At 59.9% G+C, this 57,306-nt stretch carries 54 protein-coding genes, 1 tRNA gene and 1 pseudogene (2 of these 56 running past the window's edge); 25 read left to right on the forward strand and 31 right to left on the reverse strand.

What is annotated here, in order from left to right:
* The 3 genes in view from J5J09_RS16265 to J5J09_RS16275 are tightly spaced (at most 12 nt apart) and all read left to right on the forward strand, a layout consistent with a single transcriptional unit that may run on beyond the window.
* Positions 1-711 carry the 3' portion of a Gfo/Idh/MocA family oxidoreductase gene (locus tag J5J09_RS16265; protein WP_208552276.1) on the forward strand. It extends 216 nt beyond the left edge of the window, so 711 of the gene's 927 nt are visible here — the last part of the coding sequence; its start codon lies off the left edge, out of view; its stop codon occupies positions 709-711.
* A gap of 12 nt (positions 712-723) precedes the next feature.
* Positions 724-1,638: a 2-dehydro-3-deoxygalactonokinase gene (locus J5J09_RS16270; protein WP_208552277.1), complete on the forward strand. Its 915-nt coding sequence runs from the start codon at positions 724-726 to the stop codon at positions 1,636-1,638.
* A gap of 12 nt (positions 1,639-1,650) precedes the next feature.
* Positions 1,651-2,283: a 2-dehydro-3-deoxy-6-phosphogalactonate aldolase gene (locus J5J09_RS16275; protein WP_208552278.1), complete on the forward strand. Its 633-nt coding sequence runs from the start codon at positions 1,651-1,653 to the stop codon at positions 2,281-2,283.
* Positions 2,284-2,340: 57 nt separating this feature from the next.
* Here the strand turns inward: J5J09_RS16275 and J5J09_RS16280 are convergent, their stop codons facing one another.
* From J5J09_RS16280 to speB, 5 genes are all read right to left on the reverse strand, one after another.
* Complete coding sequence (locus tag J5J09_RS16280) at positions 2,341-3,141, reverse strand: ABC transporter permease (protein WP_208552280.1); 801 nt, start codon at positions 3,139-3,141, stop codon at positions 2,341-2,343.
* Positions 3,138-3,992 (reverse strand): ABC transporter permease, encoded by an 855-nt coding sequence (locus tag J5J09_RS16285; RefSeq protein ID WP_208552282.1) that lies wholly within the window; start codon positions 3,990-3,992, stop codon positions 3,138-3,140. Before J5J09_RS16285 ends, J5J09_RS16280 begins: the two co-directional genes overlap by 4 nt.
* Positions 3,989-5,023: an ABC transporter ATP-binding protein gene (locus J5J09_RS16290; RefSeq protein ID WP_208552284.1), complete on the reverse strand. Its 1,035-nt coding sequence runs from the start codon at positions 5,021-5,023 to the stop codon at positions 3,989-3,991. Before J5J09_RS16290 ends, J5J09_RS16285 begins: the two co-directional genes overlap by 4 nt.
* Positions 5,024-5,209: 186 nt before the next feature.
* Entirely contained in the window at positions 5,210-6,220 is a 1,011-nt protein-coding gene (locus J5J09_RS16295; RefSeq protein WP_246745987.1) for an ABC transporter substrate-binding protein, read from the reverse strand.
* A gap of 159 nt (positions 6,221-6,379) precedes the next feature.
* The gene (speB, locus tag J5J09_RS16300; protein ID WP_208552290.1) at positions 6,380-7,432 is read right to left on the reverse strand and encodes an agmatinase; all 1,053 of its coding nucleotides are present in this window, start codon (positions 7,430-7,432) and stop codon (positions 6,380-6,382) included.
* 161 nt (positions 7,433-7,593) lie between these two features.
* Here speB and J5J09_RS16305 point away from each other — a divergent pair, with 161 nt between their 5' ends.
* The 3 genes from J5J09_RS16305 (at position 7,594) to fhuF (ending at position 10,667) form a co-directional block, all read left to right on the forward strand.
* Positions 7,594-8,571, forward strand: coding sequence for a LysR substrate-binding domain-containing protein (locus tag J5J09_RS16305; RefSeq protein WP_208552293.1), 978 nt, complete (start codon positions 7,594-7,596; stop codon positions 8,569-8,571).
* A 26-nt stretch (positions 8,572-8,597) separates the two neighbouring features.
* Complete coding sequence (locus tag J5J09_RS16310) at positions 8,598-9,773, forward strand: aminotransferase (RefSeq protein ID WP_208552296.1); 1,176 nt, start codon at positions 8,598-8,600, stop codon at positions 9,771-9,773.
* Between the two features lie 102 nt (positions 9,774-9,875).
* Positions 9,876-10,667, forward strand: a complete 792-nt coding sequence (fhuF, locus tag J5J09_RS22985; protein WP_208552299.1) for a siderophore-iron reductase FhuF — start codon at positions 9,876-9,878, stop codon at positions 10,665-10,667.
* A 12-nt stretch (positions 10,668-10,679) separates the two neighbouring features.
* Here fhuF and fhuB read toward each other — a convergent pair whose 3' ends face one another.
* The 6 genes from fhuB to J5J09_RS16345 all read right to left on the reverse strand — a co-directional run bounded on the left by fhuB (position 10,680) and on the right by J5J09_RS16345 (position 17,428).
* Positions 10,680-12,674, reverse strand: a complete 1,995-nt coding sequence (gene fhuB / locus J5J09_RS16320; protein WP_208552301.1) for a Fe(3+)-hydroxamate ABC transporter permease FhuB — start codon at positions 12,672-12,674, stop codon at positions 10,680-10,682.
* Complete coding sequence (locus J5J09_RS16325) at positions 12,671-13,564, reverse strand: ABC transporter substrate-binding protein (protein ID WP_246745862.1); 894 nt, start codon at positions 13,562-13,564, stop codon at positions 12,671-12,673. The genes fhuB and J5J09_RS16325 overlap by 4 nt, the downstream gene beginning before the upstream one ends.
* Positions 13,565-13,571: 7 nt before the next feature.
* Entirely contained in the window at positions 13,572-14,387 is an 816-nt protein-coding gene (locus J5J09_RS16330; protein WP_208553615.1) for an ATP-binding cassette domain-containing protein, read from the reverse strand.
* Between the two features lie 318 nt (positions 14,388-14,705).
* Positions 14,706-14,849 (reverse strand): hypothetical protein, encoded by a 144-nt coding sequence (locus tag J5J09_RS16335; RefSeq protein ID WP_208552305.1) that lies wholly within the window; start codon positions 14,847-14,849, stop codon positions 14,706-14,708.
* A 76-nt stretch (positions 14,850-14,925) separates the two neighbouring features.
* Complete coding sequence (locus J5J09_RS16340; protein WP_208552307.1) at positions 14,926-15,537, reverse strand: response regulator; 612 nt, start codon at positions 15,535-15,537, stop codon at positions 14,926-14,928.
* A gap of 1 nt (position 15,538) precedes the next feature.
* Entirely contained in the window at positions 15,539-17,428 is a 1,890-nt protein-coding gene (locus tag J5J09_RS16345; protein WP_208552309.1) for an ATP-binding protein, read from the reverse strand.
* 254 nt (positions 17,429-17,682) lie between these two features.
* Here J5J09_RS16345 and J5J09_RS16350 point away from each other — a divergent pair, with 254 nt between their 5' ends.
* The 4 genes and pseudogenes from J5J09_RS16350 to J5J09_RS22890 form a co-directional block, all read left to right on the forward strand.
* A complete protein-coding gene (locus tag J5J09_RS16350; protein ID WP_208552311.1) occupies positions 17,683-18,687 on the forward strand; it encodes a TRAP transporter substrate-binding protein in 1,005 nt (334 codons plus the stop codon).
* 50 nt (positions 18,688-18,737) lie between these two features.
* Positions 18,738-19,370: a TRAP transporter small permease subunit gene (locus J5J09_RS16355; RefSeq protein ID WP_208552313.1), complete on the forward strand. Its 633-nt coding sequence runs from the start codon at positions 18,738-18,740 to the stop codon at positions 19,368-19,370.
* Positions 19,367-20,692: a TRAP transporter large permease subunit gene (locus J5J09_RS16360; protein ID WP_208552314.1), complete on the forward strand. Its 1,326-nt coding sequence runs from the start codon at positions 19,367-19,369 to the stop codon at positions 20,690-20,692. The genes J5J09_RS16355 and J5J09_RS16360 overlap by 4 nt, the downstream gene beginning before the upstream one ends.
* A 174-nt stretch (positions 20,693-20,866) precedes the next feature.
* A pseudogene (locus J5J09_RS22890) lies at positions 20,867-21,333 on the forward strand (integrase core domain-containing protein); the annotation flags it as partial.
* 103 nt (positions 21,334-21,436) lie between these two features.
* On the opposite strand, the gene J5J09_RS16370 reads toward J5J09_RS22890, so the two are convergent.
* Positions 21,437-21,513: transfer RNA gene (locus tag J5J09_RS16370), tRNA-Met, on the reverse strand.
* A gap of 16 nt (positions 21,514-21,529) precedes the next feature.
* Here J5J09_RS16370 and J5J09_RS16375 point away from each other — a divergent pair.
* The 6 genes from J5J09_RS16375 (at position 21,530) to J5J09_RS16400 (ending at position 29,707) form a co-directional block, all read left to right on the forward strand.
* The gene (locus J5J09_RS16375; protein ID WP_208552318.1) at positions 21,530-22,075 is read left to right on the forward strand and encodes a calcium-binding protein; all 546 of its coding nucleotides are present in this window, start codon (positions 21,530-21,532) and stop codon (positions 22,073-22,075) included.
* A gap of 212 nt (positions 22,076-22,287) precedes the next feature.
* Positions 22,288-24,435, forward strand: coding sequence for a calcium-binding protein (locus J5J09_RS16380; RefSeq protein ID WP_208552321.1), 2,148 nt, complete (start codon positions 22,288-22,290; stop codon positions 24,433-24,435).
* A gap of 267 nt (positions 24,436-24,702) precedes the next feature.
* On the forward strand, positions 24,703-26,931 hold the full coding sequence (locus tag J5J09_RS16385) for a calcium-binding protein (RefSeq protein ID WP_208552323.1): 2,229 nt from the start codon (positions 24,703-24,705) through the stop codon (positions 26,929-26,931).
* Between the two features lie 230 nt (positions 26,932-27,161).
* Positions 27,162-28,073 carry an HNH endonuclease gene (locus tag J5J09_RS16390; RefSeq protein ID WP_208552325.1) on the forward strand — a complete coding sequence of 304 codons (912 nt, stop codon included), beginning with the start codon at positions 27,162-27,164 and terminating at the stop codon, positions 28,071-28,073.
* Between the two features lie 147 nt (positions 28,074-28,220).
* The gene (locus J5J09_RS16395) at positions 28,221-28,448 is read left to right on the forward strand and encodes a helix-turn-helix domain-containing protein (protein ID WP_142523806.1); all 228 of its coding nucleotides are present in this window, start codon (positions 28,221-28,223) and stop codon (positions 28,446-28,448) included.
* Entirely contained in the window at positions 28,445-29,707 is a 1,263-nt protein-coding gene (locus J5J09_RS16400; protein WP_208552327.1) for a type II toxin-antitoxin system HipA family toxin, read from the forward strand. Before J5J09_RS16395 ends, J5J09_RS16400 begins: the two co-directional genes overlap by 4 nt.
* Positions 29,708-30,269: 562 nt before the next feature.
* Here J5J09_RS16400 and J5J09_RS16410 read toward each other — a convergent pair.
* The 9 genes from J5J09_RS16410 to J5J09_RS16450 form a co-directional block, all read right to left on the reverse strand.
* Positions 30,270-30,998, reverse strand: a complete 729-nt coding sequence (locus tag J5J09_RS16410; protein WP_208552331.1) for an SDR family oxidoreductase — start codon at positions 30,996-30,998, stop codon at positions 30,270-30,272.
* A 23-nt stretch (positions 30,999-31,021) separates the two neighbouring features.
* Positions 31,022-31,750, reverse strand: coding sequence for an SDR family oxidoreductase (locus tag J5J09_RS16415; RefSeq protein WP_208552334.1), 729 nt, complete (start codon positions 31,748-31,750; stop codon positions 31,022-31,024).
* Between the two features lie 25 nt (positions 31,751-31,775).
* Positions 31,776-32,846 (reverse strand): sn-glycerol-3-phosphate ABC transporter ATP-binding protein UgpC, encoded by a 1,071-nt coding sequence (ugpC, locus tag J5J09_RS16420; RefSeq protein WP_208552336.1) that lies wholly within the window; start codon positions 32,844-32,846, stop codon positions 31,776-31,778.
* Positions 32,847-32,913: 67 nt separating this feature from the next.
* On the reverse strand, positions 32,914-33,684 hold the full coding sequence (locus J5J09_RS16425) for an SDR family oxidoreductase (protein WP_208552338.1): 771 nt from the start codon (positions 33,682-33,684) through the stop codon (positions 32,914-32,916).
* Between the two features lies 1 nt (position 33,685).
* Positions 33,686-34,726: an NAD(P)-dependent alcohol dehydrogenase gene (locus J5J09_RS16430; protein ID WP_208552339.1), complete on the reverse strand. Its 1,041-nt coding sequence runs from the start codon at positions 34,724-34,726 to the stop codon at positions 33,686-33,688.
* A 4-nt stretch (positions 34,727-34,730) separates the two neighbouring features.
* On the reverse strand, positions 34,731-34,937 hold the full coding sequence (locus tag J5J09_RS16435; protein ID WP_208552340.1) for a DUF2160 family membrane protein: 207 nt from the start codon (positions 34,935-34,937) through the stop codon (positions 34,731-34,733).
* A gap of 1 nt (position 34,938) precedes the next feature.
* The gene (locus J5J09_RS16440) at positions 34,939-35,772 is read right to left on the reverse strand and encodes a carbohydrate ABC transporter permease (RefSeq protein ID WP_208552341.1); all 834 of its coding nucleotides are present in this window, start codon (positions 35,770-35,772) and stop codon (positions 34,939-34,941) included.
* Positions 35,769-36,647, reverse strand: coding sequence for a sugar ABC transporter permease (locus J5J09_RS16445; protein ID WP_208552342.1), 879 nt, complete (start codon positions 36,645-36,647; stop codon positions 35,769-35,771). Before J5J09_RS16445 ends, J5J09_RS16440 begins: the two co-directional genes overlap by 4 nt.
* A 134-nt stretch (positions 36,648-36,781) precedes the next feature.
* The gene (locus tag J5J09_RS16450) at positions 36,782-38,212 is read right to left on the reverse strand and encodes an extracellular solute-binding protein (protein WP_208552348.1); all 1,431 of its coding nucleotides are present in this window, start codon (positions 38,210-38,212) and stop codon (positions 36,782-36,784) included.
* A gap of 243 nt (positions 38,213-38,455) precedes the next feature.
* On the opposite strand from J5J09_RS16450, the gene J5J09_RS16455 reads away from it, so the two are divergent.
* Positions 38,456-39,379, forward strand: coding sequence for an AraC family transcriptional regulator (locus J5J09_RS16455; protein ID WP_208552350.1), 924 nt, complete (start codon positions 38,456-38,458; stop codon positions 39,377-39,379).
* Between the two features lie 599 nt (positions 39,380-39,978).
* Here the strand turns inward: J5J09_RS16455 and J5J09_RS16460 are convergent.
* Both J5J09_RS16460 and J5J09_RS16465 read right to left on the reverse strand, forming a co-directional pair.
* Positions 39,979-40,623, reverse strand: coding sequence for a hypothetical protein (locus J5J09_RS16460; RefSeq protein ID WP_208552351.1), 645 nt, complete (start codon positions 40,621-40,623; stop codon positions 39,979-39,981).
* Positions 40,624-40,793: 170 nt separating this feature from the next.
* A complete protein-coding gene (locus J5J09_RS16465; RefSeq protein WP_208552352.1) occupies positions 40,794-41,414 on the reverse strand; it encodes a hypothetical protein in 621 nt (206 codons plus the stop codon).
* Between the two features lie 248 nt (positions 41,415-41,662).
* On the opposite strand from J5J09_RS16465, the gene J5J09_RS16470 reads away from it, so the two are divergent.
* Positions 41,663-42,325, forward strand: a complete 663-nt coding sequence (locus J5J09_RS16470; RefSeq protein WP_208552353.1) for a hypothetical protein — start codon at positions 41,663-41,665, stop codon at positions 42,323-42,325.
* Between the two features lie 272 nt (positions 42,326-42,597).
* On the opposite strand, the gene J5J09_RS16475 is transcribed toward J5J09_RS16470, so the two are convergent.
* Positions 42,598-42,903 (reverse strand): sugar ABC transporter substrate-binding protein, encoded by a 306-nt coding sequence (locus tag J5J09_RS16475; protein WP_208552357.1) that lies wholly within the window; start codon positions 42,901-42,903, stop codon positions 42,598-42,600.
* Positions 42,904-43,463: 560 nt separating this feature from the next.
* On the opposite strand from J5J09_RS16475, the gene J5J09_RS16480 reads away from it, so the two are divergent.
* From J5J09_RS16480 to J5J09_RS16505, 6 genes are all read left to right on the forward strand, one after another.
* A complete protein-coding gene (locus tag J5J09_RS16480) occupies positions 43,464-44,069 on the forward strand; it encodes a hypothetical protein (protein ID WP_208552361.1) in 606 nt (201 codons plus the stop codon).
* A gap of 467 nt (positions 44,070-44,536) precedes the next feature.
* Entirely contained in the window at positions 44,537-45,433 is an 897-nt protein-coding gene (locus J5J09_RS16485; protein WP_208552365.1) for a hypothetical protein, read from the forward strand.
* A gap of 77 nt (positions 45,434-45,510) precedes the next feature.
* Positions 45,511-45,867 carry a hypothetical protein gene (locus tag J5J09_RS16490; protein ID WP_208552368.1) on the forward strand — a complete coding sequence of 119 codons (357 nt, stop codon included), beginning with the start codon at positions 45,511-45,513 and terminating at the stop codon, positions 45,865-45,867.
* Positions 45,867-47,888 (forward strand): ATP-binding protein, encoded by a 2,022-nt coding sequence (locus J5J09_RS16495; protein WP_208552371.1) that lies wholly within the window; start codon positions 45,867-45,869, stop codon positions 47,886-47,888. The genes J5J09_RS16490 and J5J09_RS16495 overlap by 1 nt, the downstream gene beginning before the upstream one ends.
* The gene (locus J5J09_RS16500) at positions 47,881-48,615 is read left to right on the forward strand and encodes an ATP-dependent Zn protease (RefSeq protein WP_208552374.1); all 735 of its coding nucleotides are present in this window, start codon (positions 47,881-47,883) and stop codon (positions 48,613-48,615) included. The genes J5J09_RS16495 and J5J09_RS16500 overlap by 8 nt, the downstream gene beginning before the upstream one ends.
* Before the next feature lie 315 nt (positions 48,616-48,930).
* Positions 48,931-49,272, forward strand: a complete 342-nt coding sequence (locus tag J5J09_RS16505; protein ID WP_208552375.1) for a hypothetical protein — start codon at positions 48,931-48,933, stop codon at positions 49,270-49,272.
* A gap of 422 nt (positions 49,273-49,694) precedes the next feature.
* Here J5J09_RS16505 and J5J09_RS16510 read toward each other — a convergent pair whose 3' ends face one another.
* From J5J09_RS16510 to J5J09_RS16540, 7 genes are all read right to left on the reverse strand, one after another.
* Positions 49,695-51,065: an FGGY-family carbohydrate kinase gene (locus J5J09_RS16510; protein WP_208552377.1), complete on the reverse strand. Its 1,371-nt coding sequence runs from the start codon at positions 51,063-51,065 to the stop codon at positions 49,695-49,697.
* Positions 51,062-51,385 carry an L-rhamnose mutarotase gene (gene rhaM, locus J5J09_RS16515; RefSeq protein WP_208552383.1) on the reverse strand — a complete coding sequence of 108 codons (324 nt, stop codon included), beginning with the start codon at positions 51,383-51,385 and terminating at the stop codon, positions 51,062-51,064. Before rhaM ends, J5J09_RS16510 begins: the two co-directional genes overlap by 4 nt.
* Entirely contained in the window at positions 51,382-52,392 is a 1,011-nt protein-coding gene (locus tag J5J09_RS16520; RefSeq protein WP_208552384.1) for an ABC transporter permease, read from the reverse strand. Before J5J09_RS16520 ends, rhaM begins: the two co-directional genes overlap by 4 nt.
* Positions 52,389-53,381 carry an ABC transporter permease gene (locus J5J09_RS16525; RefSeq protein WP_208552385.1) on the reverse strand — a complete coding sequence of 331 codons (993 nt, stop codon included), beginning with the start codon at positions 53,379-53,381 and terminating at the stop codon, positions 52,389-52,391. The genes J5J09_RS16520 and J5J09_RS16525 overlap by 4 nt, the downstream gene beginning before the upstream one ends.
* A gap of 9 nt (positions 53,382-53,390) precedes the next feature.
* Complete coding sequence (locus J5J09_RS16530; RefSeq protein WP_208552386.1) at positions 53,391-54,926, reverse strand: sugar ABC transporter ATP-binding protein; 1,536 nt, start codon at positions 54,924-54,926, stop codon at positions 53,391-53,393.
* A 61-nt stretch (positions 54,927-54,987) separates the two neighbouring features.
* Positions 54,988-55,983 carry a rhamnose ABC transporter substrate-binding protein gene (gene rhaS / locus J5J09_RS16535; protein WP_208552392.1) on the reverse strand — a complete coding sequence of 332 codons (996 nt, stop codon included), beginning with the start codon at positions 55,981-55,983 and terminating at the stop codon, positions 54,988-54,990.
* Between the two features lie 51 nt (positions 55,984-56,034).
* On the reverse strand, positions 56,035-56,847 hold the full coding sequence (locus J5J09_RS16540; protein WP_208552395.1) for a DeoR/GlpR family DNA-binding transcription regulator: 813 nt from the start codon (positions 56,845-56,847) through the stop codon (positions 56,035-56,037).
* Positions 56,848-57,047: 200 nt separating this feature from the next.
* Here J5J09_RS16540 and J5J09_RS16545 point away from each other — a divergent pair, with 200 nt between their 5' ends.
* On the forward strand, positions 57,048-57,306 hold the 5' portion of the coding sequence (locus tag J5J09_RS16545; protein ID WP_208552397.1) for a bifunctional rhamnulose-1-phosphate aldolase/short-chain dehydrogenase. 1,838 nt of this gene lie beyond the right edge of the window; the window shows 259 of its 2,097 coding nt (coding positions 1-259); it begins with the start codon at positions 57,048-57,050; its stop codon lies beyond the right edge, outside the window.

Consider the following 57,306-nt stretch of genomic DNA (forward strand, 5'->3'; position numbering starts at 1 on the left):
TTCGACATGGCCGCCAAGGCTATTTCCGCGGGTCGCCATGTCATGCTCGAAAAGCCTCCCGCTGCCACCATCGGCGAGGCCGAGGCGTTGTCGGAAATGGCAAGGAAGGCGGGCGTCACCCTGTTCGCAACGTGGCACTCCCGCTTCGCCACGGCGGTCGCACCCGCCAAGGCCTGGCTATCCGGAAAGGACATCACGGGGGCCGAGATAGTCTGGAAAGAAGATGTCCGCCGCTGGCATCCGGGTCAGGCGTGGATCTGGGAACCCGCCGGCTTCGGCGTCTTTGACCCCGGCATCAATGCTCTCTCCATCTTGACCGCCCTTCTTTCCGATCCGGTAATTGTGGAAAAAGCCAGGCTCGAAGTTCCGTCCAACAAGCGGCAACCCATAGGCGCAACACTGCGGATGCGCAGCGCCGCCGGAGTTCCAATCTCCGCCGATTTCGATTGGCGTCAGGAGGGCCCGCAAACCTGGGACATCGAGGTCACCACCCGCGAAGGCGTGCTCCGGCTCTCCAAGGGCGGCAGCGAAATGTATGTCGATGACAAACTGACGGGAACCGGGCCGGATCGGGAATATGCTGGAATCTACGCGCGTTTCGCCGAGCTTCTGCAAAACGGAGAGTCCGACGTTGACTTCCAGCCTCTTCGTATTGTCGCTGACGCCTTCCTTTGCGGGGAAAGCGTGCTGACCGATGAGTTCTTCGATTAAGGCGCAGCTAAAATGAGTGAGCCATTCGTAGCGGCCGTCGATTGGGGAACCAGCAACTTTCGTGTCTGGCTCCTCGACAGCGATGGCATTGTGCTCGCGGAACGGCAGTCGGCCGAAGGCATGCAAGGGCTGGCGAAAGACGAGTTCGCTGGAGTCCTTGATCAACATCTCGCGGAACTCAAAGCTGGCGCCGATCTCCCCGTCGTTATCGCGGGCATGGCCGGTGCGCGCACAGGATGGATCGAGACAGCCTATCTCGCCGTCCCTGCAAATCTCGATGCGCTCGCGCATGGGGCGGTGAAGGCGCCACACCCCGCACGGCAGGTCTACATCCTTCCCGGAGTGTGCCAAAGAGCCCCCCTTGCATACGATGTAATGCGCGGCGAGGAAACGCAATTGGCGGGCGCTTTGGCAGAGGGCCACCAGAACGGCATTTTTTGTCTGCCGGGGACACACAGTAAATGGGCGTGCCTTGAGGACGGAGTGCTCACTGGTTTCACCACTATGATGACGGGAGAACTGTTCGATCTGATCAGCCGACAGTCGATCTTGCGGCTCTCCGTCGACACCTCGTCAAACACTGGGCTCGACATGTCGGCCTTTTCCGACGCGGTAGAAGAAACGTTTGCGCAGGGATTTTCGCTGATGTCTGCGCTTTTCTCGATCCGCGCGGGTGGTCTTTTAGCTAACGTGCCACCTCCTGCAGCGACCGCGCGTTTGTCTGGTCTTCTGATCGGCAGTGAGATATCTGCAGCGCTTAAGATGTTTCCCGACAAGAACACTGTTTATCTCGTAGGCTCGGAACGCTTGAACGGGCTTTATGGTGAAGCGTTGCGGATCGCAACGCGGCCCTCAGTGGTGTTGGATGGTGCAAAGCTGGTTCGCAGAGGACTGTTTGCGGCCGCCGAAACCCTTTTCTCCAGGTAATGAAGGTCCTCCATGTCTCAGGTAAAATGGCCAAATCTCAAGCGAAATCTTGTCGCGATCCTTCGAGGAATAAAGCCTGAAGAGACGGAAGCTGTTGTCGGCACGCTGCTGGAAGCAGGCTTTGAGGCCATAGAGATACCGCTCAATTCACCGACACCTTTCGTTTCGATCGAGAAGGCGAGGAAAATGGCGCCAGCCGAAAGATTGATTGGCGCAGGTACAGTCCTGAAGGTCGAGCAGGTACAGCAGTTGCGGGATTGCGGCGGCGACCTTGTTGTCACTCCGAACACAAATCCGGAAGTTATCCGTGCGGCATCGGCCTTCGGTATGGTCACGATGCCCGGGGCCTTCACCGCGACTGAAGCCCTTCAAGCCGCGGAGGCCGGAGCCTCGGCACTGAAGTTCTTCCCCGCGAGCGTGCTTGGTCCGGAAGGTATAAACGCGATCAAGGCAATTCTTCCGCCGGATGTTGCGCTGGGTGCGGTAGGCGGCGTGTCGGAAGTTGATTTCACCCGGTACCGGAAAGTCGGCGTGACGTGTTTCGGACTCGGATCAAGCCTCTACAGACCGGGAGACGATGCCACAATCGTCGGTCAGCGCGCTCGCAACGTGATCGCTGCCTACGATGAGGCTCTATCAGCCTAAGCATACCAGTTCTGGCTTACCGCCCGCAGAAGCCGCTGGCGACGGCGGGTGCGTTCCTCAGCGGTCCCCGTTGCTCATTGCGCCAAGCAGTTTGGGCAAGTCGCCAAATCTCGCCACTAGGCCAAAGATGACAGCGGCGACCACGACGAAGAAAATCGACACCGAAGCCATGACCGGCGTGTAGCCATAGCGCAGCGCGTTGAAGATCTTGATCGGCAAAGTCTCCATCGTGAAGCCGACTGTCATGTAGGCGACGATGTATTCATTGAGCGACAATACGAAAGCAAAGGCATAGCCGGAAACAAGGTAGGGCGTGATTAAGGGCAGTATCACCGTCCGAAAGATCGTTCGATCGTCAGCACCCATGACGGATGCCGCTTCCACCAGTGAGCGATCAATCGCCGAAAAACCCAATGACAGCGTCACCAGCGGCAGCGTCACGAAGAAGATTGCGTGACTGATGACCGCCGTCCAGGGCTGACCGTAAGCTCCGGTCGCAGCCCAGAAAGTGAGCAAGCCAAGCGCAGTTATCACCGGCGGCAGCGTGAAAGGAGCGATGCCGAGCAGCTGGAATATCTGTGCCCAGGGAGCAATTCGACGCCAAAGGAACCAGGAAAGCGGCAACGCGATCGCGACCGCAAGCGCGGCCGACAGCAACGCCAGTGTCAAAGATGAAAACAACGCAGATCGCCAACCAGCATCGGTGAAGATCGCGCCGTACCAAGATAGCGAAAAGCCCTGCGGCGGAAAGTTCAGGCTTTGCTTGGCATTTACCGACACCCCAGCGACGACAACGATGGGCGCTGCGAGGAAGAAGCCGATCAGAGTGAAATAGAGGCGTGTCAGGACCGTATTCATGCTGCCTCTCCCTTGCGACCGATGAGCAACGTCAGTGCGACCATGCCAAGCGTGACCAGCACGAGGAATACGGCCATGGCGGCGGCGAACGGCATGTTGGACTGGTAGATCGCCTGATCGGTGATGAGCACCGACAGCGTCCAGTGCGAGGGGCGACCGAGGATCTGCGGCAGCAGATAAGAGCCGAGCGCGAAGATGAAGACCATGATCAGCGTCGCGATCAGCGTATCGCGCAGCGCCGGCACGACCACAGTAAAGAAGGCGCGGAGCGGCGAGGCTCCGAGCGTTCGCGCGGCTTCAGTGAGCGTCGGGTCGAGCCGGACGATGGCGGGATAGAGCACCAGCACCGTATAGGGCAGCGCCTGATAGGTCATGCCCGTCAGCACCGCGCCGAAATTCGGCATCAGCGCCACCGGGCTCCCCATCAAGCCGACCATGACCAGGAGATTGGTGATACCGGCCGTGCGCGAAAACAGCGTCGACCAGGCAAAGCCGATAATGACTTCCGACAGAGACAGGACAGAGAGCAAGGCCACCAGCCAGATAACCTGCGCCTTGCGGGACATGCGCGCGAGCAGATAGGTGAAAGGCAGCGCCAAAGCCACACAGACCACGGCAACAGCGATCGCCAGCGCCAGCGAAAAGCCGAGCACGCCGCCGAAGAAGAAGGACAGGAAGCGGGCGTAATTGTCGAAGACGAAATCCGGCGAATAGAAACCGGTCGGGTCTCGCTTGAAGAAGGAGACGGCGATCATCGTCGCGAAGGGCACGACGAAGAACAGGATCAGCATGCCCGCGGGAAAGGCGAGCGGCGCATAGTCGAGCGTGGCCTTGGGCGGTTCGCGTCTCATGCCGACAGCACCACGGCGGTTTCAGGGTCGATGACGATGCCGACATCCTGACCGACAGTGACGACCGGCCGTTCGCGCGGAGTCGAGACCGCGACGACTTCGGTGCCAGACACATCAAGGAAAGTTTCAATGGTGCCGCCGAGGTCGCGGATGAAGGTGACCTTGCCGGTAATGCGGCCTTCGCCTGGGGCTGCTAGCTTCACGTCTTCTGGCCGAACAGAGAGGCTCGTCTGCCCCGAACTTGATGGAGCTGAAATGCCCGCGACGCTATGGCCGAGGACAAGCGCCGTTCCGCCCTGTGCGGTCAGCGGTAGGAGATTGGTCGAGCCGATGAAGTCGGCAACGAAGCGATCGGCCGGCTTGCGATAGATCTCGATCGGGCTCGCCGCCTGGCGGATTTTGCCGCCGCTCATGACGACAACCGTATCGGCCATGGTCATCGCCTCGCGCTGGTCATGGGTGACGACGATCGTGGTGATGCCGAGCTGCTGCTGCAGCTTGCGAAGTTCCACCTGCATCGCCTCGCGCAGCTTGGCGTCGAGCGCCGACAGCGGCTCGTCGAGCAGGAAGAGTTTCGGCGAAATCGCAAGAGCCCGGGCAATCGCAACGCGCTGCCGCTGGCCGCCGGAGAGCTTGTGCACCGGTCGGTCTGCATAGCCGGTGAGGTGGATCATCGCCAGCAGCTCGTCGACCCGCTTCACCTGCTCCTCGCGGCCGATGCCACGGATGCGCAGGGGATAGGCGATGTTTTCGCCGACAGTCAGATGCGGGAAGAGTGCCAGCGACTGGAAGACCATGCCAAGATCCCGCTTGTGCGTCGGAACCTGCGTGATGTCACGGTCGTCGAGCACCACCGCACCCTCAGTCGGACTTTCGAGACCGGCAATCATCCGGAGCAGCGTGGTCTTCCCGCAGCCGGAGGGGCCGAGCAAACAAACGAAAGTCCCGTGCGGCACGGAGAGCTGCACATGGTCAACCGCCGTGAAAGGACCGAACTGTTTGGTTACGGAATTGAGGACGAGGCCAGACATCATGTCTCCGAAGTCAAGTGGTCAGGGCCCGATGCCCTTTTGGCGCGGCGATAGCATCTCACGCTCGTATTGTATTGCAAACGCTACGGTCCCGGATGGAGCATCACGCGTTGGTGGTTGGGTTTTCCCTCACCCTGCCCTCTCCCCGGCAGCGGGGAGAGGAGACGTTGGCGCTGTCTGGTCCAATCAACCGACGATCAGTTCCGTCCACTTCTGATTCAGCCAGTCCGACTTGGTCTGATAGAGGTCGTAGCGGGGCGTGATCGGCTCGATGTCAGAGGAAACGGCAGCAAATTCGTCCGCTGTCAGGTCGAGCAGTTCACGCTTGACCGTCGGGGCCGTGCCGACCTTGCGCGACAGCGTCGCCTGAATGGACGGCTGGCACATGTAGTCGATGAAGATGTGTGCTTCTTCGGTCTTGGCGGACGCGCGCGACAAAGCCCAGCAACCCGAATCCTGGATGCCGCCTTCCTGTGGGAAGGTCGAGCGAACCGGCTGGCCGTCGGCAGCGGCAAGACCTGTGACGTCGTGATAGTACTGGCCCATCGGGATTTCGCCCGACTTCAGCGCCTGTTCGAACTGGGCTTCGTCACGATACCATAGGCGCACATTCGGCTTCACCTCGGCAAGCTTTTCGAAGACCTTCAGGATTCCTTCCTCGGTGTCGAGCGCATTGGTGCCGCCGAAATGGGTCTTGGCGGTCACTTCCAGAAGGAACGAGTTCGACACCAGAGCCAGCAGCCCGAGCTTGTCGGCATTGGCCGGATCCCAGAGCGCGTTCCAAGAGGTGGGCGCTTCCTTGTAGACATCGGTATTGGTGACGAGGGTGATGTACCAAGCAACGGCACCAACACCTGCGACACGACCGTCCGGGTACTTGTTGACGAAACGATCGATCAGGCCCGAGGCATTCTTGATCTTGGCCATATCGATAGGAGCCCAGAGCTCGGTGGCCTGCCCCTTCAGCATGGCGACCTGCGACATCATCGAGAGGTCGGCCGGCGCCTGGCCGGCCTTTGCGGCCTGCTCAAGCTGGACAAGCCAAGCTTCACCGGTCGGCTCGGCGATCGACTCGACGGCGATGCCGGTCGCCTTGGTGAAATCCGGAAAGATATTCGTGTCGAACGAATCCTTAAAGTAACCCCCATAGACGCCGACCTTGATCGAACGGTCTTGCGCGCGAAGGATCGACGGCATCGAGAGCGCCCCAACGGCCGCAAGCGAACCGGCGAGCAAGCCACGGCGGCTAGTGGAAGTGGAAAGAATGTCTTTCATGATGATGTTCCCTCTGTTGTCCAAGGCACTTTGGCGCATTGATTTGTTTTGCCGGCACTCCGGCTATTGTGGTGGTGTCTCTCACCGTTCGGTGATTGCGGGACTGAACACCATCAGACTCAGGATCTCGAAAAGAACCTGAGCTCCCGCATGCGCTGTATTGTTCGTCGCATCATATTGCGGCGCGACCTCGACCACGTCGCCACCGACAACATTCACCCCCTTCAGTCCACGCAGCAACTCAAGCACTTCTCGCGTGTTGAGGCCACCAACCTCAGGCGTTCCGGTCCCAGGAGCAAAACTTGGGTCGAGGCTGTCGATATCAAACGAAATGTATGTAGGACCGTCGCCGACGATCGCCTTGGCTCTCTCGATGACCGCAGGCATGCCCAGGCCGCTGATGTCTTCCGCGTGGATAACGGTCATGCCGGAATCATATGTAAACTCCCAGAGATATTCCGCCGACCCTCTTATACCGATCTGGATCGTGCGGGTTGGATCGAGGACCCCATCAAGGACGGCCTGACGGAAGGGGCCGCCATGGTGAAACTTCGTATCCTCGAAAGGTGCGCTGGTATCGCAGTGGGCATCGATATGGATGAGCCCTACAGGACCTCTTTTGCCGACCGCTTTTAGAATGGACGACGAAATCGAATGGTCGCCCCCCACGGCAAGTGGTAGCACACCGGCATCGACGATCTGATTGAAGCGACGTTCTATATCCTCGTGGGCCGTTTCAAGCCGATAGCGACTACGAAGGGGCACATCGCCAATGTCGGCGACCCGCAATTCGTGAACTGGCGCACAACCCAGAACATGGTTGTAGGGGCCAATGCGATCGATGGCTCGCAGGGCCCGCGGTCCGAAACGGGATCCGGGCCGATTGGTCACACCCAAATCCATCGGCACCCCGGTAATGGCCACCTGAATATCACCGAAGTCCGGGTTGTCCGCCGCGATGTCTCGGTAGGGCGCCGAGAGGAAAGTCGGCACACCGGCGAACGGCGCCGCGCGTGTCCCTTTCGAAAAAATCTTGTCTCCGACTTTTTTGAACTCCGGATCGAAAATCTCGCCGTTGCGACTCTCACCGTATTTCGCCCGGAGTGCCGCAAGCTTCGCTGCATCAAATGCCATGGCCGATTTTCCTGATTATGACGATGATCGTTTCATCTGTCTGTTTTTGCGGCAGCAACACGCGCTGCATCCATTGTAAGCAATAATCGCCGAGCTACTTGGAAAATCAATTCACGATGTTATAGCGTTGCATGTGAGAAAAATTCACGGACCGCAACCCTGTGTCAAACCGCTTGCCACCGCTGAATCCCCTGCGCGCTTTTGAAGCAGCGGCGCGACGCGGTTCAATTTCTGCTGCTGCGCGGGAGCTGAACGTTACCCACGGCGCCGTTTCCCACCAGATTCGCAGCCTCGAGGAGACTTTGAAAACCAGCCTCTTCGAGCGGGGAGGAAAAAGATTGAAGCTAACGCCGCAGGCCGCACTCCTTCTGCCGGCGGTGACGCAAGCGTTCGACGGCATAGCAGCAGCGACCGCACTTATGAGCCGGCCGTCAACAAGTGGCAACCTGCGCGTCTCTTGCGTTCCGGCACTCCTGTCTCTGTGGCTCGTTCCGCGTATCGGCTCTTTTTCCGATCGGTATCCGGAAATAAGCCTGACACTGACGTCGAGCAACGACGCCAACCTTCTCCAGTCTCCAGAGATCGATGTCGCAATCCTCTATGGTCAGGGAGATTGGCGTGACTGCTGGACGCGTCTTCTCAGCAATTTTGACCTTTTTCCGGTAGCCAGTCCGACGCTTCTGAACAACAGGGCCCTTCGGTCTTTCCGTGACCTGCGTGATCATGTGCTTCTCCATGGGGACGACGGACGAGAATGGCACAGCTGGCTGGCCGCTGCCGACGAACTCGACATGCCCAAGCCGCGTCAGCATTTCATGGGTGATGCACGTTTGGCGATAGAGGCGGCGCGGTACGGTCATGGCGTGGCACTGGGAGACAGCATTACGGCTTTAAGCTTGATTACGGCGGGAGAGCTGGTGATTCCATTCGATCTCACCGTTCCGGCACCCGACGCTTTCTACGTTGCATCACGCAACGATGTCCGCTCCGCTCCAATTGCCAAAGTGTTCATCGACTGGGTGTTCGAGACGATAGAATCTGAACACAGCGGCCGCCCAAGACCAACCCAAAACAGCGGCAGAACTGGCTCCTCGCCAAGACGCCGTACTGCCAAAACGACAATCGAGCGCCCGGAATAGGACGCCTGATCCATCAAGGACCCCGCATGTCACATGCCGCTTTCAACCCTCTGGTCTCGAAACTCTCGCCTCCGCCTGTTCCTTCTGTCTTCGCGTGGGGACGCGCGTACGACGAAGCGAAGGGACCGCTCATTGATCTCAGCCAGGCTGTCCCTGGTTATCCGCCCCATCGCGATATGCTCGCTTGGCTCGCTCAGACATCTGGCTCTCGCACCTATGCGGGCTACGGACCGATTGAGGGAGAAGATTCTCTGCGAGAGGCCTACGCCGCCGAAATGAGAAAGCTATACAAGGCGCCGGTGGGATTTGAGAATATTCATATAACCTCGGGCTGTAACCAGGCCTTCATGGCGGCTGCCATGGCGATCGCCGGTAGTGGTGACGCTATCGCTTTGACCGACCCCTACTACTTCAACCAGGAAACAACTCTCGCAATGCTCGGCATACGACGCGAGCTGATTTCGTTGGAACCGAAGACGGGTTTCATCCCGACGCTTTCGGAAATCACGCGGGTCTTGCAGACGGGCGTTCGCGCCGTCGCGTTGGTATCGCCCAACAATCCGACGGGTGCCATATACCCCCCCGCGCTGCTATCAGACATCTTTGCAGCATGCCGCGATGCCGGCGCGTTCCTGATCCTCGACGAGACATACCGGGACTTTCTTCCCGGCGGAGCGCAACCGCACGAGCTACTGTCCACTCCGGACTGGGCCGAAAACCTTATCCTTTTGTATTCGTTTTCCAAATCCTTCTGCATTCCTGGCCACCGGCTGGGCGCCGTCACGGCGGGACCCCAAGCCGTCGCGGAGATTGCCAAGGTGATGGACAACCTGCAGATATGTGCTCCTCGCGCACCACAGGCCGCAGTGGCGATGGCCATACCCAGGCTTTTTGATTGGAGAGAAGAAAACCGGAGGGAAATCCTGAACCGCGCCGATGCATTGAAGGCCGTCATGGCCCGGCTTCCCCGGTGGAAGATGGATTCCCTCGGCGCTTACTTCGCGTTCATCCGCCACCCATTCGCCAAAACCTCGTCCGCTGTCGTTGCGGAAAGACTGGCCAAAAATGCGGGTGTCCTCTGCATTCCGGGAGGCTACTTCGGGGTTGGCCAAGATGCATACCTGCGTTTTGCCTTTGCAAATGCGGACAGCACTACCATAGCTGGACTAGCCGATCGGCTTGGCCAGTTTGAAATAGACTAGGGCGCCCTATCGGCGCTCTGGGATCGACGAATTAAGTTGACTATAAAAGTGAACTTTATATGGTCCATCGCAAAGATCCATGCCATCCGAAATCGGACGATAGTGAAGCAAAACGAGAGATACGCCGGGCCCTGCGGCAACGCGGGGTATATCGATGCACCGGACATCCTGGATCGGCTGTTACAGCAATCGACCGGCGGGAAATACGCCTACTGTAAAGGTAAATTCGTTCTCGATGACCCTGCAGACGTGGAGCGCATCGAATGCCGGGAACTCTGCGACGCCTCACGTTTTGCCGGCATTATCGACCGCTATGCGAGCCGTTTTGGCAAAGCTGATCGCCGGGCCGTGGTTTCCATGTGGACCATGTATTACTTCAGCACCCTCGCGATCAGTGCCACCATATTCTGGTTGGAGATGCGACGTTCCTTGCCTCTAGCGCTCGAGGAGGTGGCGGTCTGTTTGGACCCGGAGACGGCAGAACCCCGATGCTTCGTCCTGCAGAACGCGGGAGAAGAGGCACATCATTTGCAAATCGGCAGCGCCCTCCAGCCGCTTCTGCTACGACACGCAACGCCATTGATAGCGGCGATCTCGGAAAACACCGGGGTGGCTCGGCGGCTTGTCTGGTCCAATCTCGTGGCCTACTTCGCCTGGATCGTGACCGAGATCGGAAGATTGACCGACTCTGCTCTGGAAGCGGAAGGACTGGAGCTCCTCCAGACTGCACTTTGGTCGGAGGACATACCGAACCCGATGCTAGGGCTCGTGCAAGAAATTTCAGGTAACGGCGGCGTGACGATCAATAGACGACGTGTCTGCTGCCTCCGATATATGCTTCCCGGTATGGCGGGATGCGGTGAGGTATGCCCATTGCCGGGCGGGCGCTGCTGATTGCGGCCATCTTTAAATGCTCTCACGTCTGCGCCGCAGCAGCAATATGAGGAACGGCGCACCGACAAGCGCCGAAACAATGCCTGCAGGCAGTTGGTAGGGGAAGACGATGTTCCGTCCGATCCAATCCGCTGCCACCATGAGTAGTCCGCCGAGCACCGCCGATACCAAGAGCTGCTCTACTGCTTTCCTCAACCCGAGCTCTCGCGCGATGTGCGGAGCCATGAGGCCCACGAAACTCAAGGGACCGACAGCAAGCGTTGCTGCCGCGCTCAGCACACCCGCGAGAACAAACATAACGAATCTACTGGTACGCAACGGTACGCCCAGTGCTCCAGCAGCAGTGGGCCCAAGAGGCAATAGTTCAAGCCAGCGGTGGAGCCGCAGCGCCACTGCGCCGAGCACGACCAGGAACCCCGTAACCGAGACAGCAGTCATCAGATCGACGTTATAGGTAGACCCGCTCATCCACCGCAGCAGGAACATGGAGCGCGGATCCCCGGTCGCCGAAAGCACGCCAACAACCGCATCAGCCATAGCACTGAGCGCGATCCCGGCAAGAAGAACCCGTTCTGGGGCAAAGCTGCCGCGCGAACCATTCAGAAGAATGACGGCAAGTACGATCGTCGCCCCAAGGCCAGCCAGCGCCAGTTGTCCGCCGAGGCCCGGAATCCCGACAACAAAGAGGCCGGCGGTCAATCCAAGTGTTGCCCCAGCGCTGATACCGAGCACCTCAGGGCTGGCCATTTCGTTTCCAGTAAGCCGCTGGAGAATGGTGCCTGCGATTGCAAGCATTGCACCGGCGGACAGTGCTGCGAGAACGCGCGGCCACCTCAGAGCAAGGAGTTCGAAGAAATAATTCAGGTCGATGAAGGCCCAGTCTCCAACCCCCATCCGCCCGATAAAAAGTGATACGAGCACGGCTAGGACAAGCGTTGTCACGGCAAGAGCGACCACGGCAAAACGGGAACCGCCGCCGCTTCCATGCACTCGAATTGCATCCTGTGCAGCAACTCGATGGCGGATCTTTAACCGTGGAAGCAGAAAGAGCAGAAGAGGCGATCCCAGTACAGCCGTGACCGCGCCAGTCGGCAGAAAATCCGACATCGCACCAGCCACCAATTGGACGGCGCCGTCGGCGAGCCAAAGCAACCCGCCCCCGGTGATCGCGGACCAGAGCAGAATTTCGGCGGGACGGCGAGCCCCGGCGAGCCGAATGATGATTGGGGCAACGAGACCAATGAATCCGATGACACCGACCGCGGATGTCACAAATGCAGCAAGCGCGACGGCGATCGACACCGCGGCGATCCGAAGAGACTTCACAGGAACCCCAAGTGATGTCGCATTCCCTTCGCCCAATTCCAGAAGGCCGAGTGGGCGAACGAGGAGTCCGGCCAAAACGGCGACGATCCCTAACTTGTATGACAGGGAAACAGGGATATCCCAGCTTTGTTGCGACAGGGAACCCGATCCCCAGATGAAAAGGCTCACGAGATACCGCTCATTCAACAGCATCAAAACCGCCGATAGCGCACCGCACCAAAGGCTGATGACGAGCCCCGAAAGAACGAGCGAGAAAGGTGAGAATCCGCGTCTCGCTCCGAGCGCAAAGACGATCAGGGCGACCGCGACACTGCCGGCAAGCGCGACCAGATCGCGCCCGTAGCCGAGAAGGTCGGGCACGAAAAGGGTAACAGCCACGAGTGCGAGATTGGCCCCCGTCGAGATACCGAGGGTCGTTGGCGAGGCCAGCGGATTTCGAAGCACTTGCTGAAAGAGAGCGCCTGAGAGCCCAAGGCATGCTCCGGCGAGAAGCGCTGTCGCCATCCGTGGCAACAATGAGTGGTAGAGCAACATCGTCGGCAAATCGTAGGAAGCCGTTTGCGGCTGCATCGTCTGAAGGAGCGGAGCCATTTGCAGAACGGCGACCATGACAGCCACGATCAGCGTGCCGATGGCGATGGAGGGCGGCGCAATCGCTGCGCGTCTGATAACACCGATCATGCCACCGTCTCCAGATGATCAGTCAGCAACCGAGCGAAGCGCATCGCATCGTTGACCATGCCGAACATCAGCGACCCCGGCATGACGGAGAAGTTGTCCGCCCGGACGAAGGGGAGCGCGTTCCACAGCGGGCTCGTGCTGAGCTTCGGTAGAACGTCGCCGGGTATCGGCTCCAGCGCAATCAGCAGCGCTGTCGGATCGCTGATCCTGGAAAGCTGCTCGATCCCGATGGTATCGAAGCCCCAGTAAGTCGCTTGTCCCGTCCAGGCGTTTTGAAGACCGAGCCTTTGGAGGATGTTGTCATAAAGACCCGGAGAGCCATAGACACGAGCATGTCTTGCATCGAGAAACGAAACCAGGGCAACCGACGATATGTTCAGGGCAGCGATCCGCTCGCGGCATTCATCGAAGAATAATTCGGCGCTTTGAAGGAAAGCTTCGGCTTCCTGTTCGCGTCCAACCGCCGTGCCTAGCTGTCGTGTCGCCGCAATGGCCTTCGGCAGAATGTCGCCTCCTTCAGCCGAATAGACATCCAGCCGCAGAACCTGCCCGAGAGCGTCGAGGCGCGGCTTGAGCGCATCAAGGTAAGGGGTGGTCAATATTAGGTCGGGCTGAAGGGTGGTGAGAATCTCGAAATTGACTTCCCAGGCATTCCCCAGATCCATGACCGATGGTGGCATCTCTGGTTCAACGACCCAAATGTCCCAGTCCGCAAGCGAGGCAACTGCGGCCGGGACGATACCCAGAGCCATCAGCGTGGAAGCCACACCGTAGTCGAGGCTGACCACGACGCCGGGGGCAGCAGGCTGCGCCCGGGATGAGGTTGCAGAGAACGCAGCTGTACCGGCGACCGAGAGAAGGAGATCGCGGCGGGAAATCTGGAAGGACATAAGTTGATCAGCTGACATAGGCGAGCGGTATTTCGAGGACGGGATGTTGGGTTACGTCCATCTGCACGGCATAGATTTGCCGCAGCTTGTCACTGTTCATCAGATCCGCGGGACGGCCGCTGGCGATAAACCGTCCGTCCTTGAGCGCATGTATGCGATCACAGAACCGGGCCGCCATGTTGATGTCGTGCAGGACCACGACAACGCTAAGCCCGCGTTCGCGCGAAAGACGCCGCACAAGCGAAAGCACCTCCAGCTGATGGGCAATATCCAAAGCAGATGTTGGTTCATCGAGAAGCAGGCATTCGCTATCTTGGGCCATCATCATCGCGATCCACGCGCGCTGGCGTTCCCCTCCCGAAAGCGTTTCGACGGCTCGGTTGGCCAGCCCTTCGAGATGGGTGAGGCCCATGGCTTCCGCAACCTTCTGCCGGTCATTGTCGGTGAAGCGTCCCAGTGCGCCATGCCATGGATAGCGCCCGCACGCCACAAGCTCGCGAACAGTCATACCCGGCGCGGAGGCTACATCTTGGGAAAGATAGGCGACTTTGCGCGAAAACGCGCGCCCCTGTAGCTCGTTGAGATCCTGGCCCGCGTAGCGGATTGTCCCGCTTTCCGGGTGGATCTGACGCGCGAGCAACTTCAGCAGCGTCGATTTTCCAGAACCGTTATGGCCGATCAAAGCAGTGATCTCCCCAGCGGGAAACATCATATCGATCGCATGCAGAAGCTGGCGGCCCGCTACGCTATAGTTCACACCTTCGACGGAGAAGGCGGGAACTGGCGCGCGCTCGTCAGGTGCGATGGCCAAATCAGGAGTCATGGGCGGGCTTCCTAAACTGTATAAAGCGGATCGAACCTGCGGCTTCAAATATGATATTTTTTATCAACTATACTCTTGGGGGTCTGGGGACAAGACGGTCGATACGTTGAGACCAAGCGGCCTCCTCACTTTTCAACCGCGGATGAACGATCGCATCGACGATTTCTCTGGCGCTCAAGGGATTGAGCCGAAATCATTGGCCTGTCGGAATGGTACTTCAGCCGTGCACTAAAGGTCTCGACTAGGACGCAACCGCAGTCTTGGCAGATTGCTGCGCGCCTTGGACGCGTCAAAAAGCACATCCTGCACTCGGACATGTCATTCACCTAGAGTGCACAAGAAGCCGGCTTCACCGAAGCCGCTGATTTCAACAGATAGGGCGAACATATCGAATGTGGCGAAGGTGCCGGATGTTTGCTTGTCGATGCAATGCTTCGCTACGAGCGCGGTGATCACATACAAGTCAGCCTTCCTAGGGGGACGGCCCTTGGATTACGGATGTGTTTGCAGGGATAAATGACAAAGGCAAGGTAAGCTATCAGTTAGGCTGATGACGCTCCTCAGCCAAAAGATTTGCTAGTTCTATCGCGTTTCTGACACCCATCTTGCTGAGGACCCGCCCGCGATGAACCTCGACCGTTCGCATCGCTATACCGAGCGTTTCGGCAATTTGCTTGTTGAGGGCGCCGGTCAGCATCAAGTGCATCACTTCCTTTTCCCGCTGCGACAGGTTCTGTCTTCGAGCCTCCACGTCACGTCGCATCGCGGCATCCGCTTCATGCACGGCGTGCGCCTCGATTGCCTTCACGACGAGATCAACAATCTGGTTGTCGCTGAACGGCTTCTCGACAAAGTCGAACGCGCCGGCCTTCAGGGCGCGAACAGCCACCGGAACGTCGGCATGACCGGTCAGGAAAATGACCGGAGCCATGTTTGGCACGGACCGAATTCGTTCGAATACGTCCGGTCCACTGAGACCGCCCATGCGAACATCAAGGATGACGCAAGCACAGTCCTCCAGGGGCTGTGCCGCCAGGAAATCTTCTCCCGAAGGCCAGCCCCGCGTCGTCAAACCCCTTGACCCTAGAAGAAATGCGAGTGCATCGCGGATGACATCCTCATCGTCAACGATGTGGATCACTCCCGTCATGTCACCGTACCTCCCCCATCGCCCGCTTCTCACGCTGGGCGAGTGGCAACTGCACAACGAACACCGTCCCACCATTCTCACCATACCGAAACGAAAGGTGGCCACCATGCAGTTCCACGATCGATCGGCAAATGGCAAGACCCATTCCGAGACCCTGTGCCTTTGTGCTGGCGAACGCCTCGAACAACCTGTTTTCCACGTCCGGATCAATTCCCGCGCCTTGATCGGCTATTTCAATGATTGCGTTGTCCCCACGCTCCAGAAGCTTGATCGTCAGAGTGTCACCCGTGCGCCTGTCCGCCATGGCCTCCATGCCGTTACGGATCAGGTTTATCAGCAACTGTTCCAGCAAGATGGTATCAGCGGCAACTGATCGCGCAGGCTCCATATCCGCCACGATTTTTACCCGATGCTCACGCGCGTCCGCCGCGAGAAGAGCAATCGTTTCCCTGATGACCTGGTCGATCTGGATCTCCGAGAAATGAGGTTCCCTTTTCCTCGCGAGATCCTGGACGCGCTGGATGACGAAACCCGCGCGGGCCGCCTGTTGCGCGAGCTTCTCGGTCACGCCACGGAAAAGCCCGGCATCGAAGTCATCACGATCCAGAAGATTGAGCATGCCGGTCGCATAGGACGATATCGCGGAAAGCGGCTGGTTGAGTTCGTGTGCCAGGGTTGAGGCCATTTCGCCCAAGGTTACCAGCCGTCCCGTACGAGCCATGGCCTCGTCTTGAGCACGCGCGCGTCGCGTCGCGTTTTTAGCCTCTGTAATGTCGATGACCGACCCCATCCATCCGCGGTGAACGCCAGAGGCATCGATCAACGGTGCCTCATAGACCTGCACGTCTATTTCACGCCCGCTCCGGTGGCGAAATCTCGTCTCAAAACTGGGGCTGAAAGCGCCGTTGGCTGTCAGCCGCTTCTGTCTTTCTTCAGCTTCACCGACCCGAGATGGATCCCAGTAAGGCATTGGCGGCAACCGGCCAACGATCTCCTCCGCCTTCCATCCGACGAGGTTGCAGAATGCCGAATTGACATACAGGATACGGCCCTCGTTGTCCTTCGCACGAAGGCCGACCGTGAGGCTCTCCTCCATGGCCTGGCGAAACGCCGTTTCTCCCCTTAGGCGCAATTCCGCGCGCCGGCGCCGCCTGGCGTTTGTATAAACGACAAGGAGGGAAAGAATCGCAAAAGTCGCTAGAGCGGCGATCGTCCCAAGCAGCAAGGCCGAACGAAAGGCCGCCGGTGTATCGTAGGCAGTGATCTGCAGGAGCATTCCGCGAAGCGGTGGGTCGAAACTGATGGCGTGCTGCGGGTTGCCCACAGCCGGCTCAAGTTTTTGACGGGCCGCGACAGTGTTTTCTGCTGCGGTGACGACCCGTACGCCGTATTGTTCGGCGATCCACCAAGGGACATGTCGCTCCAGCAGTATCGGTATGGAGATCGTCGCCGAAACAACACCTTCGGAGCCCGTCAGAGGCAAAGCGATGACAACCAGACCGTCTTCGGTAACGTCACCGTAGACTGGACGGGTCGCGCGTGCGCCTCCCTCGCGCAGCAATTCCACCAACCGGTGATCCTGCGGGGACCCGTTACCCGGCAATGCGTGGGCGATCCGACCACCGCCATCGTACCAGATGACGGACTGAACTTCAGGGTTTGTCGCAATATGAAGTTTAACACGCGGATCCACTACCGTGCGCACATCGTCACCCGGTGGTTCCAGCGCCAGACGGACGAGCAAATCCTCGTGGATCGACAGCTGGAATCGAAGTGTCTGTTCGACCCACAGAGCATCGGTCGCGATCTTAACCCTAGCCTGCTCGGACTCTCCGCGGTCAACGATCCAGACCATAGCCGCGACGCCAAGGGCGAGAGCCAGAATCGCCATCAGCGGCACGAGGGAAAGGACGTCGAGCCTCTTCCAATCTTGCGCCGGAGAGACCTGCTCCCAAGGCGCTGCTATTCCCGATTCATTGGCAGCGTCTCGGATGGTCCTGTCTTTGCGGCTCCACCTCTTCAGGAACCCCTCCTTCCACGATTTCGGGACGATCCATTGTGGTTTCCCACAATAGCGCCGCACTCTTCAAAATGGCAAGAAGATGGCTCTCGCCTGGAGGGGCGACGAAATCAGGAGGACATTTCATGCTAACTCGTCGAAACCTCGCTCGCATTGCGGGTGCAGCTGTCATCGCGTTCTGTGCGGCGCTGCCTGCGCTTGCCGAGCCTCTCGTCATTAAGTTCAGCCACGTGGTCGCGCCCGACACCCCCAAGGGCAAGGGTGCGGATAAATTCAAGGAGCTGGCTGAATCCTATACGAATGGCGCTGTCAAGATCGAAGTCTATCCGAACTCACAGCTCTACAAGGACAAGGAAGAACTTGAGGCACTGCAATTGGGCGCCGTCCAGATGCTCGCTCCTTCTTTGGCCAAGTTCGGCCCTCTAGGGGTCCAGCAGTTCGAGCTCTTCGACCTGCCCTATCTGATGGGGAGCTACGATGATCTTAGGAAGATCACCGATGGCGAGGTGGGACAATCGCTTCTCGCCAAGCTTGAAGACAAGGGTATCAAGGGCCTGGCCTACTGGGATAACGGCTTCAAGATCATGTCGGCCAACTCGCCGCTGCGAACGCCCGACGATTTCCTAGGCCTGAAAATGCGGATCCAGTCGTCAAAGATCCTCGAGGCGGAAATGCAGGCCCTCGGCGCTGTGCCGCAGGTACTTGCTTTCTCGGAAGTCTACCAGGCTCTGCAAACGGGCGTCGTCGATGGAACGGAAAACCCGCCATCGAATATGTACACGCAAAAAATGCATGAGGTTCAGAAGCATGCCACGCTCTCCAACCACGGCTATCTCGGCTACGCGGTGATTGTGAACAAGGCATTCTGGGAAGGCCTCGATCCGGAGATCCGCGCAGACCTTGAAAAGGCGATGAAGGAAGCGACCGAGTACGCCAACTCGATCGCAAAACAGGAAAACGACAATGCCCTCGAGGCGATGAAGGCTGCCGGGACGACCGAGTTCCATGAACTTTCCGAGGACGAACGGGCCGAATGGGTCGAAGCACTTCGTCCGGTTCATGAGGAAATGTCGGACCGTATCGGCCCTGATCTCATCAAGCAGGCGTATGCCGCGCTCGGCATGGAATGAGTTCGCCGGGGGCGCTGTAAAGCGCCCCCTTCGCATGTTGGGGGTTTGTCATGCTGCTACGCATCCTCGACCGCTTCGAAGAAATTCTCATCTCGGTATTGATGGCCGCCGCCGTCGTATTGATCTTCGTAGCCGTCGCTCACCGTTTTTCGATCGGCCTCGCCGCGGACCTCGTCGCCGTTGGAAGGGCTAACGAGATTGCCTGGCTGCAGTCCGCTGCCCGGTCCGCCTTCAAGGCCATCAATTCCTTGCGGCTGACATGGGCGCAGGAAGCCTGCATCTACCTGTTCGTTTGGATGGCCAAGTTCGGCGCAGCCTATGGTGTGCGGGTTGGCGTTCACGTTGGCGTAGACATTCTGGTGGAGGCGCTGAATGAAAGGAACCGGCGCATTTTGACGATCGTCGCAATGTCCGGCGGCATCGTCTTCACCGCGATCATTGCCTGGATCGGTGCCGATTTCGTCTATCATGTGAGGCAGGGAGGCCAGACGTCACCCGACCTCGAAATGCCGATGTGGCTCGTCTATCTCGCTGTTCCACTCGGCTCCGCCCTCATGTGCTTCCGGTTCGCGCAGGCTCTTTATCTCTACCTAACCACGGGCTTCATCGCCCATCACGACCACGGCGCTGTCGACGGACTGGAAGAAGAGGCCGCGGATTTGAAGACGGGAGCACGGGGATGACTGCTCTCATCATCTTCGCGATTCTCGCGGCGCTACTCGTAACCGGCATGCCCGTATCCATCGCCCTCGGGCTGACGGTATTCGTGTTTCTCTTCGCGTTCACCTCAATTCCGATGGATTCCATCGCGTTGAAGCTGTTCACGGGCATCGAGAAGTTCGAGATCATGGCGATCCCGTTCTTCATACTGGCCGGAAACTTTCTGACACATGGTGGCGTCGCGCGCCGCATGATCCATTTTGCCACCACCATGGTCGGCCACTGGTATGGCGGCATGGGCCTGGCGGCCGTACTGTCCTGCGCACTGTTCGCGGCGATCTCCGGCTCCAGCCCGGCGACTGTCATGGCAGTCGGCTCCATCCTCATCCCGGCGATGGTGCGCCAGGGCTATCCCGCACAGTTCGGCGTGGGCACAGTCGCCACGGCCGGCGGCCTCGGCATCCTGATCCCGCCGTCGATCGTGATGGTCATGTATGCGGTCGCAACGTCAGGCATGGTTGTCACCGGTCCGGAAGGTCAGCCCGTGATGTCCGCATCGATCGGCACGCTCTTCATGGCCGGGGTCATCCCTGGACTGATGCTTGCCTCAATGCTCGGCGGAACGACGATCTGGCGGGCCTGGAAGAACGGGTATCCGCGCATGCGGCGCGCCTCGTGGGGAGAACGCTTCCAGGCGTTCCGCGAGAGCGTCTGGGGCCTGATGCTGATCGTCATAATCATGGGTGGCATCTATGGCGGTATCTTCACGCCGACCGAAGCCGCCGCCGTGAGCGCCGTCTACGCCTTCGTGGTCGCCGTCTGGGTCTACAAGGACATCACCCTGCGCGAAGTGCCGAAGGTGCTTTTGAGCTCAGCCGCCATGTCGGCAATGTTGCTCTACATCATCACGAATGCCGTGATGTTTGCCTTCATCCTGACGTCCGAACAGATCCCGCAGGCGCTCTCGGACTGGATCGTTAGCCTGGGTTTCGGCAAGATCGGCTTTCTCCTGATGGTGAACGTCATTCTGCTGTTCATCGGCATGGTCATGGAGCCATCGGCGATCGTGCTGATCATGGCGCCAATCCTCTACCCGGTCGCCGTCAAACTCGGCGTCGATCCGGTACATTTCGGCATCATGCTCGTGGTGAACATGGAGATCGGACTTTGCACTCCGCCGGTCGGTTTGAACCTCTACGTAGGTTCGGCAATTTCCAGACTCGGACTGACGGAGGTCACCAAGGCAGCCACGCCCTGGCTCTTCACGGCTCTCGTCTTCCTCGGGCTGATAACCTACATCCCGGACATCACCCTGTTCCTGCCGCGCTTGCTCGGTTTGAACTGACTGACGGTAGCGCACTAGATGGCCGGGTCTCGCTCGGCCATCGTCATCTTAACAACGCATACGTGAACACCAGGGCGATCGGACATGTACGAAAGCGCGTCGCTTTTCACCGATTGAGTTTCCGCAGCCTTCCATCCAACAATGGCAACTGACGACATCGAACTCGGCTGCGATAAAGCGGTTAACCGCATCATGGGCAACCGAGAATTTTTCGGGAGAAGCAGACGACTATCCGCCAGGGCCACATTCACGACGGGAAGGTGATGCGCGACGCTGCGCCGGTGCGCTGTTAGCGCGCGGGAGTTGCCTGCTAGAATGGCGAGGTTATTCGCCTTGACTTCATCATCGGCGCCTTAAACGCCTCAACCGGGACGTGATTGCCGGGACTGCGGTCGCCAATGCGGGCATCTCCGGCTCTGGCGCCCTGCCGCACGCCGGTGGCCAGTCCCCAGTTGAACGGCCTTTTAGAAGCCTTGGTCAAAACCCTGAAACTGGATTATATCCGCATATCGGCTCTGACGGACGCCAAAAAGGCGCTCCGGCTCATCGCCGGATGGATCGAGGACTATAACGAAATCCATCTCAATTCCGCGGTCAAGATGGCTTCCCTACGGCAGTTTATCAGGGCTAAATCAAGTTAGCCGACATATCCGATGAAACCGGGGGCACTCCACGACCACGGGTCACCGTCTTGTTGGACGGGTCTCATTCTGGTTTTGTTTTCTCTGGGATATTTTTTGCGTTTGGTTGCGGGGGCAGGATTTGAACCTGCGGCCTTCAGGTTATGAGCCTGACGAGCTACCGGGCTGCTCCACCCCGCGCCAAGCGCATTCGGCTTTGCCGACCTCGATCAGCCACACGCTGGCCGCCAATGTCGAGAACCTCATCCTTTCCGGCGCAGGCAACCTCAACGGCAACGGCAACACGCTCGCCAACGCGCTCACCGGAAATTCCGGCAACAACATCCTCAAAGGCCTCGCCGGCAACGACACCCTGCGCGGCGAGGGCGGCAACGACCAGCTGACGGGCGGGGCAGGGGCCGACAAGCTCTACGGTGGATCGGGCGCCGACCGCTTCATCTTCACCGCGCTTTCCGACAGCACGGTCGCGTCTTCCGGCCGCGACATGATCTACGATTTCTCGCGCGCCCAGGCCGACAAGATCGACCTCTCGGCCATCGACGCCAGCACCAAAAGCTCCGGCAACCAGGCTTTCTCCTTCGTCGGCGAGAAGGCCTATTCCGGCAAGGCGGGCGAACTGCGCTACGTCAATTCCGGTGGCGATACCTATGTCTACGCCGACGTCAACGGCGACAAGGCGTCCGACTTCGCCATCCGCGTCGATGCAAACATCGATTTCGTGAAAGGCGATTTCATCCTCTGAGGCCGAAGGTGGCGCCGCTTCCCGCTCATGCCGACGCCTGCCGAAGAATTCGGCGCTGCCACGATCAAAAATGGACGGCGACTCCGCTTTGCCGTCCCGCTAGCCTCCGCGCCAATAACAGGCCTCGTCGGTGCCGCGTGAGAGCGTTCGCTTCCGGACATGTTCCATCCCGCCCGCCCGCCTGTCGTTAACAATGCGACAGGAGGCAAATCATGACGGCAAGAGCAACCGGCGGCAGCGAGACCATCGTTCGTCAAACCAGCGACTATATGGGACAAAGGTCGGTCACCCTGCTCTCGGATGGCGGCTGGATCGTGAACTGGATGGAGTCCGTTCAGTCAGGCGACGTCGACTACGATGACATCTACATGCAGCGTTTCGGCGCCGACGGCGCGGCGATCGGCGAGGCGGTTCAGTTCAATACGACCTTGGGGGGCGAGCAATTCGGCACCGTGGTGACTGCGCTCGACGATGGTGGGTGGGTCATCGCCTGGACGCACTACGATGGTGAGACCGACGACTATGACGTCTACCAGCAGCGGTTCGATGCCGACGGAACGGCGGTGGGCGTCGAGTCGCGTGTCCACACCTCGACCGACGGCTACCAGTACGATGTCTCCCTCACGCCGCTCGCCGACGGCGGCTGGATCGCCACCTGGTTCTCCAATCAAGGAGGCTTCTACCAGCAGCGCTTCGCCGCCGATGGCACGGCGAGCGGTCTGGAAACCCGGGTCGGCGGTTCGGACCCGTACGGCACAAAGGTCGCCACGCTGGCCGATGGCGGCTGGGTCGTGATCTGGACCTTCAGTGGCGAGTACGGAGTTCGAGATATTGGCCAGCAGCGCTTCGCAGCGGATGGCTCGATGGTGGGCGAGGAGCAGAGCGTCGGTGCCTACACATTCTTCGAGCCGTCCGTCACTGGTTTGTCCGATGGCGGCTGGGTGGTGATGTGGCGTTCCAACGACGAGGACGGCGATGTCATCTACCAGCAACGCTTTCGTGCCGACGGCAGCGCTGACGGCGCCGAGCAACGCGTCAACACAACGCCGGTCGACGATCCGACTTTCGCGGTGACGGCGCTTGCCGATGGAGGCTGGGTCACCGTCTGGAACACCGAGCGCGATGACGACTTGCTCATCTACCAGCAGCGCTACGATGCGGCAGGCAATGCTGTGGGAACGGAGACGCTTGTGAATGGCGAAACCGAGGGCTATCAGCTGGCGCCGGCCGTGACGGCGCTGCCCGGCGGCGGCTGGGTCGTGACATGGCGAACGTCGGACGAGCGCGGCTACGGCATACACCAGCGCGTCTTCGCCACCGACATCGACGGCACGGCGCGGGCCGACACGCTTGATGGCACCGCCTTCGACGAGACCATCCGCGGCTACGGCGGCAACGACATACTCGAGGGCCAAGGCGGCAACGACATCATGCTCGGCGGCGTCGGCAACGATACCTACATCGTCGGCTCGGCCGGCGACCAGGTGCAGGAAATGGCCGCCCAGGGCACGGATACCGTCCGTGCCTCGATTTGGTACACCCTCGGCGGCTCGGTGGAGAACCTCGTGCTGACAGGCAGCGCCAACCTCACCGGCACCGGCAACAGCCTCGCCAACGTCATCGCAGGAAACTCCGGCAACAACACGCTCTTCGGTCTCGGGGGTAACGACCGGATCGATGGCGGTGCTGGCGATGACCGGCTCGACGGCGGCACCGGCTCCGACCGCATGGAAGGCGGTTCCGGCAATGATACCTATTACGTCGACAACTCCGGCGATGTGGTCATCGAGGCGGCGAATGCCGGTACCGACACGGTCCGCTCGACGATCAGCCACACGCTGGCAACCAATGTAGAGAACCTGATCCTTTCCGGCTCAGGCAACCTCAATGGCAACGGCAACGCCTCGGCCAACGTGCTCACCGGCAACTCCGGCAACAACTTCCTTAAAGGTCTCGCCGGCAACGACACGCTGAAGGGCGAGGCCGGCAACGACCAGCTCACCGGCGGTTCAGGCGCCGACAAGCTCTACGGCGGAGCGGGCGCCGACCGCTTCATCTTCACCGCGACCTCTGACTCCACCGTCTCCTCCACCAGCCGCGACATGATCTACGACTTCTCGCGCGCCGACGGCGACCGGATCGACCTCTCCACCATCGACGCCAGCACGAAGACGTCCGGCAACCAGGCATTCTCCTTCGTCGGCGAGAAGACCTATTCGGGCAAGGCTGGCGAGCTCCGCTACGTCAACTCCGGCGGCGACACCTACGTTTACGGCGACGTCAACGGCGACAAGGTCTCGGATTTTGCAATCAGGATTGACGCAAACATCGACCTCGTGAAGGGCGATTTCATCCTCTAGGTGAGCAAAATATCGGCACCGGGCCGTCCGTTAACGCCCCCCGTCGGGAGGCCGGCCGGCGACGGTGCTGTGGTGCCAGGCGTTCGCAGGCGCTGTTCGCCCACGGCGCGCAGAGCTCCTGGCACCTCCTCCCGCACCTTCCCCCCGCAGATCAAAAATGGACGGCGACAGCATGCCGTCGTCGCTCTAGCGTCCACCACAAACGGCCTTTCGCCTCCGGTTCGGGGCGTTCGCCGGAAACGGAACCAACCAGGGGAGCACCCGATCATGACAGCAAACGCGACCGGTGGCAGCGAGGCCATCGTCAACCAGACCACCGACAACCGGCAGTCAATATCCAAGATCACGACGCTCGCCGATGGCGGCTGGTTGGTGACATGGATGAGCGAGAACGACGTTGCCAGCGACATCTACATGCAGCGTTTCGGCGCCGATGGCGCCGCGATCGGCGGGGAGGTTCAGGTCACGAGTTCGCCGACGGTATATGAGGAGGGCCCGGATGTCACGGCATTGTCCGATGGCGGCTGGGTCGTCGCCTGGAAGCAGTACGCCGACCAGACCAGCCCACCGAACGCCTACCAGCAACGCTTCGATGCCGACGGCGTGGCGGTCGGCGGCGCGGTCCGGACAGGCACCTCCACCGGTGCGTCTGAGCTTAGCGTGTCTCTCGCTGCGCTCTCTGATGGCGGCTGGGTCGCGACCTGGTTCGGCTATGACGGCAATGACGAGTTCATTTGCCAACAGCGCTTCGCGGCGGATGGTTCTGCCAGCGGTGCCGAGACCCGGCTCGGCGTAACGGCATCCAGCGAGGTGTCCTTCCCGCGGGTCGCAGCGCTCTCTGATGGCGGTTGGGTCGTGGCCTGGACCTTCGAGAACGAGGATACCGGCCATTATGACATCTGCCAGCTGCGCTTCGCGGCCGACGGCACGGTCGTGGGCCAGATACAGCGTGTCAATACCTCCTCGACCGACGTGCAGTCCCAGTCATTTGTGACTGGCCTCTCCGATGGTGGCTGGGTTGTAACGTGGCGTTCCGACGACGGGGACGGCGATAACATTTACCAGCAGCGCTTTCAGGCCGATGGAAGCGCTGCGGGCGGCGAGCAACAAGTGGCTACCACGACGGCGGACCAAGACATCTGGCCGGCGGTGGCCGCCCTCGCGGACGGCGGCTGGGTCACTGTCTGGATATCCGAGCGTGGTGGAGAATACGATATCTACCAGCAGCGCTACGACGCGAGCGGCAACGCGGTGGGAACCGAAACGCTGGTGAACGCCGTGACCGGTGGCGCCCAATACTATCCCTCCGTGACGGCGCTGCCCGGCGGTGGCTGGGTTGTGATATGGGCGACGCCGGACGGGAGCGATTCCGGCATCGCCCAGCGTGTCTTCGCCGCCGACATCGAGGGCACCGCTCTGGCCGAGACGCTTGAAGGCACCGCCTTCGACGAGACCATCCGCGGCTATGGCGGCAACGACACGCTCGACGGGGCCGGCGGCAACGACATCATGCTCGGCGGCTTCGGCAACGATACCTACATCGTCGACTCGGCCGGCGACCAGGTCCAGGAAATGGCCGCCCAGGGCACCGACACCGTCCGCGCCTCGATCTCCTACACCCTCGGCGGCTCGGTGGAAAACCTCGTGCTGACAGGCAGCGGAAACCTTACCGGCACAGGCAACAGCCTCGCCAATGTCATCACCGGCAATTCGGGCAACAACACGCTCCTCGGCCTCGGCGGCAACGACCGGCTCGATGGCGGTGCGGGCAATGATATGCTCGACGGTGGCGCGGGCGCCGACACGCTGATCGGCGGCGACGGCAATGACAGCCTTGACGGTAGCGCCGGCGTCGACCGCATGGAAGGCGGTTCCGGCAATGACACCTATTACGTCGACAACTCCGGCGATGTTGTCATCGAGGCGGCGAATGCCGGCACCGACACGGTCCGCTCCACGCTCAGCCTGACGCTCGCCACCAATATCGAGAACCTGATCCTCCTGGGCTCGGCCAATCTCAACGGCACCGGCAATGCGCTGGCCAATGTCATCACCGGCAATACCGGCAACAACACGCTCTCCGGCCTTGACGGCAACGACACCCTGAAAGGCGAGGCCGGCAACGATATCCTGACCGGCGGCACGGGCGCCGACAAGCTCTATGGCGGGGCGGGTGCCGACCGCTTCGTCTTCACAGCGCTGTCGGACTCGACCACGGCTTCCTCCGGCCAGGACATGATCTACGATTTCTCGCGCACCCAGGCCGACAAGATCGATCTCTCCGCCATCGACGCATCGACGAAATCCTCCGGCAACCAGGCCTTCACCTTCATCGGCGAGAAAACCGCCTTTACCGGCAAGGCCGGCGAACTCCGCTACGTCAATTCCGGCGGCGACACCTACGTCTACGCCGACGTCAACGGCGACAAGGTCTCGGACTTCGCGATCCGCGTCGATACCACCATCGATTTCATAAAGGGCGATTTCATCCTCTAAGGCCGAAGGTGGCGCCGCTTCCCCGCCATCGTCCTCTTGATCAAAAATGGACGGCGACTCGCTGTCGCCGTGCCGCCAAAACGGCTTTTGTCCCGCGTTTCGAGGGCATCTGCCGGGCAGGTAGGAGTGGACATTTAACAAATGGTATTGCCGCAGCGGAGAGCATTTGGGGCCAGGCTGAGACCCTTATTTCAAATGAAGCATCAAGTGCCTCATGGTAAAGGTTGCAGATGGGATTCGGGGTTTTCATTCACCGGTCAGATTCGATTTACGACGATAGCCCGGCTGAACAATACCAGTTCCCGGGCCAGTATCTCGGTCGTGTCCAGGCTTGTGTGGGTGATTGGATCATCTACTACGAGCCTCGGAAAGTCGCAGCGACCCGCGGCTATTTTGCTGTCGCCAAGGTTGAACGGGTTATTCCTGATCCGAAGGCCCCCGACATGTATCTGGCGCTGATCGAACACGGCAGCTATCTCGACTTCATCAATCCCGTTCCGTTCAGTGGACCAGACGGTGTAATAGAGCGGGGCGTGCTGAATGAAGAGGGCCGTATTTCCGGCAGGGCACAGGCTGCGGTCCGGCCGATGTCCGCAGCTGATTTCAACCGTATCGTATCGATTGGCATAGACGAGCATGAGCCTGAACTGACTCGGCTGGATGAGCCGGGGGTAACGCATGCGGTCGATGGATTTGCAGATGAAGCTCAAGCGCCGTTCATGTTCGAGCAGGAGCGCGACCGGGTCATGCAACTCTCGTCGCGGATCGTTCGAAATCGGCTGTTTCGCCGGCTCGTTCTTCACGCCTATGACAAACGATGCGCCATCACGGGATTGAAGCTCATCAACGGTGGTGGCCGGGCGGAGGTCGACGCCGCACATATCCGGCCGGTGGAAGCGAGCGGGCCTGACATTCTTTCCAACGGAATTGCTCTTTCGGGTACCGCACACTGGATGTTTGATCGCGGTCTGATTGGTCTTTCGGACGATCTTGATATCCTGATATCGCGTCAGGCGAATGATCCTGACAGCATTCAAGGACTCCTCAACAAGACCGGGAAGGCGATCGTGCCTAGTAGGGTCTTAGAGCGGCCACATCCCCAGTTCCTGAGATGGCACCGTGAGAACTGGTTCAAGCAGTGAGCGCCAGGGTAAGTCTGGCGTTGTAGTTTCATCCCGAGCGGGTCTATTTCGGTCGGTCGGCGCCAGTAATGAGAAAATCATCCCGATCGGTTCTTTTGTCTTCCTTTTGCACCATCTGACGATATAATCATCCCGATAGGGGTGATTATGGAAAAGATCAAAGATACAAAAAGCCTCGGCATGCTGATCCGTCACGAGCGCAAACAGCAAGGGTTAACCCAGGAGCAACTCGCCGGGGTGATTGGTGTCGGCGTACGGTTTCTGCGTGAACTCGAGGCCGGAAAAGAGAGCTGCCAGATTGGCCGTGCGATGCAAGTCCTGGCTGGTTTGGGCCTCGTTGTTTCGGTCGGGCGTCGCCAGGGCCCGCGATCATGACCCGCGTCTTGGACGTCTATTTTCGCGACACCAAGGCGGGCGTACTCGGCCAGCTTGACGACGGCCTGCTGACCTTTGCCTATGATGGCGCATATCTCCTGGATCAACGATCGCGTGCGATCTCGTTCTCGATGCCCCTGCAAGAGAAACCATTTGGTGATCAGGTGGTGCGCCCGTTTTTCTCCGGCCTCTTGCCGGACGAAGGCCCGCGGCAACGCCTGGCTGGCGCGCTCGGCCTTTCGGCAGGCAATGCCTTCGGGCTCCTGGAAGTTATCGGGGGCGAATGTGCAGGGGCATTGTCACTCTATCCCACCGGCACGGCGCCCGAACCTCCCGGCCAGTCCCAAGCCGAAATTCTCACTTCGGTACGTCTGGATGAAATTCTCAGCAGGCTGCGGACCCGGCCTTTGCTTGGCGGAGATGAGGGCATTCGCCTATCGCTCGCCGGCGCGCAGGATAAACTGGCGGTCATTGTCGACGGAGATTCCATTGCCTTGGCAAAAGACGGCAGACCAACGACCCATATCTTGAAACCAGTCATCCAGGCGTTGGAAGGCACGGTGGAGAACGAGTATTTTTGTATGCGGCTGGCTGCCCGACTCAAGCTGCCGGTACCTCATGTCGAGATACGCCTAGACGGGGCGACTGCCTTTCTCCTGGTTGAGCGTTATGATCGGACGAAAGCTGCAGACGGCATCATTGAGCGCCTGCACCAGGAAGACTTCTGCCAGGCCCTTGGCGTGCCGCCGGAGCTGAAGTATGAGGCTGAGGGCGGTCCTGGAACAGAACGATCTCTCGGGCTGATCGACCAGGCCTGCGCGAGACCTGTCGCGGATCGGTTGCAGTTCATTCGCATGCTGATCTTCCATTATCTCGTGGGCAACGCCGATGCCCACGGCAAGAACTACGCCCTGCTTTATGGCCCCGATGAGCCGGATCTGGCGCCGATCTACGATGTCGTTTGCACGGCAGTGTATCCCAGCTTGTCAAAGAGGCTCGCCATGAAGATTGGCGGCCGCGATGTGCCCGACACGATCCAACTGCAGCATTGGGCGACATTGGTGCCCGGAACCAAATCTTCTCAGCGCATCCTTGTTCGCGACCTTGCCCAAATGGCGGAAAGGGTTGTGAGCGAGGCCGATGCCCTTGTTGCAGAACTGGCCGATGAGGGTATCACGCACCCCATCCTGAGTGCAATTTGCAAGGTCATCTCAAGTCGGGCTGGTTTGCTACACAGAGCCGCGGAGCAGGTGTCCTAAGCAGTTAAAGGTCGCGGCTCCAACCTCTTCGGTGGCAAAACAGCGATGGCGCAACGGTTCGCTGAGGGTCGTTGGGTGGATGGAATAACTGGTGTTCCGGTGCTGGCTTCAGCTTTGGTTAGTTTCGAGTGCGAGATCACCCGTGCCTTTGATGAGGGGACACACCGGGTTTTGTTCGGACGGGTTCTTGATATCCAAAGTAGTGAAAATGATAGCGCGCTTTTGTATCGTTCTCGGCGCTACATTCTTAATGACGGTGAGGTCGCTTCTGCCTGATCGCGAAATTGCGCTTCCCCTTGAATTTGCGGATTGGGAATAGCTCTCGCCCCGCTGTCGGCGAGGGCAGCGGGGCGATTCTTTCTAAGCAGTTGTTCGGCATAAGTCGGCTGGACTTGCAGCCCGATCGCCCAGTCCATTGAACCGATAGCGGAGGCTGCTAACAGGCATTCCCTTAGTGCAAAGATGAAATCCGTGATGCTGACCTGTGGCTGGACTGCGGATTGATTGCGTTGATCAATGAAAGTGGTGGCGCTGCGCCATTTAATATTCCCATTTCCCCGACCTAAACGTCGAAATTGGTCGGCAAGACGATCATGTCCCGGATCGTGACGTTCCGCGGTCGGGTCAACATGAAGATGATTGCATCGGAGACTTCAGTGGGCTCGATCAGGCTTCCGTTAGCCTTGGCTTTTTCGAGATTCTCCGCAGGCCAATCGGCAAGCAGAGCCGAAACGACGGGGCCAGGTGAGACCTGACCAACTCTGATGCCGTGATTTTTCAATTGCCGACGCATGATCTGGACGAAACTGGTGATTGCCCACTTGGAACTGGAATAGACTGGCTCCCATTGGATCGGCGCATGGCCGGCGACGGAGCAGGTGACCAGGATGTCCCCCGTTCCGCACTCGATCATGTGCGGAGCGATGTCGCGGACGTTCTTCATGACGGCGTTCACGTTGAGATTGAGCATTCGATCCATTGTCGCCGTATCGGTATCGATGAGATCTCCGCCGATATAGGACCCCGCATTGCAGTGCAGGATGTCGATGTGATCGACCTTTGCAAGTATTTCCGGCACCATGGCCGCGCAACTTGCCGAATCCAGAAGGTCGGTGACCTGCGTGACGACGGCTTCGCCGAATTCCTCGGCGTAAGTCTCGAGCGCGTGCCTGTTGTAGTCTACCATCACGACCGTCGCGCCCGCATCGACCAGCGCTCGGGTCGTTGCCAGCCCGATACCGGATGCTGCACCAGTGACGGCAGCGATTTTTCCTTCAAGTGGTTTGCTCATCTTCTCGTTTCGCCTCTTGGTTTTCAAACAGAAAGGAAGCCGCCGTCGACGGGCAAGACGGCGCCAGTGATCATCGGCGCGTCCTCTGAAATGAGCAGTGCAATCGACCGTGCGACGTCCTCGACGTCTGCAAAACGCTTGAGCGGGTGGCGACTCATCATGGGGTCTCGTTTCGAGGGCTCGGACCATGCCTTGGCAGCAAGTTCCGTCATGGTTACCGTCGGCGCCACTGCATTCACTCGTATGCCATAGGTGCCGAGTTCCTTGGCCATGACGCGTGTTGCGCCTTCCAGTCCCGCCTTCGAAGCGGCATAGGCCACGTGATCTACGAAACCACGATGTCCTGCGATCGAAGTCACGTTCACGATCGCGCCGCCGCCGCCCTCTGTGATGCGGGCGCGTGCAAACTCCTGCGCACAGATCAGCGCGGCCCGTAGATTGATGCCGAGAACCTGTTCATACCCCTCCTCGGTCATGTCGAGGACGCTTTCGAGCACGTTCGTTCCCGCGCAATTGATCAGCGCGTCGGCAAGGCCGGCCTTCTTCATCGCCTCGCGTGCTGCGCCATTATTGGCGAGATCCACGGAGATGACAGTCGCGCCAAATGTCTGCGCCAAATCATCGAGATCGGCCTGCGAGCGCGCCATGGCTACGATCCGCGCGCCACGATGGGTGAACAATTCGACACAGGCCCGGCCGATACCCTTGCCGGCCCCTGTGACGATGATGGTTTTCCCGGTAAAGTCTGACATGGGTGATCCCTCCGATGACTCTTGCTCAGGGCGAGATTCGTTGCTCGGTCTGCTTGTCGAACACATGCGCTGCGGACGGATCGACGGCGAGCCGTATCGTGTCGCGCGGCTTCAGTGCGTGGCGTTCGCGAAAGGCGCAGAGAATCCGCTGGCCTGCCAATTGTGCTGCAAGGAGAATTTCCGCCCCTGTCGGCTCGATCAATTCGACAGTTGCCGATGCGCCCTGGTCGCCATGCGCCAATATCCATTGGTCGGGACGGACCCCGTAAATCACGTCCTGGCCGTCCCGCGCCCGCGTGCCTTGCGGGAGGGGAAAGCTCGACCCATCCGCCAACCGTGCCATGTTCGATGAAAGATCGACCTTGGCCGGCAGCATGTTCATCGCCGGCGATCCGATGAATCCTGCGACAAAAGTATTTGCCGGTCTGTCGTAAAGCTCCAGCGGCGCCCCGATCTGCTCCACCTTGCCGTCGCGCAGGACAACAATGCGGTCCGCCATCGTCATGGCTTCGATCTGGTCGTGCGTGACATAGACGGAGGTGGCGCCGAGGCGCTGGTGGAGAGCCTTGATTTCCGAACGCATGTCGACGCGGAGCGCGGCGTCCAGGTTTGAGAGCGGTTCGTCGAAAAAGAACGCTTTAGGGTTGCGAACCATGGCGCGGCCCATAGCGACGCGCTGACGCTGGCCGCCGGATAGTGCCTTGGGATACCGATCGAGATAGGGCGTCAGCCGCAGCATCTCGGCAGCCTTGTCTACCTTGACGTTGCGGTCGGCCAGAGTGTCGCCGCGCAGCTTCAGCGCGAATGCCATGTTCTCCCGCACCGTCATGTGCGGATAGAGCGCATAGTTCTGGAACACCATCGCCACGTCACGGTCTTTCGCGGCGATATTGTCCACCCGTCGCCCACCAAGCTTGATCGTGCCACCGGTGATCTCCTCAAGACCGGCAAGCGTTCGCAGCAATGTGGATTTGCCGCAACCCGAGGGGCCGACAAGCACGACGAACTCACCGTCAGCTATATCGAACGAGATTTTGCGCAATGCGTGATAGGAGCCGTAATGCTTGTCGACCTGGTCGAGTTCGATCGTCGCCATATCTCAATCCTCAGTCAGTTGTGGCGGCAAGGCCGCCGATCCATTCGGGACGGGTGCTCGGGCAGCTTCACCATGAGGTGTACCCCGCATCCGCAACGACGATGCTTCCGGTCATCAGACTGGCAGCATCGGAAGCCAGGAACAGGACGACAGACGCGATTTCCTCGACTGAGCCCATGCGTTTCATCGGCGTCATGTCCATCCAGGCCTTGTCCCAACCGGTCCCTTCGATAGCGGCCTTCGTCATGTCGGTCGCGATATAGGTGGGTGCGACGGCGTTGACGCGGACGCCCCGATCGGCCCATTCGACAGCAAGCGATTTTGTCAGCATGTGAACGGCGCCCTTCGAGGCGTTGTACCCGGCTTGCGGCTGCGGCCGGTTGGCGATGATGCCGGACATCGACCCGATGTTGACGATCGAGCCCTTGCCCGCCTTCAGCATCATGTTTCCGAAGGCGCGATTGCTCCAGAACACGCCGTTGACGTTGACGTTTGCAACCCTCAGCCAGTCCGCATCCGCCATTTCTTCCGCCGGGCTCTGTGCTGAAATGCCGGCATTGGCGACCAGAATGTCCACGCGACCAAGCTTGGAGGCGATCGCTTTTGCGACACTGTCGGTTTCGCCGGAATCGGTCACGTCGAGGCGCACGAACTCGGCGAGACGCCCCATTCCGGCAAGCTTCGAGACCGCGGACCGACCGAGCTCCTCGTCGAGATCGGTCAGCACCACATGCGCGCCGGCTTCAGACAGCGCATCGGCGCAGGCGTAACCGATGTTTCGCCCCGCACCGGTGACGACGGCCACTCTTCCGCTCAGATCCAACTTCTGCAGGTACATCCTATTTCCCAAGCTCTATCTGGATCTTCACGGACGACGGCCTTGGCTTCACGGCGTAATCGAACGCTTCGATCGAGTCCTCGAAAGCGTAGGTGTCGGTGATCAGTGCATCGACGTTGATCTGGTTCGATCCCAGGAGCGCCACGATGCGCGGATAGACATGGGCGTAGCGGAATACGTGCTCGATGCGCAGTTCCTTTGTCTGGGCGATGACGATATCGAGCGGGACCGGCTTCAGGGGCATGCCGACAAAAACGACGGACCCGCCGGGGCAAGCATGGTTCAAAGTGTTTGCGATCACGTCGGCCGCACCCGAGCATTCGAACACGACATCGACGCCCCAGCCGTCGGTTTCGCGGGCTGTGACAGCCTTCAGATCCTGCGAGCGGACGTTGACGGTCATGATCGCCGGCCCGAGCTTGCGCGCCACTGCGAGCTTCTCATCGACGACGTCGGTGACGATGACTTTGGCGCAGCCAGCCGACAGTGCCGCGATCGCGGTCACCATGCCGATCGGCCCGGCGCCCGTGACGAGAGCGACCGCGCCGGGCGTCAGCCTCGCCTTGGAGACTGCCTGGAAGCCGACGGCCAGCGGCTCGACCATGGCGCCCGCGGCGTAGGAAACATTGTCCGGAAGCTTGAAGGTATAGGCCGCGGGATGGACCACGCTTGGTCTCAGCACCCCATGCACCGGGGGAGTCGCCCAAAAGCGCACCGCGGGATCGAGATTGTAGAGACCCAGCCGCGACGCGCGACTTTGTGGATCGGGAATGCCGGGCTCCATGCAGACGCGGTCGCCCACTTTCAGGTTCTGGACCGCGCTGCCGACTTCCTCGACGATGCCGGCTGCTTCGTGGCCGAGGATCATTGGCTCGCGTACGACGAAAGGACCGATGGCGCCATGGGTGTAGTAGTGAACGTCCGAGCCGCAGACGCCGACGGTCTTGATCGCAATGCGCACGTCGGTGGGACCAAGCACCTCTTTCGGGTCCAGGTCGCGAATGCGCAGTTCGTGTTTTCGTTCGAGGACGAGCGATTTCATGTTTTCAGCCTTTTCGGATAATGAACACGGCCAGCGCCAGGCAGAGCACCGTCGCCACCCACAGGGGCAACACGCTCTCCAGGAAGCGCATCCACAGAAGATGCACCAGGATCAGCAGCACCACGGAGATGAAGCCCCTGTCGAAACCGTTGGTTCGGATCGGTAGGAACCCGTCGCGTTCGGTTTTCTGGGGTTGAATGCCAGCCATCATGTTACCCTTTCAAAGCGCCGAACGTCAGACCTGTCACGATGTGCTTCTGGACGAAGCCGAGCACGACCAGGGCCGGCAGCGTGGTGAGGAAGGCCATAGCCGCCATCTCGCCCCAGTTCGTACCGGTGACCGAGACATATTCCGCGAGCGCTGTCGTCACGGTCCGGGCGTCGGCCGAGGACGTGAGCGTGGCGGCAAACAGGTACTCGTTCCAGGCGAAGATCCAGGTCAGGATGAAGGTGACGGCCAGGCCAGGCCGAGCCAGCGGCAGGATGACGTGGGACAACACCTGGCCGGTCGTTGCGCCATCCACCCGCGCCGCTTCGTCAAGCTCCAGCGGGATGCCGTCCAGCATGCCTTTCAGAAGCCAGATGGCGAAAGGCAGGTTGAAGACGCAATACAGCAGGATCAGGCCGATCTTCGTGTCGAACAGCATGAAATCGCCAAACACGAACCACTTGGTGAACAACAGGAAGAGTGGCAGCAGAAACACGGCTGGCGGCGCCATGCGGTTCGTGATCAGCCAGAAGAACATGTTGTCGCCACCGCTGATCTTGTAACGCGACAGCCCGAACGCGGCGAGCAGCCCCAGCACGCATACCAGTGCCGCATTCGATGTCGCCACGATCAGTGAGTTCCAGAGATATTGCAGGAAGGTCGAGCTGTTCAGCACCGCCAGGAAATTATCCCAGTAGAGATCGTCGATGAGGACCGACTTGGAATAAAGCTTGACGCGCGGACGCATCGAAACGACCAGCATCCACCAGACCGGAAGCAACGTCAGAATGGTCAGACATATCCAAAGGAGGAAAGAGGCTATACCGGAGCGTCTCATTGTGCGCCTCCCTTGCGGCCGGTCATGGCGACGAACAACAGCCAGCTCAAAACGATGGTGACGTAAAGAGTGAGAAGGGACATGGCCGCGCCGTAACCGTAGTCCGTCTTCGGAAAGACGTTGATCCAGATATGAAGGCCGATGAACCGGGTCGCCTCGGCCGGGCCGCCCTTGGTCAGCATCCAGATTTCATCGACCGAGCGCAGCGCGTCCATCAGTCGTATGAAAACGGTTGTCAGCAGCACCGGCTTCAACATCGGCACGATCACGTACCAGAAGATCTGCAGCTTGTTGCCGCCGTCGATCTGCGCCTGTTCCAGCGGTTCCTTCGGCAGAGCGGTCAGGCCGGCCATGAGCGACAGCGTGACGAACGGCGTCCAGTGCCACAGGTCCATGATGATTGCCGTGCCGAAGGCGTGGTAGGCATTGGTGGAGATGTTGTAGTCGATGCCGAACCACAGCTTCAGGTAATAGGGCACAATGCCGAAGCCGGGAACGCAAAGCAGCCGCCAGGTTGCGCCGACGGCAATCGGCGCGACAACGATCGGCAGAGTGTGGATCGTGCGAAAGAACTGCCGGCCCCACAACCGGTCCGCCATCAGCGCCCGGGCCAGGACATAGCCCAGCAACAGCTCACTCACGACGACGAAGAAGGCAAAGACCAGTGTACGCGCAAGCGAGTTGAGGAAGGTCGTATCAAAAACAAGGCTGCGGTAATTCTGGAGACCGGCCCAGCGCAAGCTCGGATCGACGGCGTTGGTGTTCCAGTCGAAAAAGCCGACATAGACGATGTAGATGAAGGGAATGAACCCGACGACAAACAGAATTAGCGTCGCTGGTGCTAGAAACAGCCATCCGATATTGGATTGTCTCATCCTGCGCTCCGTCAGATAGTGCCTGGTTCTTGTTCACCCGGCCAGCCGCGTTGGGCTCAGGCCGGAAAGCCGCAGTCGGTGAAGTGACGGCCGCCTTGCTGAAGGCGACCGCCACCCGCCGGGAGGTGTGGGTGTTATTTGCGGTAGCCGAGCTTCACCAGTTCAGCCTCGGCTGCGGCTGCGGCCTGGTCCAGCGCATCGTCCGGCTTGATCTCGCCGATGATCGCCTTGTAGATGAACGGCGCCACGGCTTGCAGGACTTGCGAGTGGAAGGGATACGGCGGAGCGCCGGCAAACAGCTTTCCATCATCGCGCATCAGCGTGTAGTAGCCGTTCATCTTCTTGTCCTGATCGACGATTTTCGGATCGTCGTAGGTCGAGTTCATGACGATGCGGGAGCCGGCGAGCGCCCAGTCAGTCTGAACGGAAGCCTGCCCGATATACTGTAGGAAGAGAAGCGACGCGTCCTTGTTCTTCGACGAATGCGGGATGCCGAAGGCGCCACCATCATAGTAGCCGATATAGCCCTTGCCGGCTTCTGCGGCTTCCATGACGCCTGCCTCAACCGGAGGCAATGCCACGCCCACCTTGCCGACGACGGTCGATTTGCTTTCGTCGGTCGCAATCCAGGCAGCGTTTTCACCATAGACCAGGCCCTGGGCCGCACGGCCGGCTGCAAATGTGCCTGCAACTTCGTCCCATGTGGACGACGTTGATTCCGGCGGCGCGTATTGCAGCAGGTCCACCCAGTAGTTCAGCGCCTTCTTGGCGGCGGCGGAGTTCATCTGGCCGCCATTGGCCTCGGCGGCCGCGAACGTCGTGCCATCGATGCCCCAGTTGTACACGCCGAAGGTGGGCGCGACCGACTCGAAGAACTCATAAAAGGCGGCAGGGTGGCTCGACGAGGCCTGAACGGTCGTTCCCCAGAGTTCCTTGTCTGCGCCGTATTCGGTGAAGAACTTGGCGATCTGGGTATATTCCTCATGCGTCGTCGCGGGTTTCAGATCCGCACCGGTCGAATCCTTGTAGGCTTTCTGGATCGCCGGATCCTCGAAGAGATCCTTGCGGTAGAGGTAGGGCTTGATGAAGGCTTCCATGGGAACGCCCATGACATTGCCCGACTTCGGATCCTTGAAATAGTTCAGGAACGTGGTGAAATCCTCCGGCTTGAAATCCGGCGAAGCGATCTTTGCGTTGTCAGCGAGCGACTTTGTGATGTCGACCAGGAAGTTCCGGGCCAGATACGTGTAAACGATGTCCTGCTCGATATAGACGAAGTCGTAGATGCCGGTATTGGCCTCCATGTCCTTGATCGCCTTGTCGTACATCTGGTCCCAGGATGTCGCCTCGAATTCGACCTTGATGCCGGTCTCCTCGGTGAACTTCGGACCGAGGACCTGCTCGACATATTTCGAGGCCGGAGTCGATTCCGAGATGCCCCGGATGGTCGCGCCCTGATAGGGCTCGGCGGCAGTCTTCCACCAGGAGTCCTGCGCAAGAGCAGTTGAGCTCCAAAGGCCAAGCGAGATGAAGCCGACGCCCACGGCTTTTGCAAAATTGATCATGTTCTCCTCCATTTGGATCGCGAAAAAATCGGTCCGGCTGTGCGTGCAACTCTCCTCCGACACGCTCAACGGACCTCGATACTTGTAGAAAGACGGGGTGGACACAAGCGTGGTCGTTGCGCCATACTGATACTCTCATGCGTGAAATGGCGGAAATATCCATGAAATCTTGTGTGCGTTGCACAATCTAATATCGATTGCCGACGAAACGCGAAGGCTGGGAAGCACTGGAGGAGGTTTGCGATGTCGGTTATTTCTCCAACGGTCGCGAGATTCGAATACGTCCTGACAGGCGCTGACGAGACATTCCTCTGGCGCCGTGACGACTATCCGTGGGAACGCAATGTGTGGAATTTCCACCCGGAGGTGGAGATCCACTACATTCCCAATGCCAGCGGCGTTTTGCTCGCGGGCGATCACGTCGGCGCCTTCACGGCGGGCCATATCTCGCTCATCGGCAGCAACCTGCCGCACGACTGGGTGACGCCGCTGGGACCGGATGAGCGTATTCCGGGACGCGACATCGTCATCCAGTTTCACCCGTCCAAACTGGAGCAGGCATCCACCTTCCTCCCGGAACTGGCGGGGCTGCGCGACTTTTTGATCCGTGCGCAGCGTGGGCTTTCTTTCAAGGGGCGAGCGCGGGAGAAGGCGGAGGCGCTGATACTCGACATGGAGTTTCAGACCGGCTCCCAGCGCCTTTCGACCTTTCTGTCCCTGCTCTCACTGCTGCGGGACACCGACGAGGTCGATGTGCTGTCTTCAGAGGCCTATGTGCCGGACTTGAGCTATGGTTCTCTCGAAGCCTTGCAGCAGGTCTTTGCATATATCTTTGCGAACCTCTCGGATGATATCCGGTTGCCCGACATGGCCCGAATGGTCGGCATGAGCGACAGTTCCTTTTCGCGTTTCTTCAAGAAGAACAGCGGCAACAGCTTCACCGACCACCTCAACAAGCTTCGCATTTGGAAGGCGGGTCAACTGTTGACCGATACCTCCATGCCGATAACGGACATCTGTTTTGAAGTGGGGTACCGCAATCTTTCGAATTTTAACCGAGTTTTTCTCCGACACCACAATTTGACGCCGAGCAGATACCGGAAACTGTCCACCAACCGCAGAACTGTGCCCCTACCTCAGACAGGGAACGTACACGTTTCGCGTTAAGGTCAGCGATCATGCGTCGACCTCAAAGGATGATTTTTGCCAGAAAGCGCCCAGTGCTTAGCTATCCGGGCGCATCAAAAATGCGATCGGCTCATCGACTTCGACGATCTGACCTTGTTTCACAAAGATGACCCGATCTGCGACGTTGATGAAGGCTTGCGATCTTTTTGGCCTTCCGATGTTGTATCCGAGCCGTCCGGGGATTCAGCTAAGTGCGGCACCAATTTTGAATTATCGCTCCGGGAAAAAGTTTCCGGAGTTGAATCGTGGGTTGAGCCGTTTCAGCAATCGCTTGCACATTTGCCAGAAGATCAGCGCCCTTGGGCCCAGATAATTAGAGGGTCCCTACGATCAGCACTGGCCGGGAGCAGGCTTCCGGCCAGTATGCTGTGGCGTCGGCCATTAGGTGAAAGTGGCACCTAGCAGACCCGGCAGGACCTGGCCGAAATCACACTGGCGGATATGCATACGGATCCATTCCGCATCCATCGACTTGGTGACCGAGGTCTGATGAGGTCACGGTTGCAAAAGCCGATACGGGACCCTGGGAGGGCGAGCATGAATGACAGCGCTCCTTCTGCTTTGCATTGACGGGGTTGTTACCAGTCGCAACGCCAGCGTTCGCCATCGAATCCGAGCCATCCCCGATGCGGACTATAGGAGTAGCAGACTTCGCGCTCGAGGAGGGGCATATCGTCTGGAAACGGAACATCGAGGTCTTCGACGTTCTTGTCCCAACCCTTGTACGTCAACAGGAGCTCGCCGAGCTGTTCGACGTGCCGGCCCTTCTCTTTGGTGTATTTGGCGTCTGGCATGATGTGAACGTGGAGAAAGAAGTCACGCGCGTTGTAGTAGCGAGGGCGTCGATCAAGCATCGAGGTCATGGCGGAGAGGCCGAGCCCGAGCGGGCTTCGTCCGCCGTAACCTTCCGGTGCGGCTGGCATCGGGAACTGGTCGATGATCTTGCCAGTGTCGCCATCGCTAACGACCACGACACCTCCATTGACTGCAGTAGTCATTCGGAACGCAAGTTGCAGCGCTGCCTTGAGCTGTTCTGCATCGACGTAAGTGTACCGCTTGTGCAGTTGCGCCAGGGATGTTGCGGGGCTGATCGTGTTTGCTTCAAGATCACAAAACAGTTGCGCGACGAGATATTTGGCGGACTGCGGGAAGCCCGCTTCTGTCGCGGCGTTTTCTGTCGCAGCGTTCCGGGCGTCCGGTGCGGACAATTGGGGATTGGTCATGTGGTTCATCCTACTGTTCGAAAGAGATGTGAGTGCCGGCCCTGAGGCCGGAATGAGAGTGGGGCGAGGCCTCAGGCCGGCTCCGTCGCATCGTGGGGCGAAGCGGGCTGATCATCCACGTGCGACCACTCTGCGACCAGGATCGGAAAGCCGGACGTGCTCGGTGGATATCAGACGACGCCGGTCGGCAGGCCAAGGCTGATTGCGACACGTTTGCTGAGCTCCCGGCGATGCGTCAGCCTGTCCGCAAAGTTAGTCAAAAAGCGCCTGGCGGCGGCGCCATCATCGCCCTTGTTCAACAGGATGAAGAAGCCTTCGCCGGAGCGCAGGCCATCGAAGGGGAAGATCTCGTAGTCGTACTTGACGTCCGAGGTCGTGCCGAGCGGACCGGTTTTGCGGGTGATGTAGGGTTCGAAGTCCATATGATCTGGGCCGTTCTCGTGCCAGCGGCCGAGGATCGAAACCTGTTTTGCGCCCTGTCTGAACTCTTTCGCCGTTGCCTTCTGGAGGGCCTTCTTGCGACGCGCAACGCATGCCGAGAATGCGTGATCAACCGGACAAGGGGCATTGTCCAGAACTGCGCGTGTGAGCTGCGGCGTGATGACGATCGCTGCATCCTGGCCGGGCAGGAGCAGCTTGCTGCTGTACTCGATCGTCTGCTCGCGACAGCTGATCTGAGCGATGTCGAAGTCTGCCTCGAACCCTGTGGTATTCATTGTCAACACTTGTCGTCTCCATGTCTGTTGTTGTGAGATAATGGTCATCTCGAAAAATCCGGATGGCAAGCCCAAAAATGAACTTTTTTTATATTAGGAAGAGGCCGGCTTTGTTTTTGCGCTCTACCGGTCCCGTCTCCATGGTGTGAATGCCTTGCGTTGCGGGCGTTTGCGAGGGGTCTTCAAAAAAACTCAATGTTGACAATGGCTTTTGGCTTGACGACGGCTTTGACCTGCCGAACCATTGGCGGCATGAGGCCTGAACGGACCAAAATCTCAACTGCAGTATGTAAAGTACTGATCGAGCGTAAGAAGGAAGAAACGTGGACGAACCGAGTGTTGACAACGCATCAGGACAAAATGCAAAAGATGATTTGGAGGGGCGGTTCTCGTCGCTTTACCGCATGGTGTCCGCGTATGCGGTCCTGCTGCGCGACAAACTGTTCGACGTAGCCCTGACGACCGACGACGATGTCGTCCATGGACGACTTCTGCCTTCGGGGTGGGACGCGGCCATCTTCCTCTATTGGGGAGAAGTGTTCTTATGGATCTGCGGCGAACCCGCCGATGACGGACATCCCATCCATGACTTCGTTGAGGAAAGGCGGGAGGCAATCCTGAGGGAGGTCTCGCACCTCACGTCCGATCCGATCCTGCTGACGGGGCGCTGGGTGGATTTTGATGGGGCAGACGATGGATACTTCGCGCCCTTTGTCGTCACGATCTTCTGCCAGGATGGCCCGAGAGGAACGTTGATTGCCGAAGGCACGTTCGATTGGGAACGACAGGGCGGCTTCCATACTGTGTCGCACCGCATCGAGGAGAGTGCGAGGCAGGACGTGATCATACCGCTCCCCGCTGCTGGCCGCGGAATGATCGAGGCGGCGAATGACGCGCTCTACGAGGGTGAATGGATCGATGGCATCTTGTGGCAAGTCAACACAGGTTCAAAAGGTCGGGCCATCGTCTCGACTAAGGCAGGGTAAGCTTTCGATCCGGTAACGGGGCGGGACGAGAGGCCAGCCTCTGGCAGGCGGGCGGCAAACCGATATGACCTGGACGTACCCCAGCTCTTCTTCGGTATCGTTCGCCAGATCCTTCTTCAAAGCGCATATAGGGGGGCCGCCAGATGACGGCCCCCGCCTTTGTTGGGGCCGCCGTTGTCTCCAATGTCATCGGCCTCCTGGAAGCGCGCTGTTGCTCCGTCGCAGGGCCGATGGGGCCGACCGACGTTGTGGTCAGCCGGCCCCACCATCTCTCAGTCTTTGAACACCATGTCGGCCACGTCTTGTGGAACCTCCACCGGCTGATCGTCAATGAAGATCGGCTGGTTTGCCTCGCAGGCGAAGCGGACGAACGGCCTGCCTGCGATCGGGTCGAGGGCGAGTGATCTGATGAGGTCCTCGGGAGATTGCGCGATCAGTTCATCAAGCGAGGCGCAGCCATTGTTGTAGGTCGTTGCGAAGTCGTCATATGCGCGAAAGCCCCAGCTCTCGTCGACAGTGTTGCCGCTGCTGTCGAGTGAGGTGAACCTGGTGCGCTCGATGAAGAGCCTGTTGGACATGTGCTGTTCCTTTCGTTCTGGCGGCCGGTCGGGAGAGCCGCGGGGATTGCCCGACCCTAAGAGACCGGCGCGCTGGACGGCTGGAACAGGACGTGACATTGGCGATGGTACGGCAGAGTTCTGTTGCGGCATGAAACGATCTCCATGGGCCAGGATTGGGTGGCGCTCTTTTTAAAATTGGACGTCGAAAATCCGGGGCGGTCAACAGCCGAGCAGGAAGAATCCGGACGATCGGGCTCTGTGGCCAAACATCCCGAGGATGCCTTTGGTCATGTATCGTCCTGCACTGCGGACTGCTGATAGCCGATCCATCGTGCCGACCAATATGTATCCTGGATTGCATTCGAATTTGCTTGATTAAAATACGAAACAAAAAATTTGCCTTGTTGAATCTCTTGCGGAATTTGGAACGGGTCGGGCGGAATAGCAGCTGATTTTGGCGCTTTATCGTTAAAATACAGGTATTTAGAAATCCGGGTTGTAACGGTCTGCGCAAGATCCGTGTCATCATTGTCTCACGGTCGCCTGAATGACCGTCATCAACAGGGAGACGAACACTGATGACAAACCATATACTTCAGCAGGGCATTGGTACAACCGGTGCGGTAGAGGCTCAGGGGAAGGCGCGGGAACGGGAACTCCTGACGCTCCGTGCGCGGATCCGGGCTCTCGGGCGGCTCACGGCTGCGGACGTGTTCAAGCTCGGCGGCTGCCTCGTCGAGGCAAAAGCCATCCTGCCGGCTGCCTCCTTCGGCCCCTGGGTGAGATCGGCCTGCGGCTTCAGCACGTCGACCGCTCTCAGCTATGTGGCGGTTTACCAGCGGCTTGCTGCTTACCGGGATAGGCTCGAAGGGGTGAGGGTAACGCCTGCAGTTCTCTTCATTGTCGCCTATGCCGAAGAGCCGCTGATCGAGCAGGTCGTCGCCGGGCTCGAAGCGGGACAGGTGCTGACGGCATCGCAGACGCGTCGCATCACCGGTGTGACTGCCCGGCGCAAGGCCGACGTCGATACGGCCCCTTCGGCGGAAGAGCTGGAGCGCCGAAGGCTCGCCGAGGAACAGCTTGTGACGATGCTCAATCGTGCCTTTGGCGGCCTCTTTGGTTCTGGAGAGCGGCCGACAAAGGCGCCGGTCAAGCGTGCAGCGCGCCGGCGGGTCACGGGCTGACCGAATGCTGTTGCGGGCATTGCCAGCAGCTTGCGGCGGGGGTGAAGTCCAGGCTTCCTAATCGCCGTTAACCATACCGGAGCTCTCTTTGTTCCGGATGTGTTCTTATCGCTTGCCGGACTGATTTGTCCGGGCTATGTCGACAAGTGACTGCGGAAAGAGAAGCATCTGCAGCCACTTAGCGGCCTCCATCGGTGCTACCAACACCGAAGGAGGCCTGACCCGCAACCTTGTTCAAGAAGGACTTGGGCTATGTCGAGCCTTAACCGCTTCGCTTCCCGCGTGGAAGCATCTTCTCGTCATCCTCCCGCCGAAACCTCGCCTTGGCTTGCGGCATCGCCTCCGGGCGATTGACCGGCCGGTCCTCATCACGATCCAGCCCGTCATCCACATCGCCTGGCAACTGCCCGGACCCCTGGTCCCGCGGCGATTGCGCTGACGGCTGGCCTTTCGACAGGAGCAATAACATGACCATCACGACCGATGGCGGCGTGAGCATGCCCGCCTACACCCATACCGCTGAGCTTGCGGTCCTTCTGCCGGCCCTCGAATGGCTTGTCGGCGACATCGTCTCGGGAGCGCTCTCCCGAGACATCTTCGGGCGGGCTCTCGACGGCGGGATGGCGCAGCTGAGCACGGTACTGCGTGCCGTGCCGGCCGCCGAAGGCAAGCTTCTGGAGCGCGGCATCGCGCTCATCGCCGGATGCAATCCGGATCTGGTCGTCCTGACCCAGAACCTTCGCCTGCCCGTTACGAAGGCTGCAAGCGAGCTCGTCGAGATGAACGATCCCGGGCTTTACCGGTCACTCAGCCTCGACGTCGACAGCGGCGGGCGAAAAACATATACGCCCGACCTGCTGATCCTCAACCGGAAGACCGAGGTCGCGCACCTCGTCGACGTCAAGCGTAGCCTTGGCTCCTATGAGCTGTCGCGCATCGCCGATCTCAAGAACAGGATGCTGGCGGCCGCGCTCGTCGTTCCCGACCTGCTTTACAAGGAGCATCGTCGCCTGCGTGTCGGAGAGGTCCGGGTGGTCATTTTGAATGCCGAGAACCAGCGGGCCGACATCGAGGGTGGCGTCTGGCCGCTTTCGCATCTCGACCATCTTCTGGAGGTGGCGGGTGCGGCGAAGGTCATGGCGGAAATCCGTGGGCTCTTCGAACGCGAGGTCGAGTCGAACTGGTCGTCGGCGGTCGCGCGCTGGCGGGCCGAGCCGCAATCGGCGGATGATCGGGGCGGGATCGCGAAGGCCACATCGATCAATCGCACCGACACAGTCTGCCCGCGACCGGCTGCGGACAAGGGCGTGCAATCTCCTGTTCCGATCGGGTTTGCGCGTCCTCCACGGACAGCCTCTGCCTGATCTGGACCTGCTCCCTCTTCCGTTCCAATCCGTTTGACGCTGACCGGTCCCGGTCCGGCGATAAGGAGACGTCTGCGATGACGACGCAACCGAATTCCAACATTCTGTTCTTCCCGCTTGGCGGGCGCATGCCGGAGCCGGACCGGCCGTCTCCTGACCCCGTCGGCAATCGGCACTTCGCCGATCCTGACGAGGCAACAGGTGTCCCGAGTGCTGCGGCATGTGACGACCATGCGATCCATGCCGCGACGGTCATGCGGGCATCGATTGCCCATGCGCGCCGCAAGGGGGTTCGTCTCGAGAGCCTTCCGCCGCAACTTCGGACATGGCTCCTCGACCTGTGCGCGGCCGGAGACCCGACATGCAGGATGATCCTGGACTGGCTCAATGGCAACAAGCACTACGACAATGAGCATCCCCCGGAGGATCTGTGATGGAGGCGTTGAACGATCGGATCACACGCTATCTCATGAAGCGCCTTCGTCGTCACGCCGTGATGACGGTCTACGAACGCGCGGCGGGCGCCGGATTGCTGGATACGCAATTGGCGGGGCACGTGGTGGGACAAGTGACGGGCGACGAACAGCACGGGCGGGTCTGGCGCGTCGGGGAACGGGCCCGCCACGAGCTCACCGGTGTGCCGGTGCTCGATCGCGCCATCGTCGAGCGTATCATGCGCAAGGGTCGGGCGTCGCTCGTCACCAGGGCAGGCCATCATGGATCGGAACGCTTCAGGGACGTCGAGGCCAAAGACCGTTTTGACTTTGATCTCCCGACGGAACCGGTCCCGGCCGCGCGGCATAAGGCGAGAGGCAAAAACGCTCGTGATCCGGATACGGCCGGAGGGGCAAATCCCACGCCGGATATCGGGTTTGCATACATCGCCGGGCTTTTGCGTGACGAGCTTCCTCCACCAAACCCGGTTCATGTGGCTGTTTGCCTTCTCGTTTCCCGTGCTGTCGCGGCCAGCGCTTCCACATCAGCTGCGTGGAGGGCGGCACTGGCCATGCCGGCGCCATTCGTGCTGCTGAAAGCGCCGGTCAAGCGCTTCGAAATCTGTCTTGCCATGATGTTGGAGGACGGCTTGATCGTGCCGTTCCGGACAGCCCTGGAAGACGTCTTGTACGGCAATCCGCTGTCAGGCCGCTATCGGCAACACACTGTCCCTGGCGAGCGCAGGCTCAAAACCTTGTCGGGGCGCGCCGTCACCCCCGAAAACGAAAAGTTACTGCGCCGCAAACTGCGTCATGCCCTGACGAACGAGCCGGCTCCCGTCCTTCTGATCGATGAGACTGTCCCTGCACTCACGCCGGTCGTCACGGAAACCGCGGATCATGTCTTCGAATGCGAAGGGCTCGACTGCGCCATGATTGCCGAGCTCTTGCATCTTTGCGTCGGCGTCGCGCCGAAGGACAGCCTTCGCCTGATGGACGATATGGCCTTCGATCCGGAAGGGTTGTCGCTCGACGACATCGCGCTTGCGGTTCGTCCGGGACGAAGCGCGCGCGATACATTGTCGGTTCTGGCGATGCTTGCGGAGCAATCGGCCCTGAATGAGGGAAACGAGGACGAGCAAACGGTGAGCCGGGACAACAGCCACCGGAAAAGCGGGTCGACGGGTGGCGGCGAAAAGGCAAAGGCGCCTCCCGAGACTGGCGATCTCGAGCTCATCCAGCCTGTCCCGGAGGCCGGTGGTCAGGATATGAAAGCCGCTACACAAACTGCTCGATCGACCGATCGCATTTTGCGTGTCGAGACACTGTGCGGCTACGGCGCTGCCCGTGAATGGGCTCTCGACCTCAAGGCCGACCTCTCTCTCTGGAGAACCGGCGACCTCGGCTGGGACCAGATGAGCACGCGGCTCCTGTTGTCGGGCCCCCCCGGGACCGGCAAGACGACGTTTGCCCGTGCGCTTTGCAACACCTTAGAGGTTCCGCTGTTGGTCACCTCGGTCGCGCACTGGCTGGAGCCCGGCTATCTTGGCGATGTGCTGAAGCGGATGTCGGCGGTCTTTACCGTCGCCGAGAAGAACGCGCCGGCAATCCTGTTCATCGACGAGATCGACAATATCGGCCGACGGCAGACGGAAGGCACCCGAAGCTACGACGACTACTGGACGTCGATGATCAATCGCCTGCTCGAGCTCCTGGATGGGACCGCGAAATCGCAAGGGGTTATCGTGGTCGGAGCGACAAACCTGGCGGACAGGATCGATCCCGCCCTTCTTCGCTCGGGGCGGCTCGAAACCCATGTGCGCATCCCTTTACCCGATCTCGAGACCCTGACCGGCATCTTCGCCCATCACCTCGGAGCCGATCTTGAGGCCGTGCTCGCTTCGGCGCCTGCTGCGGCCGGCAAGTCGCGACTTCGCCCGCCGCCCGCCCGAAACGGCAGGCCCCTTCGCCGCAAGTCACCCGTTGCACCGGATACCGACCAAGGACCTCGTCATGACTGACCAATCCTCTTCTCTTGCTCCAGAAAGCCTTCGGCCCCTTGCAATGCTGGCGCTTGGGCGGACCGGTGCGGACATCGAGCGCCTTGTTCGCGATGTCCGCCGCACGCTGCGGCGTGAACGGCGCACCATGGTTTGGGCCGATCTGGAGGCGGCACTGCGATCCGGCCACACGAAAATGTCCGACGACCTTCGTTGGCGGGCGAGTGTCCATGAGGCGGGTCATGCTCTCGTCTATGCGCTGACAGGCATTGCCGAGATCAAAATGGCAAGCGTCGGGCTCCACGGTGTCGGCGTCGTTGCAACCGTGGCGAACGATCGTCTGCCCGAAACAGAAACCTGGTTGATGAACTCGATGGCGGCGTTGCTTGCGGGCCGGGCAGCCGAACTCGTGGTCCTCGGAGACGCCCTTGCAGGGGCCGGCGGTGCGGCAGAGAGCGATCTGGCGCGCGCAACGGACATGGCCCTTGCGGCAGAAACGGCGCTCGGCTTCTCCCGCCATCGTCCCTTGCTTTACCGGCCGTCCGGCATGGCGGCAAACATGCTTGGGCTCGACCAGCAGCTCGCAGGACGTGTGAACGACCGGCTTGAGGCTGCCGAGAAGATCGCACGCCAGCTGATCGAGGATCACCGCGACGTTCATAACGAGATCGCCGAAAAGCTCCGGTCGGTCGGCATCCTCTCGGGTGACGAGCTGGGGGAGATGATCGCCAATATCCGTCAGCGCTGAGCCAATGCCTTGCCGGCAGTCTGGCCAAATGTGCGCGCACGGCAATAAGCCGTGTCCGCACCTGCGCAGGCATCGAGACACTGTGGCGACGGATCGGTACAGGTTGCGGGCGATTTAAGGCACATCAGCTCAATTTACCCTCGCGCGATTCCATGTACCGGATCTGCGTTGCTTGACCGCAAAACGGCGATTCATCGGCAAACGCTGTTTGCAGGAAACGCCGTTTGCGTGTCAGGAACCTGCCGTCGTGCAAACGGCGTTTGTCGCTTGCATCGCCGGTGGCGACCATGGGCTTCCGCAACAGGAGGCAAACACATGGTCCGCAAATCGAAGAAGCAGAGAAATGCCGAGCAGCGCATTCGCCAGCAAAAGAACAGGGATATGGCACGCGAGTGCAAGAGGCCGACACGCGACGACATTGCCCGGACACTACTATGGCAGATGATCGTAACCGCGGAGGGACGAGCAAATCGCGAGGCATTCCTGGCCAAATTGCGTGACGAGGTCGTAGTCCAGCTTGTTCGCCAGGGCTTTGACCGGAAAGAGAGCAAGGCCGTGTTCGAGGCGATCGCAAGCAAATACCGCGCAGATCAGCCGCCGTTCCGTATCAAGCGGCATCTCCACAACACAGTTCCTGCCAACACCGTCAACCAGTAAACCTGGTCAAACATAGAGATGATCACGTCAACGCTCACACCGACCTAAACCGAAGTCAGCGCAAACGATGATCGCACATCACACCCGTATTCTCCCCATTACTTCATCAAACCACGTTTGCAAATCTGATGAAGGGGCACGATCGATGAATATGATGCTGAGCGGCATGCCCTTTCATGAGCTTATTTTGTGACGGTGAAACCGAATCTTTAGTGGCTGGAATTTCGTGCGACGTCGTCCAATTGATCCCGGCAGCACTCAAGAAAAGGAAGGGGGATCATACCCAGCCGGTTGTTCGAGACGCTAAATCCCACTTCCTGACAAGGCGTCGGGATAACTACTTCAAGCAGTGACGACTAAAATAGGCTTACGCTTTTTCTATTGTCAGCTGGAGACCTCTCCAGGGTGGTCGACCTCGCGGATTAAACCGAAGCGAGACGTCGCCAAGTTGCGGCATATTCAGTAAGGCCAGGGATCGTCTCCTCAACCAGATGGACAGAGTGTCTCGGGCGGCTTCCCGCAAGAACCGAAGCGCCTACTGAGGTGCCGGTCTGCGACCCCGACACGCTAACGGGTCTTCCCGTTAGGCTGTGTAACGCCGCAAGGAAAATCGCGTTGGCTGCAAATGGTCCTTCAACGATAATCGGGCCTTGAGAACGGATGATGTCGAGACAGGTCGTGGTCATCAGTGCCTGATAGAGACTCGCTGCAATGCGGATTTCCGCAGCGTCATCTGGCTTGAGGATCCATCGCCCCTCCATCGCCGGGAAGGGACCGCAGCCCTTGACGATGCTCGGCAGAAGCATGCTTCCTCGATCGATGACAGTTGCGAGCATCTGCCATTCGTCTTCCAACGGGCTCAATGGCAGCTCGTGGGTTATCATCTCCCATTCTCGCCCGCCCATGTAGCGGGACGAAGGCACCGGGTTTCCGAAAGCGTCGACGTTGACAAGCGTGTCCCTTGTGGAATCCAGGCCGTCCGGTCGTGCACCCGGCGCGAAGCACACAACCCAGGTGCCTGTAGACACGACTGTGCAGGGCAGGGCGCGATCCACAAGATACGGCAGTAAAGAGGCGTTGGAATCGTGAATTCCGCAATAGACAGGCACCGGCCTCGTAACTCCGATCTCACGCGCAAGGTTCGGGCGAATCTCGCCGAGAACGTCAAAGGCCGACCGAACCGGTGCCATTCTTTCGGCGAGATCAAGTTTCTCTACGAGAGGCGAGAACTGGTTTGAGTACGGCAGCCAGAGGTCGGTATGGCAGCCGAGAGACGTCCGTTCGTTCGCGGCAACACCTGTCAGACGGTAGGCCCAGTATTGCGGGTAGGTGAGGATCGTCTTCACCTTCGCGAATGCGTCGGGAAAGGCGGTCTTCTGGTAGTGCAACTGCGCCCCGATGTTCAGTCCGCCGGTGAGCAGCGGCGAGAACGTGTCGGAGAAAGCCGGCCTTAACTCTCGATAGACTACCGTTACAGTGTCGGGGTAGAGATATTCGTAGTCGAGGACCGGTAGCGCCAGTTTGCCGTCAGCGTCCAAGAGCGCCGCCGAGGCGCCATGGGTGGTGATCGACAGAGCATCGAAACCGGTATTGGCGGCAAAGTCCTTCAGCGTCTTCAGAATGAATTGCCAGAGAGCCTCAATATCATAATGCGGATAGGACGGGCCTGACAGCACCGCGTTCGCGGTCTTGCGGACCGCGAGTTCGACCCCGGTCACCGCATCGACCACAACCACCTTGGCATTGGTCTTGCCGATATCGATGACGGCAATGCGTTTGTGGGACTGGCTCATGGCATGTGGAAGACGGGTTTCAGATCGACGGCCCAGGGGGAGTTGTCCGGGTTGGTCGCCATGATGTCGGCCATATGCGCCCACCAGCGCTTCATCACCGGGTGAGGGGGCAGGTCGGCCATCTTGTGCGTCTTCGTCCGCGTGAGAACGCCGATCAGCAGGTTGGTCTCCGGATCGAGATGGATCGTGTAGTCGCTGATGCCGGCCTCATGCAGGAGGTCGACGAGATCAGGCCAGATCTCGTCATGGCGCTTCCTGTATTCCGCTTCCATGCCGGGATTGAGCTTCATCTTGAAGACGTGGCGTTCGGTCTCGCTCATTGCGTGTTCCTCGCTTGCTTTATCCGGCGGGCGACGATTGGCAGGGCGATTGTGATGATCAATAGCAAGCCGATGAAGATCGACATGACGATGCCCGGCACGTTGAGCAGGCCAAGACCGAAGGTGACGAGACCCATGACGAAGGCGGCGATGACAACGCCGACAATGGTGCCCGAACCGCCGAGGATGGAGACGCCGCCGAGCACGACCATGGTGACGACTTCGAGCTCCCAGCCCTGGGCAATGGAAGGGCGGGTCGAGCCGAGCCGCGAGGTGAGGCAGACGGCGGCGATGCCGCTCATCAACCCGGTCAGCAGGAAGAGGATGAACTTCACCCGCTCCACCGGGATGCCTGAGAAGCGGGCTGCCAGCGGATTGTTGCCGATGACATAGACATGGCGGCCGAAATTGGTCCGGTGCAGGAGGATGGCAAAGATGACGGCCATCACCAGGAAGAGAACGAATTCGAAGGAGATGACCCAGAAGACATAGCCCTGGCCGAAGAAGGCGAATTCCGGCGGATATTTGCCGAAGGCCTGGTCGCCGAGAACCAGATAGGAAATGCCGCGGAAGAGGCTCATCGTGCCGATCGTCACGACGATCGAGGGCAGCTTCAGGCCGGCAACGAGCAGCCCGTTGAAGGCGCCGCAGGCAAGGCCGGTGGTGATCCCGATTGCGACCAGGCCCGGTGCGCCCACGCCGAGCTGGGCAGCATAACCCATGGCCGTCGAGGCAAGCGCGATGATCGCGGCAACCGAGAGATCGATCTCACCGGCGATGATCAGAAGCGCCATGGCAAACGCGATCAGCGCCTTTTCCGTGAAGTTGAAGGTGGCGTCCGACAGGTTCCAGGCATTCAGGAAGTAGGGCGAGGCCAGCGAGTTGGCGATGAAGATCGCGACCGCCACGCAGAAGAGCAGGACTTCCCAGCTGCCGAGCAGTCGGCGCAACGGCGTTTCGAGCCGGTCGGGAATGACGCGTTTCGACTGTTCGGTTGCCGTGCTCATGCGGTCACCTCCTTTCCGGCGGCGCGGTCACGCAGGATGATGCGGCCCTTCTTGGCCTCGGCGCGGGCGTTGAAGACGACGGCGAGCACGATGACGATGCCCGAGATCGCCATCTGGGCGAAGGGCGAAATGCCGATGACGGGCAGCGCATTCTTGATGACACCGAGGAACAGGGCGCCAAGAACCGTACCGATGACGGTGCCGATGCCACCCGCAATCGAGATGCCGCCGATGACGCAGGCCGCGACGCTGTCGAGCTCGAAGCCGGCGGCGATGTCGACATAGGCGACCGCATAACGCGAAACCCAGAGGTAACCGGAGAGGCCGGCAAGCGCGCCCGAGAGCACGAAGGCGAGGAAACGGGCGCGACCGACATCAATGCCGGCATAGACGGCTGCGACCGGATTGCCGCCGGCGGCATAGGTCGAGCGACCGAAGGCCGTGCGGGCGAGAATGAAGCCGACGAGCAGGATGACCGCGATCGCGGCCCAGGAGAGGATCGGCAGTCCCAGCACCGGCAGGCGCGGCACGCCGAGAAAATCCGGCTGCATCTGGTGCGCGTTCACCCAAGCGCCGCCCGAAAGAACGAAGCTCATGCCGCGATAGATGGTCAGCGTGCCGAGTGTCACGACGATCGGCGGGATCTGCAGGGCCCAGACGAGGAAACCGTTGATCGCGCCGAGGGTGGCGCCAATGCCGATTGCAAGGAGAACGAGGAGTGACAGCGGCAGGCCCGGATAGGCGCTGTCGAGCATGGCGACGGCCATGCCGGTAAAGGCGAGATTGGCGGCAACCGAGAGGTCGATCGACTTGGTCAGGATTACGACCATCTGGCCGAGCGCCAGGATGATCAGGATCGAGGTGTCGTTGAAGATCGTGACCAGATTGTCCGGGTTGGCGAAGTTGGGCGCGCGGGTGGTGAAGCCAAGGATCATGCCGATGATGATCAGGCCTAGCAGCATTTCCCGATTTTTCAAAAGGTTCAGCATGGTCATTCCTCACGCATTGCCAGTGGCGGCGCGCACCAGCGTCTCGGCGGTCAGCCCTTGGCGCTCGAAAATGCCGGCCTGCAGACCCTCCCGCATCACCATGACGCGATCCGACATGCCGAGGATTTCGGGCAGTTCGGACGAGATCATGATGATCGACAAGCCTTCGCTTGCGAGTTCCGAGATGAAGGCGTGGACGGCGGCCTTGGAGCCGATGTCGATGCCCTTGGTCGGTTCGTCGAGAATGATGACCTTGGGCGAGGTGGCGAGCCACTTGCCGATCACGACCTTCTGCTGGTTGCCGCCCGAGAGCGTGCCGACCGGCACCGAGAGGGCCGCCGCGCGCAGATCGAGCCGTTCGGCAAAGCGACGAGCGAGCTTCAGCTCGTTGGCCGCCTTCAGGAAGCCTGCGACCGAGGTGCGGATCAGCGAGGGCAGTGACATGTTCTGGTAGATCGGCAGTTCCAGCGCCAGACCATGGCGGCCACGTTCCTCGGGCACATAGACGATGCCGGCTGTGATCGCATCGGAGGTGTTGCGAATGGCGATCTCGCGACCTTCGAGTTCCAGCCTGCCGGATTTCGGCCGGGTGATGCCGAAGATCGACTGGCAGAGTTCCGAGCGGCCGGCACCGATCAGGCCGTAGACGCCGAGGATCTCGCCCGTGCGCAGGGTAAAGCTGATGTCGCGGAACTCGGTTTCGTGGCTGTAGCCGAGGACACTGAGGACCGGCGCGCCGATGACGGCTTCCGTTTTCGGGAACACTTCGTGGACGTCGCGTCCGACCATCATCCGGACAATCTCGTCCTGGGGCGTGTCCTTGAGAACGCCGGAGCCGACCATGCGGCCATCGCGGAAGACGGCGTAGTTGTCGGCGATTTCGTAGAGTTCGTCGAACTTGTGGCTGATGAAGAGGATCGCCTTGCCCTGGCGCTTCAGGCCCTCGACGATGCGGAACAGATCGTCGATCTCCTTGCGCGACAAGGCGGCCGTCGGCTCGTCCATGATGACGATGCGCGCATCGACGGAGAGCGCGCGGGCGATCGCGACCAGATGGCGCTGGGCAATCGAGAAGTCCTTGAGCTTGGTGGTCGGGTCGATGTCGCTTTCCAGCGCCTTCATCAGCTGCCGGGACCGCTCGTTGATGGTGCGCCAGTCGATCAGGCGGAAGCGGGTGCGCGGCGCGTGGCCGAGGAAGATGTTTTCGCCGACGGTGAGTTCGTCGAACAGCACGGTTTCCTGGTGGATCGCCGTGACGCCTGCATCAATGGCGTCTTGCGCGTTCGAAAAACTCGCCGGCTTGCCGTCGATCAGGATCTCGCCATCGTTAGGGCGATAGATGCCGGTCAGGATCTTGACGAGCGTCGACTTGCCGGCGCCGTTCTCGCCGATCAGCGCGGTCACCTTGCCCGGATAGAGGGCAATATTCACCTGATCCAGGGCTTTGACGCCCGGGAAGATCTGGGAAATGCCCCGCATTTCGAGAACGGGCTCGCCAGCCGGGATCGCGCCCGCCGCGAGCTTGGCAGATTGAACGGTCATCATTTCACTTACCGACTGAAGGAAAATCCCGGCGGCTGTAGCCGCCGGGTCTGGTCCGCCGAGATCAGAAGATCTTGGAGAATTCCTCGATGTTCGAGGCGTCGTAGACGAAGGGATCGGCCATGGCGGCTTCGCCACCGTCGCCGACCTTGATCTTGCCCATGCGGCCGGCTTCGATTTCCGAACCTGGAGCTGCGTCCGTCTCGCCCTTGACGATGCGATAGGCGATCTGGGTTGCGGAATAGCCGAGGTCGATCGGGTTCCAGATGGCGAATTCCTTCGTGGCGCCCGACTGAATGGCGCCCGCCATTTCGGACGGGAGGCCGAGGCCGGTGACATAAACGTCGCCGATCTTGCCGGCATCCTTGACGGCCTGCGAGGCTGCCAGAACGCCGACGGTCGTCGGAGCGACGATGACCTTCACGTTCGGCTGCGAGGACAGGAGACCGTTGGCTTCGCGGTAGCTCTTGTCGGCGAGGTCGTCACCATAAACGGTGGTTACGAGGTTCAGGCCGGGGAAGTCCTTCAGCTGTGCCTTCATTTCCTCGATCCAGATGTTCTGGTTGGTCGAGGTGGTGGTGGCGGATAGGATGGCGAAGTCACCCTTGCCATCCGGTAGGTGGTTGGCGGCGAGCTGCAGGCACATCTTGCCGATCAGCGCATTGGACGATGGGTTCAAGTGCATGATGCGTCCTTCAGGCGCTACGCCCGAATCCCAGGAGATGACCTTGATGCCGCGGTCCATGGCCTTCTTGAGAGCCGGAACGACGGCGTCCGGATCGTTTGCCGAGATCGCGATGGCATCGACGCCCTGGGCGATCAACGAGTTGATGACCTCGATCTGACCTTCGGCCGTGGTCGAGGTCGGGCCGGTGTAGATCACTTCCACGCCGCCGAGTTCCTTGGCTGCTTCCTGCGCGCCCTTGTTGGCAGCTTCAAAGAAGCCGATGCCGAGCGACTTCACGACGAGCGCGATCTTCATGTCGGCGGCCTGTGCGGCCGAGCCCATGGTTGCGAGTGCAATGGCTGCACCAGCCAGCAACATTTTCGTCAGTTTCATGTTTTCCTCCCAGGTTGATGAACTGCTTCCCTCTCCCTCCCGGCGCCTCCTCTAGGCGACCGACGAGGTATCCTCCCTTGCCGACGAAGCCATCGGCTTCACGGTCATGAGCTTCACGCCGGCGTCGGTGACCATGGCGGCCGCCTCGTCGGTTATTCCGTCATCGGTGATGATCGTCGACACCTTGTCCAGCGAACACAGGATCAGGCTCGAGCGCTTGGCGAACTTGCTGGAGTCGACCATAACGATCAGCTCTTCGGCCTGGCGCACCAGCTTCTGCTCGCTCTGTATAACGAGCGCGTCCGACTCCATCACGCCAAGTGCGTTGATGCCCTGCGCGCCGATGAAGATGCGGCGGGCGTAGAAATTGCGGATCGCGTCATTGTCGAAGGGCGACAGGATCAGGCTCTGGTCGCGATAGATCGCGCCGCCAGGAACCGAAACCGTGCATTTCGAATGCTTCACCAGATGCTCGGCGATCGCGAAGGAATTGGTCATCACCTGCAGGCGGCGCGCCGACATGAAGTGCACCATCTGGAAAGTAGTGGTGCCGCCGTTGATGATGATCGAATCGCCTTCTTCGCAGAGATCGACCGCTGCGCGCGCAATTGCGCGTTTCTTATCGATGTTGACGGATTCGGAAACGCGGAAGGGGCGGGCGGCGAGATTGCCGAGCTGCGGCGGGTGGACGGCCTCTGCCCCGCCGCGGACGCGCCGCAGCTTACCCTGCACGTGAAGCGACGCGATATCACGGCGGATCGTGGCTTCCGAAGCCTCGGTCAGCTCGGCAATATCCTGCACCGTGATCACAGGCTTTTCCTGGATCGCGCTCAGAATGATGCGATGGCGTTCGCGCTCGTGCATGGGGTCCTCCTGATCGTTGATTTATTCGTAATGTTTTTACGCTGTCAATCACAAACGATCAAAAATAATAATATTGCAGCGCACAATGAAAAGAAATGATCGAAACTGATTGACAATTGGCGGAGGGCTGCGCGATACCTGCGAACAAGAAGGAGATGATCCGTCACTGACGGTTCATGAATAATTGCAGGGAGGATGTCATGACGGGCCAAACCCGCCTTCTCGAAAACCGTTGGGATGATGCCCACGCGGCCAAGCTGGATGAGCCCGGCAAGCTTCTTTACCGCTCCAATCTCTTAGGCGCTGACAAGCGCATCACGAATTACGGCGGTGGCAACACCTCCGCCAAAGTGATGGAGATCGACCCGCTGACCGGTGAGAAGGTCAAGGTGCTCTGGGTCAAGGGTTCTGGCGGTGACGTCGGTACCATCAAGCTCGATGGTTTCGCGACGCTCTATC

Source organism: Ciceribacter sp. L1K22 (assembly GCF_017599385.1).
GTDB lineage: Bacteria > Pseudomonadota > Alphaproteobacteria > Rhizobiales > Rhizobiaceae > Allorhizobium.

Bases quoted from the DNA above. Each gene is read 5' to 3' on its own strand.
- J5J09_RS16270 (WP_208552277.1), top strand. From the start codon at position 724: ATGAGTGAGCCATTCGTAGCGGCCGTCGATTGGGGAACCAGCAACTTT.
- J5J09_RS16275 (WP_208552278.1), top strand. From the start codon at position 1,651: ATGTCTCAGGTAAAATGGCCAAATCTCAAGCGAAATCTTGTCGCGATC.
- J5J09_RS16280 (WP_208552280.1), bottom strand. From the start codon at position 3,141: ATGAATACGGTCCTGACACGCCTCTATTTCACTCTGATCGGCTTCTTC.
- J5J09_RS16285 (WP_208552282.1), bottom strand. From the start codon at position 3,992: ATGAGACGCGAACCGCCCAAGGCCACGCTCGACTATGCGCCGCTCGCC.
- J5J09_RS16290 (WP_208552284.1), bottom strand. From the start codon at position 5,023: ATGTCTGGCCTCGTCCTCAATTCCGTAACCAAACAGTTCGGTCCTTTC.
- J5J09_RS16295 (WP_246745987.1), bottom strand. From the start codon at position 6,220: ATGCCGTCGATCCTTCGCGCGCAAGACCGTTCGATCAAGGTCGGCGTC.
- speB (WP_208552290.1), bottom strand. From the start codon at position 7,432: ATGGCATTTGATGCAGCGAAGCTTGCGGCACTCCGGGCGAAATACGGT.
- J5J09_RS16310 (WP_208552296.1), top strand. From the start codon at position 8,598: ATGTCACATGCCGCTTTCAACCCTCTGGTCTCGAAACTCTCGCCTCCG.
- fhuB (WP_208552301.1), bottom strand. From the start codon at position 12,674: ATGATCGGTGTTATCAGACGCGCAGCGATTGCGCCGCCCTCCATCGCC.
- J5J09_RS16325 (WP_246745862.1), bottom strand. From the start codon at position 13,564: ATGTCCTTCCAGATTTCCCGCCGCGATCTCCTTCTCTCGGTCGCCGGT.
- J5J09_RS16330 (WP_208553615.1), bottom strand. From the start codon at position 14,387: ATGACTCCTGATTTGGCCATCGCACCTGACGAGCGCGCGCCAGTTCCC.
- J5J09_RS16340 (WP_208552307.1), bottom strand. From the start codon at position 15,537: ATGACGGGAGTGATCCACATCGTTGACGATGAGGATGTCATCCGCGAT.
- J5J09_RS16345 (WP_208552309.1), bottom strand. From the start codon at position 17,428: ATGGCGATTCTGGCTCTCGCCCTTGGCGTCGCGGCTATGGTCTGGATC.
- J5J09_RS16350 (WP_208552311.1), top strand. From the start codon at position 17,683: ATGCTAACTCGTCGAAACCTCGCTCGCATTGCGGGTGCAGCTGTCATC.
- J5J09_RS16355 (WP_208552313.1), top strand. From the start codon at position 18,738: ATGCTGCTACGCATCCTCGACCGCTTCGAAGAAATTCTCATCTCGGTA.
- J5J09_RS16360 (WP_208552314.1), top strand. From the start codon at position 19,367: ATGACTGCTCTCATCATCTTCGCGATTCTCGCGGCGCTACTCGTAACC.
- J5J09_RS16380 (WP_208552321.1), top strand. From the start codon at position 22,288: ATGACGGCAAGAGCAACCGGCGGCAGCGAGACCATCGTTCGTCAAACC.
- J5J09_RS16385 (WP_208552323.1), top strand. From the start codon at position 24,703: ATGACAGCAAACGCGACCGGTGGCAGCGAGGCCATCGTCAACCAGACC.
- J5J09_RS16390 (WP_208552325.1), top strand. From the start codon at position 27,162: ATGGGATTCGGGGTTTTCATTCACCGGTCAGATTCGATTTACGACGAT.
- J5J09_RS16395 (WP_142523806.1), top strand. From the start codon at position 28,221: ATGGAAAAGATCAAAGATACAAAAAGCCTCGGCATGCTGATCCGTCAC.
- J5J09_RS16400 (WP_208552327.1), top strand. From the start codon at position 28,445: ATGACCCGCGTCTTGGACGTCTATTTTCGCGACACCAAGGCGGGCGTA.
- J5J09_RS16410 (WP_208552331.1), bottom strand. From the start codon at position 30,998: ATGAGCAAACCACTTGAAGGAAAAATCGCTGCCGTCACTGGTGCAGCA.
- J5J09_RS16415 (WP_208552334.1), bottom strand. From the start codon at position 31,750: ATGTCAGACTTTACCGGGAAAACCATCATCGTCACAGGGGCCGGCAAG.
- ugpC (WP_208552336.1), bottom strand. From the start codon at position 32,846: ATGGCGACGATCGAACTCGACCAGGTCGACAAGCATTACGGCTCCTAT.
- J5J09_RS16425 (WP_208552338.1), bottom strand. From the start codon at position 33,684: ATGTACCTGCAGAAGTTGGATCTGAGCGGAAGAGTGGCCGTCGTCACC.
- J5J09_RS16430 (WP_208552339.1), bottom strand. From the start codon at position 34,726: ATGAAATCGCTCGTCCTCGAACGAAAACACGAACTGCGCATTCGCGAC.
- J5J09_RS16435 (WP_208552340.1), bottom strand. From the start codon at position 34,937: ATGATGGCTGGCATTCAACCCCAGAAAACCGAACGCGACGGGTTCCTA.
- J5J09_RS16440 (WP_208552341.1), bottom strand. From the start codon at position 35,772: ATGAGACGCTCCGGTATAGCCTCTTTCCTCCTTTGGATATGTCTGACC.
- J5J09_RS16445 (WP_208552342.1), bottom strand. From the start codon at position 36,647: ATGAGACAATCCAATATCGGATGGCTGTTTCTAGCACCAGCGACGCTA.
- J5J09_RS16450 (WP_208552348.1), bottom strand. From the start codon at position 38,212: ATGATCAATTTTGCAAAAGCCGTGGGCGTCGGCTTCATCTCGCTTGGC.
- J5J09_RS16455 (WP_208552350.1), top strand. From the start codon at position 38,456: ATGTCGGTTATTTCTCCAACGGTCGCGAGATTCGAATACGTCCTGACA.
- J5J09_RS16460 (WP_208552351.1), bottom strand. From the start codon at position 40,623: ATGACCAATCCCCAATTGTCCGCACCGGACGCCCGGAACGCTGCGACA.
- J5J09_RS16475 (WP_208552357.1), bottom strand. From the start codon at position 42,903: ATGTCCAACAGGCTCTTCATCGAGCGCACCAGGTTCACCTCACTCGAC.
- J5J09_RS16480 (WP_208552361.1), top strand. From the start codon at position 43,464: ATGACAAACCATATACTTCAGCAGGGCATTGGTACAACCGGTGCGGTA.
- J5J09_RS16485 (WP_208552365.1), top strand. From the start codon at position 44,537: ATGACCATCACGACCGATGGCGGCGTGAGCATGCCCGCCTACACCCAT.
- J5J09_RS16490 (WP_208552368.1), top strand. From the start codon at position 45,511: ATGACGACGCAACCGAATTCCAACATTCTGTTCTTCCCGCTTGGCGGG.
- J5J09_RS16495 (WP_208552371.1), top strand. From the start codon at position 45,867: ATGGAGGCGTTGAACGATCGGATCACACGCTATCTCATGAAGCGCCTT.
- J5J09_RS16500 (WP_208552374.1), top strand. From the start codon at position 47,881: ATGACTGACCAATCCTCTTCTCTTGCTCCAGAAAGCCTTCGGCCCCTT.
- J5J09_RS16505 (WP_208552375.1), top strand. From the start codon at position 48,931: ATGGTCCGCAAATCGAAGAAGCAGAGAAATGCCGAGCAGCGCATTCGC.
- J5J09_RS16510 (WP_208552377.1), bottom strand. From the start codon at position 51,065: ATGAGCCAGTCCCACAAACGCATTGCCGTCATCGATATCGGCAAGACC.
- rhaM (WP_208552383.1), bottom strand. From the start codon at position 51,385: ATGAGCGAGACCGAACGCCACGTCTTCAAGATGAAGCTCAATCCCGGC.
- J5J09_RS16520 (WP_208552384.1), bottom strand. From the start codon at position 52,392: ATGAGCACGGCAACCGAACAGTCGAAACGCGTCATTCCCGACCGGCTC.
- J5J09_RS16525 (WP_208552385.1), bottom strand. From the start codon at position 53,381: ATGCTGAACCTTTTGAAAAATCGGGAAATGCTGCTAGGCCTGATCATC.
- J5J09_RS16530 (WP_208552386.1), bottom strand. From the start codon at position 54,926: ATGATGACCGTTCAATCTGCCAAGCTCGCGGCGGGCGCGATCCCGGCT.
- rhaS (WP_208552392.1), bottom strand. From the start codon at position 55,983: ATGAAACTGACGAAAATGTTGCTGGCTGGTGCAGCCATTGCACTCGCA.
- J5J09_RS16540 (WP_208552395.1), bottom strand. From the start codon at position 56,847: ATGCACGAGCGCGAACGCCATCGCATCATTCTGAGCGCGATCCAGGAA.